At 69.8% G+C, this 56,329-nt stretch carries 51 protein-coding genes and 2 pseudogenes (1 of these 53 running past the window's edge); 25 read left to right on the forward strand and 28 right to left on the reverse strand.

All coding sequences use genetic code 11. The features are described from left to right. On the reverse strand, nucleotides 1-85 hold the 5' end (the start) of the coding sequence (locus tag ACFY2X_RS02035) for a sensor histidine kinase (protein ID WP_389931090.1). It extends 1,121 nt beyond the left edge of the window; only the first 85 of its 1,206 coding nucleotides appear in the window; the start codon lies at nucleotides 83-85; its stop codon lies beyond the left edge, outside the window. A gap of 109 nt (nucleotides 86-194) precedes the next feature. Between ACFY2X_RS02035 and ACFY2X_RS02040 the strand changes: the two genes are divergently transcribed. From ACFY2X_RS02040 to ACFY2X_RS02050, 3 genes are all read left to right on the forward strand, one after another. Continuing rightward, nucleotides 195-401 carry a hypothetical protein gene (locus ACFY2X_RS02040; RefSeq protein ID WP_389931092.1) on the forward strand — a complete coding sequence of 69 codons (207 nt, stop codon included), beginning with the start codon at nucleotides 195-197 and terminating at the stop codon, nucleotides 399-401. A 79-nt stretch (nucleotides 402-480) separates the two neighbouring features. Further along, complete coding sequence (locus ACFY2X_RS02045) at nucleotides 481-2,205, forward strand: DEDD exonuclease domain-containing protein (RefSeq protein ID WP_389931094.1); 1,725 nt, start codon at nucleotides 481-483, stop codon at nucleotides 2,203-2,205. Between the two features lie 68 nt (nucleotides 2,206-2,273). Next, nucleotides 2,274-2,561 (forward strand): Lrp/AsnC family transcriptional regulator, encoded by a 288-nt coding sequence (locus ACFY2X_RS02050; RefSeq protein WP_389931096.1) that lies wholly within the window; start codon nucleotides 2,274-2,276, stop codon nucleotides 2,559-2,561. A 6-nt stretch (nucleotides 2,562-2,567) separates the two neighbouring features. Here the strand turns inward: ACFY2X_RS02050 and ACFY2X_RS02055 are convergent, their stop codons facing one another. The 3 genes from ACFY2X_RS02055 to ACFY2X_RS02065 all read right to left on the reverse strand — a co-directional run bounded on the left by ACFY2X_RS02055 (nucleotide 2,568) and on the right by ACFY2X_RS02065 (nucleotide 4,929). Next, nucleotides 2,568-3,383 (reverse strand): sensor histidine kinase, encoded by an 816-nt coding sequence (locus ACFY2X_RS02055; protein WP_389931098.1) that lies wholly within the window; start codon nucleotides 3,381-3,383, stop codon nucleotides 2,568-2,570. Nucleotides 3,384-3,465: 82 nt separating this feature from the next. Continuing rightward, nucleotides 3,466-4,512 carry an anthranilate phosphoribosyltransferase gene (trpD, locus tag ACFY2X_RS02060; protein ID WP_389931100.1) on the reverse strand — a complete coding sequence of 349 codons (1,047 nt, stop codon included), beginning with the start codon at nucleotides 4,510-4,512 and terminating at the stop codon, nucleotides 3,466-3,468. An 18-nt stretch (nucleotides 4,513-4,530) separates the two neighbouring features. Beyond that, nucleotides 4,531-4,929 (reverse strand): hypothetical protein, encoded by a 399-nt coding sequence (locus ACFY2X_RS02065; RefSeq protein WP_389931277.1) that lies wholly within the window; start codon nucleotides 4,927-4,929, stop codon nucleotides 4,531-4,533. Between the two features lie 194 nt (nucleotides 4,930-5,123). Between ACFY2X_RS02065 and ACFY2X_RS02070 the strand changes: the two genes are divergently transcribed. Genes ACFY2X_RS02070 through ACFY2X_RS02085 form a run of 4 tightly spaced genes read left to right on the forward strand, consistent with a single transcriptional unit; the run spans nucleotide 5,124 to nucleotide 9,310 of the window. After that, the gene (locus ACFY2X_RS02070) at nucleotides 5,124-5,741 is read left to right on the forward strand and encodes a heme-copper oxidase subunit III (RefSeq protein WP_389931102.1); all 618 of its coding nucleotides are present in this window, start codon (nucleotides 5,124-5,126) and stop codon (nucleotides 5,739-5,741) included. Between the two features lie 16 nt (nucleotides 5,742-5,757). After that, nucleotides 5,758-6,567: a c-type cytochrome gene (locus ACFY2X_RS02075; protein WP_389931104.1), complete on the forward strand. Its 810-nt coding sequence runs from the start codon at nucleotides 5,758-5,760 to the stop codon at nucleotides 6,565-6,567. Then, nucleotides 6,564-7,673 (forward strand): Rieske 2Fe-2S domain-containing protein, encoded by a 1,110-nt coding sequence (locus ACFY2X_RS02080; RefSeq protein WP_389931105.1) that lies wholly within the window; start codon nucleotides 6,564-6,566, stop codon nucleotides 7,671-7,673. The genes ACFY2X_RS02075 and ACFY2X_RS02080 overlap by 4 nt, the downstream gene beginning before the upstream one ends. Then, the gene (locus ACFY2X_RS02085) at nucleotides 7,670-9,310 is read left to right on the forward strand and encodes a cytochrome bc complex cytochrome b subunit (RefSeq protein WP_389931106.1); all 1,641 of its coding nucleotides are present in this window, start codon (nucleotides 7,670-7,672) and stop codon (nucleotides 9,308-9,310) included. The genes ACFY2X_RS02080 and ACFY2X_RS02085 overlap by 4 nt, the downstream gene beginning before the upstream one ends. A gap of 340 nt (nucleotides 9,311-9,650) precedes the next feature. Here ACFY2X_RS02085 and ACFY2X_RS02090 read toward each other — a convergent pair whose 3' ends face one another. The 7 genes from ACFY2X_RS02090 to coxB form a co-directional block, all read right to left on the reverse strand. Next, a complete protein-coding gene (locus tag ACFY2X_RS02090; protein WP_389931108.1) occupies nucleotides 9,651-10,508 on the reverse strand; it encodes a transposase in 858 nt (285 codons plus the stop codon). A gap of 356 nt (nucleotides 10,509-10,864) precedes the next feature. Further along, nucleotides 10,865-13,627: a WD40 repeat domain-containing serine/threonine protein kinase gene (locus ACFY2X_RS02095; protein ID WP_389931110.1), complete on the reverse strand. Its 2,763-nt coding sequence runs from the start codon at nucleotides 13,625-13,627 to the stop codon at nucleotides 10,865-10,867. A gap of 273 nt (nucleotides 13,628-13,900) precedes the next feature. After that, on the reverse strand, nucleotides 13,901-14,305 hold the full coding sequence (locus ACFY2X_RS02100; RefSeq protein WP_389931112.1) for an integrase core domain-containing protein: 405 nt from the start codon (nucleotides 14,303-14,305) through the stop codon (nucleotides 13,901-13,903). 238 nt (nucleotides 14,306-14,543) lie between these two features. Beyond that, nucleotides 14,544-15,752 carry an Ig-like domain-containing protein gene (locus ACFY2X_RS02105; RefSeq protein ID WP_389931114.1) on the reverse strand — a complete coding sequence of 403 codons (1,209 nt, stop codon included), beginning with the start codon at nucleotides 15,750-15,752 and terminating at the stop codon, nucleotides 14,544-14,546. A 159-nt stretch (nucleotides 15,753-15,911) separates the two neighbouring features. Next, a complete protein-coding gene (locus tag ACFY2X_RS02110) occupies nucleotides 15,912-16,307 on the reverse strand; it encodes a cytochrome c oxidase subunit 4 (RefSeq protein ID WP_389931116.1) in 396 nt (131 codons plus the stop codon). Then, nucleotides 16,304-17,929 (reverse strand): cytochrome c oxidase subunit I, encoded by a 1,626-nt coding sequence (gene ctaD, locus ACFY2X_RS02115; protein WP_389931118.1) that lies wholly within the window; start codon nucleotides 17,927-17,929, stop codon nucleotides 16,304-16,306. The genes ACFY2X_RS02110 and ctaD overlap by 4 nt, the downstream gene beginning before the upstream one ends. Nucleotides 17,930-17,961: 32 nt before the next feature. Further along, entirely contained in the window at nucleotides 17,962-18,714 is a 753-nt protein-coding gene (gene coxB, locus ACFY2X_RS02120) for a cytochrome c oxidase subunit II (RefSeq protein WP_389931120.1), read from the reverse strand. Between the two features lie 215 nt (nucleotides 18,715-18,929). On the opposite strand from coxB, the gene ACFY2X_RS02125 reads away from it, so the two are divergent. Continuing rightward, on the forward strand, nucleotides 18,930-20,066 hold the full coding sequence (locus ACFY2X_RS02125; RefSeq protein WP_389931122.1) for a cysteine desulfurase family protein: 1,137 nt from the start codon (nucleotides 18,930-18,932) through the stop codon (nucleotides 20,064-20,066). Between the two features lie 25 nt (nucleotides 20,067-20,091). Continuing rightward, complete coding sequence (locus ACFY2X_RS02130; RefSeq protein ID WP_389931124.1) at nucleotides 20,092-20,361, forward strand: sulfurtransferase TusA family protein; 270 nt, start codon at nucleotides 20,092-20,094, stop codon at nucleotides 20,359-20,361. Between the two features lie 228 nt (nucleotides 20,362-20,589). Here ACFY2X_RS02130 and ACFY2X_RS02135 read toward each other — a convergent pair whose 3' ends face one another. After that, nucleotides 20,590-21,576 carry a carbohydrate kinase family protein gene (locus ACFY2X_RS02135; RefSeq protein WP_389931125.1) on the reverse strand — a complete coding sequence of 329 codons (987 nt, stop codon included), beginning with the start codon at nucleotides 21,574-21,576 and terminating at the stop codon, nucleotides 20,590-20,592. 129 nt (nucleotides 21,577-21,705) lie between these two features. Beyond that, on the reverse strand, nucleotides 21,706-22,059 hold the full coding sequence (gene erpA / locus ACFY2X_RS02140) for an iron-sulfur cluster insertion protein ErpA (RefSeq protein WP_389931127.1): 354 nt from the start codon (nucleotides 22,057-22,059) through the stop codon (nucleotides 21,706-21,708). 192 nt (nucleotides 22,060-22,251) lie between these two features. On the opposite strand from erpA, the gene nadA reads away from it, so the two are divergent. Further along, nucleotides 22,252-23,406 (forward strand): quinolinate synthase NadA, encoded by a 1,155-nt coding sequence (nadA, locus tag ACFY2X_RS02145; protein WP_389931128.1) that lies wholly within the window; start codon nucleotides 22,252-22,254, stop codon nucleotides 23,404-23,406. A gap of 58 nt (nucleotides 23,407-23,464) precedes the next feature. Here nadA and ACFY2X_RS02150 read toward each other — a convergent pair whose 3' ends face one another. The 8 genes from ACFY2X_RS02150 to ACFY2X_RS02185 form a co-directional block, all read right to left on the reverse strand. After that, nucleotides 23,465-24,184 carry an SIMPL domain-containing protein gene (locus ACFY2X_RS02150; RefSeq protein WP_389931130.1) on the reverse strand — a complete coding sequence of 240 codons (720 nt, stop codon included), beginning with the start codon at nucleotides 24,182-24,184 and terminating at the stop codon, nucleotides 23,465-23,467. Nucleotides 24,185-24,305: 121 nt separating this feature from the next. Beyond that, the gene (locus tag ACFY2X_RS02155; RefSeq protein WP_389931132.1) at nucleotides 24,306-26,525 is read right to left on the reverse strand and encodes a serine/threonine protein kinase; all 2,220 of its coding nucleotides are present in this window, start codon (nucleotides 26,523-26,525) and stop codon (nucleotides 24,306-24,308) included. A 103-nt stretch (nucleotides 26,526-26,628) separates the two neighbouring features. After that, the gene (lysX, locus tag ACFY2X_RS02160) at nucleotides 26,629-29,970 is read right to left on the reverse strand and encodes a bifunctional lysylphosphatidylglycerol synthetase/lysine--tRNA ligase LysX (RefSeq protein ID WP_389931134.1); all 3,342 of its coding nucleotides are present in this window, start codon (nucleotides 29,968-29,970) and stop codon (nucleotides 26,629-26,631) included. 18 nt (nucleotides 29,971-29,988) lie between these two features. Continuing rightward, the gene (locus ACFY2X_RS02165; RefSeq protein ID WP_389931136.1) at nucleotides 29,989-31,440 is read right to left on the reverse strand and encodes an alpha/beta fold hydrolase; all 1,452 of its coding nucleotides are present in this window, start codon (nucleotides 31,438-31,440) and stop codon (nucleotides 29,989-29,991) included. Between the two features lie 10 nt (nucleotides 31,441-31,450). Next, complete coding sequence (locus tag ACFY2X_RS02170) at nucleotides 31,451-32,020, reverse strand: hypothetical protein (RefSeq protein ID WP_389931138.1); 570 nt, start codon at nucleotides 32,018-32,020, stop codon at nucleotides 31,451-31,453. Nucleotides 32,021-32,023: 3 nt separating this feature from the next. Beyond that, on the reverse strand, nucleotides 32,024-32,929 hold the full coding sequence (gene htpX / locus ACFY2X_RS02175; protein WP_389931139.1) for a zinc metalloprotease HtpX: 906 nt from the start codon (nucleotides 32,927-32,929) through the stop codon (nucleotides 32,024-32,026). A 9-nt stretch (nucleotides 32,930-32,938) separates the two neighbouring features. Continuing rightward, the gene (locus ACFY2X_RS02180; RefSeq protein WP_389931141.1) at nucleotides 32,939-33,217 is read right to left on the reverse strand and encodes a hypothetical protein; all 279 of its coding nucleotides are present in this window, start codon (nucleotides 33,215-33,217) and stop codon (nucleotides 32,939-32,941) included. Next, nucleotides 33,214-34,014 (reverse strand): PspA/IM30 family protein, encoded by an 801-nt coding sequence (locus tag ACFY2X_RS02185; protein ID WP_389931143.1) that lies wholly within the window; start codon nucleotides 34,012-34,014, stop codon nucleotides 33,214-33,216. The genes ACFY2X_RS02180 and ACFY2X_RS02185 overlap by 4 nt, the downstream gene beginning before the upstream one ends. Nucleotides 34,015-34,184: 170 nt before the next feature. Between ACFY2X_RS02185 and ACFY2X_RS02190 the strand changes: the two genes are divergently transcribed. Beyond that, the gene (locus ACFY2X_RS02190) at nucleotides 34,185-34,796 is read left to right on the forward strand and encodes a DUF3043 domain-containing protein (protein ID WP_389931145.1); all 612 of its coding nucleotides are present in this window, start codon (nucleotides 34,185-34,187) and stop codon (nucleotides 34,794-34,796) included. 176 nt (nucleotides 34,797-34,972) lie between these two features. Here the strand turns inward: ACFY2X_RS02190 and ACFY2X_RS02195 are convergent, their stop codons facing one another. After that, the gene (locus ACFY2X_RS02195) at nucleotides 34,973-36,253 is read right to left on the reverse strand and encodes an SMI1/KNR4 family protein (RefSeq protein WP_389931147.1); all 1,281 of its coding nucleotides are present in this window, start codon (nucleotides 36,251-36,253) and stop codon (nucleotides 34,973-34,975) included. A gap of 56 nt (nucleotides 36,254-36,309) precedes the next feature. Between ACFY2X_RS02195 and ACFY2X_RS02200 the strand changes: the two genes are divergently transcribed. Then, entirely contained in the window at nucleotides 36,310-37,308 is a 999-nt protein-coding gene (locus ACFY2X_RS02200) for an aldo/keto reductase family protein (protein WP_389931149.1), read from the forward strand. Between the two features lie 66 nt (nucleotides 37,309-37,374). On the opposite strand, the gene ACFY2X_RS02205 is transcribed toward ACFY2X_RS02200, so the two are convergent. Further along, entirely contained in the window at nucleotides 37,375-37,581 is a 207-nt protein-coding gene (locus ACFY2X_RS02205; protein ID WP_389931151.1) for a hypothetical protein, read from the reverse strand. 180 nt (nucleotides 37,582-37,761) lie between these two features. On the opposite strand from ACFY2X_RS02205, the gene ACFY2X_RS02210 reads away from it, so the two are divergent. Next, nucleotides 37,762-38,976, forward strand: coding sequence for a bifunctional adenosylcobinamide kinase/adenosylcobinamide-phosphate guanylyltransferase (locus ACFY2X_RS02210; RefSeq protein ID WP_389931153.1), 1,215 nt, complete (start codon nucleotides 37,762-37,764; stop codon nucleotides 38,974-38,976). 139 nt (nucleotides 38,977-39,115) lie between these two features. Continuing rightward, nucleotides 39,116-40,087, forward strand: coding sequence for an adenosylcobinamide-GDP ribazoletransferase (locus ACFY2X_RS02215; RefSeq protein WP_389931154.1), 972 nt, complete (start codon nucleotides 39,116-39,118; stop codon nucleotides 40,085-40,087). A 58-nt stretch (nucleotides 40,088-40,145) separates the two neighbouring features. Here the strand turns inward: ACFY2X_RS02215 and ACFY2X_RS02220 are convergent, their stop codons facing one another. The 3 genes from ACFY2X_RS02220 to ACFY2X_RS02230 form a co-directional block, all read right to left on the reverse strand. Then, complete coding sequence (locus ACFY2X_RS02220; protein WP_389931156.1) at nucleotides 40,146-41,069, reverse strand: CPBP family intramembrane glutamic endopeptidase; 924 nt, start codon at nucleotides 41,067-41,069, stop codon at nucleotides 40,146-40,148. Nucleotides 41,070-41,198: 129 nt separating this feature from the next. Next, nucleotides 41,199-42,188, reverse strand: coding sequence for a hypothetical protein (locus tag ACFY2X_RS02225; RefSeq protein ID WP_389931158.1), 990 nt, complete (start codon nucleotides 42,186-42,188; stop codon nucleotides 41,199-41,201). 88 nt (nucleotides 42,189-42,276) lie between these two features. Beyond that, nucleotides 42,277-42,624: a GntR family transcriptional regulator gene (locus ACFY2X_RS02230; protein ID WP_271218622.1), complete on the reverse strand. Its 348-nt coding sequence runs from the start codon at nucleotides 42,622-42,624 to the stop codon at nucleotides 42,277-42,279. A gap of 128 nt (nucleotides 42,625-42,752) precedes the next feature. Between ACFY2X_RS02230 and ACFY2X_RS02235 the strand changes: the two genes are divergently transcribed. The 6 genes from ACFY2X_RS02235 (at nucleotide 42,753) to lipB (ending at nucleotide 49,826) form a co-directional block, all read left to right on the forward strand. Further along, complete coding sequence (locus tag ACFY2X_RS02235) at nucleotides 42,753-44,240, forward strand: leucyl aminopeptidase (RefSeq protein ID WP_389931160.1); 1,488 nt, start codon at nucleotides 42,753-42,755, stop codon at nucleotides 44,238-44,240. A gap of 207 nt (nucleotides 44,241-44,447) precedes the next feature. Beyond that, nucleotides 44,448-45,827, forward strand: coding sequence for a dihydrolipoyl dehydrogenase (gene lpdA, locus ACFY2X_RS02240; RefSeq protein WP_389931162.1), 1,380 nt, complete (start codon nucleotides 44,448-44,450; stop codon nucleotides 45,825-45,827). 36 nt (nucleotides 45,828-45,863) lie between these two features. Further along, nucleotides 45,864-47,309, forward strand: a complete 1,446-nt coding sequence (gene sucB / locus ACFY2X_RS02245; RefSeq protein ID WP_389931163.1) for a 2-oxoglutarate dehydrogenase, E2 component, dihydrolipoamide succinyltransferase — start codon at nucleotides 45,864-45,866, stop codon at nucleotides 47,307-47,309. A gap of 141 nt (nucleotides 47,310-47,450) precedes the next feature. Further along, nucleotides 47,451-48,347, forward strand: a complete 897-nt coding sequence (locus tag ACFY2X_RS02250) for a TIGR01777 family oxidoreductase (RefSeq protein ID WP_389931165.1) — start codon at nucleotides 47,451-47,453, stop codon at nucleotides 48,345-48,347. A gap of 35 nt (nucleotides 48,348-48,382) precedes the next feature. After that, nucleotides 48,383-49,120, forward strand: coding sequence for a Type 1 glutamine amidotransferase-like domain-containing protein (locus ACFY2X_RS02255; RefSeq protein ID WP_389931167.1), 738 nt, complete (start codon nucleotides 48,383-48,385; stop codon nucleotides 49,118-49,120). A gap of 28 nt (nucleotides 49,121-49,148) precedes the next feature. Further along, nucleotides 49,149-49,826, forward strand: coding sequence for a lipoyl(octanoyl) transferase LipB (lipB, locus tag ACFY2X_RS02260; protein WP_389931169.1), 678 nt, complete (start codon nucleotides 49,149-49,151; stop codon nucleotides 49,824-49,826). A gap of 132 nt (nucleotides 49,827-49,958) precedes the next feature. On the opposite strand, the pseudogene ACFY2X_RS02265 reads toward lipB, so the two are convergent. Continuing rightward, nucleotides 49,959-50,132: pseudogene (locus ACFY2X_RS02265) on the reverse strand (transposase); the annotation flags it as partial. 53 nt (nucleotides 50,133-50,185) lie between these two features. On the opposite strand from ACFY2X_RS02265, the pseudogene ACFY2X_RS02270 reads away from it, so the two are divergent. The 5 genes and pseudogenes from ACFY2X_RS02270 to ACFY2X_RS02290 form a co-directional block, all read left to right on the forward strand. Further along, nucleotides 50,186-50,557, forward strand: a pseudogene (locus ACFY2X_RS02270) (RNA-guided endonuclease InsQ/TnpB family protein); the annotation flags it as partial. A 124-nt stretch (nucleotides 50,558-50,681) separates the two neighbouring features. Beyond that, nucleotides 50,682-51,611, forward strand: a complete 930-nt coding sequence (gene lipA / locus ACFY2X_RS02275) for a lipoyl synthase (protein ID WP_389931171.1) — start codon at nucleotides 50,682-50,684, stop codon at nucleotides 51,609-51,611. Between the two features lie 153 nt (nucleotides 51,612-51,764). Then, on the forward strand, nucleotides 51,765-54,167 hold the full coding sequence (locus ACFY2X_RS02280) for a glycoside hydrolase family 3 protein (protein ID WP_389931173.1): 2,403 nt from the start codon (nucleotides 51,765-51,767) through the stop codon (nucleotides 54,165-54,167). 64 nt (nucleotides 54,168-54,231) lie between these two features. Continuing rightward, nucleotides 54,232-54,912, forward strand: a complete 681-nt coding sequence (locus ACFY2X_RS02285; RefSeq protein WP_389931175.1) for a DUF4191 domain-containing protein — start codon at nucleotides 54,232-54,234, stop codon at nucleotides 54,910-54,912. Continuing rightward, nucleotides 54,912-55,706, forward strand: coding sequence for a class I SAM-dependent methyltransferase (locus tag ACFY2X_RS02290; protein ID WP_389931177.1), 795 nt, complete (start codon nucleotides 54,912-54,914; stop codon nucleotides 55,704-55,706). Before ACFY2X_RS02285 ends, ACFY2X_RS02290 begins: the two co-directional genes overlap by 1 nt. A 69-nt stretch (nucleotides 55,707-55,775) precedes the next feature. On the opposite strand, the gene ACFY2X_RS02295 is transcribed toward ACFY2X_RS02290, so the two are convergent. After that, nucleotides 55,776-56,240, reverse strand: coding sequence for an RDD family protein (locus ACFY2X_RS02295; protein ID WP_389931179.1), 465 nt, complete (start codon nucleotides 56,238-56,240; stop codon nucleotides 55,776-55,778). Nucleotides 56,241-56,329: the final 89 nt, after the last annotated feature.

The following is a 56,329-nucleotide window of genomic DNA, read 5'->3' on the forward strand; positions in this document are numbered from 1 at the left end:
CACGGGTCGAACGCCGCACCAGGGGCCCCTCACCCTCGGGATCGCCGTGCAGGACCGCGGGTAGCAGCCATCGATACTCCGTCACGCTCTACGAGGGTAGGGCCGCGCCGGATCGTGCGGCACCGACCAAAGTCGATGTCTCGTCGACCTTCGGCTGACGCGCCGGAACCGCGCCCCTCACCAGCATCGGCGGTATGAAGATAATCCTTGAGGTCGTCGGGACCATCTGCGTGATCCAGGCCGTCGGCGGCATGATCAACAACCTGTTCCACGGCGGGCCCCGCTGGTTCCTGGTGAACCACATCGGCTTCCTCCACGGATACGAGATCTTCGCCAGCATCGTGCTGGGCGTGCTCGGGCTGGCGCTGTTCGCGGCGGCCTCCGCCACGAAGAAGAACTGACCGGCCGCGGAGACTCCGCGCCCGCGTCGCGACGACCCGGAATGTTAAATGTCGGTCACGGCTTCTATGGTCGTGAACCGTGGAATACGCCGTGCAGGGAACGCTGGACGAGCTGGGCACACCGCTCAGCCAGATCACGTTCGTCGTGTTCGACCTGGAGACCACCGGGGTTTCCGCGGGCGAGCACGCGATCACGGAGATCGGCGCCGTCAAGGTCCGGGGCGGTGAGGTGCTCGGCGAGTTCGGCACCCTGGTCGATCCGGGGTCGCCGATCCCCCCGTTCATCTCCGTGCTGACCGGCATCACCGACAGCATGGTCGTGGGGGCACCGAAGATCGAGTCGGTGCTTCCGTCGTTCCTGGAGTTCGCCAGGGGCGCCACCCTGGTGGCCCACAACGCGGGGTTCGACCTGGGCTTCATCAAGGCGGCCTGCGCCGCCCACGGATATCCTCCGCCCACCCACCCGGTGGTCGACACCGTCGCCCTGGCCCGCAAGCTGCTGACCCGTGACGAGGCACCGAACTGCAAGCTGTCCACGCTGGCCCGCATCTTCAGCAAGACCGAGCCCTGTCACCGCGCGCTCGCCGACGCCCAGGCCACCGTCGACGTGCTGCACGCCCTGCTGGAACGGGCTGGCGCGTTCGGGGTGCACACCCTGGAGGAGCTGAAGGGCTTCGTCCGCGCGCCGACCCCCGAGCAGCGCCGCAAACGTTACCTGGCCGAAACCATGCCGGCCTCCCCCGGCGTCTACGTGTTCGAGGACGAACGCGGCGAGCCGCTCTACGTCGGCAAGAGCACCAACCTCCGCAACCGCGTGCGCAGTTACTTCACCGCCGCCGAGACCCGTCCCCGGATCCGGGAGATGATCGGCATCGTCGAGCGGGTCCGGCCGATCGTCTGCGCGACCCCGCTGGAAGCCGAGGTCAGGGAGCTCAGGCTGATCGGCTCGGCCAAACCGCGATACAACCGCAGGTCGCGTTTCCCGGAGAAGATGGTCTGGCTCAAGCTCACCGACGAGCCGTTCCCCCGCCTGTCGATCGTCCGGGAGGTCAAAGACGACGGCGCCGGCTATCTGGGCCCGTTCACCAGCACCCGCGCCGCCGAAGACGCCCGCGCCGCCCTGCACGAGGCGGTCCCGCTGCGGCAGTGCACCGAGAGGATCACCCCGCGCACCGGGCGCTCCGCCTGCGCGCTCGCCGAGATCGGCAGGTGCGGGGCGCCGTGCGAGGGCCGCCAGGCCGTCGAGGAGTACGGCCTGCACGTCGCGACCGCGCGCCAGGCGATGGAGACGGACGCCACCGCGGTCATGTCCGCGCTTGAGGCCCGGATGGAGCGCCTGGCACTCGACCAGCGCTACGAGGAGGCCGCAGCCGACCGTGACCGGCTCGCCTCCTATGTCCGCACCTCCGCGCGCATGCAGCGGCTGCGGGCGCTGACCGCGCTCCCCCAGATGGTCGCGGCCGCCCCGGCCGCGAACGGTGGCTGGGAGATCCACGTCATCCGGCACGGCCGGCTGGCCTCGGCCGGGGTGATGCCCAAGGGCGCCCATCCCACCCCGTTCGTGGACGCGCTGGTGGCCACCGCCGAGACCGTCGTGCCGGGCCCCGGCCCCGTTCCCGCGGCCAGTGCCGAGGAGACCGAGTGCATCCTGCGCTGGCTGGAGAGCCCGGGCGTGCGGCTGGTGCAGGTGGAGGGAGACTGGAGTCTCCCCGTCGGCGGCGCGGGGCGGCTCAAGGCCCGCATCGACCGGGCCTACCAGGCCCTCGAACCGCACCGGCCGCACGAGGGCCGTCCGGCGCGCTGACGACCGCACGCTGATAGCTTCGGAGAACTTCGGAAGACTGCAAGCCTTACTCAACGAGGAGGAAGCCTGTGATCACCGCGATCGTGCACATCAACGCCGAGGTGGACCGGATCCCCGAGGTCGCCCAGACGATCGCCGAGATCGACGGGGTGAGCGAGGTGTACTCCATCACCGGGGAGTACGACCTGATAGCCATGGTTCGCGTCTCGGCCTACGAGGAGATCGCCGAGGTCATCCCCGGCCGGCTGAACAAGGTGGCCGGAGTGCTGCACACCGAGACGCACATCGCCTTCCGCACCTACTCCAGGCACGACCTGGACGCGGCCTTCTCGATCGGCCTCGGCGAGTCCGACTAGGGAGTGTCACGCGGGTGGGCGGGGGCCGCAGCGCGTCTCGCCCGCCGTGGGCAGCCGGGCCCGCACCTCGAACCCTCCTTCCGGGAGGGGTTTGGCCTCGAACGTTCCACCGAAGAGCGTGGCGCGCTCGCGCATGCCGAGCAGGCCCTGGCCGGTGGTCATCGTGGTGGTGGCCTGGCCGTCGTCACGGACCAGCACGTCCAGGAAACCCGGGCGCCAGCGCAGCGTGACGTGGGCCGACTGCGCCCGAGCGTGCCTGAGCGTGTTGCTCAGCGCCTCCTGGACGATCCGGTAGGCCGACAGTTCGAGGGCGAGGCCGATCTCGATGGGGTCGCCGTCCTCGACCACGTCCACGTGCAGGCCCGCCGTACGGACCTGGGCCAGCAGGTCGCGCAGATCGGACAGCTTGGGCTGGGGCGTTCTCGTCCCCGGAGAGCCCTCCGCGTTCAGCAGGCACAGCACGCGCTGGAGTTCCAGGAGCGCCTGACGGCCGGACTCCTCGGCCGCGCACAGGGTCTCGCGGGCTCGCCCGGGATCTTTCGCCATGATCATCCGACCGGCGCCGACGCCGAGCGTCATCATGCTGATCCCATGGGCGACCACGTCGTGCAGTTCGTGGGCGATGCGGGCGCGCTCCTCCCTGACGGCCGCGTGGGCCAGCGCGTCCTGCTGGTCGGCGAGCTTGGCCCGCTCGCGGCCGAGGTGCGAGAGCAGGAGCCGGCGTTCGCGAACGAGTCCGGCGACGGCCAGGAGAAGGCCGAGCACCACCAACAGTGTCAGGACCGGCAGCACCTGCCCGGCCGGGGGATCAACACACCACATGGGCGCAATCTAGGACGGCGCCCGACGGGGCTGCATCCCCTCACGGGCGGACCTTCCGTCCGCCCGTGAGGGGAGGATGAGATCAGGACGACTTCAGCGACCGGCTGATCGTGATCCAGCGGTCGAGGGTGGCCGCCGCCGCGCCGGAGTCGACGGCCTGAGCGGCCCGCGCGTATCCGGCGGCCATCCCGGCGTCCAGGTCGTCGCCCGAGCCGTCGAGGGCGACCAGGGCGGCGGCGGCGTTGAGCAGCACCGCGTCACGGACCGGGCCGGTCTTGCCGGCGAGCAGGTCGCGCACGGCCTGGGCGTTGAACACCACGTCCCCGCCGCGCAGCGCGTCCGAGGGGGATCTGGGGATGTCCAGCGTGGCCGGGTCGAAGACGGTCAGCCTGGCGGCGCCGTCGCGCACCACCCAGACCGTGGAGGTCGTGGTGGTGGTGAGCTCATCCAGCCCGTCGTCGCCCCGGAAGACCAGCGCCGACACCCCGCGCTCGGCGAACACGCCCGCGACCACGGGAAGCATGCCCGGGTCGAAGATGCCGATCGCCTGGGCGGCGGGCCTGGCCGGGTTGGTCAGCGGGCCCAGGAAGTTGAAGACCGTCGGGATGCCGAGTTCCTTACGCGGCGGACCGGCGAAGCGCAGCGCCGGGTGGTAGTACGGCGCGAAGCAGAAGGCGATTCCCGCCTCCACGGCGACCCTGGCCGTGTCGGACGGGGCCAGGTCGAGCACGACCCCCAGGTGCTCCAGCACGTCGGCGGCGCCGCAGGAGGAGGACGCGGCGCGGTTGCCGTGCTTGACCACCCGCGCGCCCGCGGCGGCGGCCACGATGGCGGCCATCGTCGAGACGTTCACCGTGTGCGCGCGATCGCCGCCGGTGCCGACGACGTCGACGACAGGGCCCTCCACCGTCAGCGGGGTGGCCCGCTCCAGCATCGTGCGCGCCAGCCCGGTCACCTCCGCGACCGTCTCCCCTTTCGCCCTCAGCGCCACGGCGAAGCCGGCGATCTGGGCGGGCGTGGCCGTACCGGACATGATCTCGTTCATCGCCCAGGCGGTTTCGTCCGCCGTCAGGTGCTCACCCGCGAGCAGGGCCGACAGCAGCGCGGGCCAAGTGGTGCGCGCGTCCATGGGGTCTCCAGAGGTGTTCTACCGGGTGGTCAGGCGGGTGGAGAGGCGGTGGCGCATCAGGTCGGCGACGGTGTCGGCCAGCACCACCGCGTCGATCGGCTGCGGCACGACGCGCTCGGCCCGCGACCACTCGGCCAGCCAGCGGTCGTCGCGACGGGCGATCAGCAGGCAGATCGGCGGGCAGTCGTAGACCTCGTCCTTGGCCTGGCGGGCCACGCCCATGCCACCGGCCGGCTGGGCCTCGGCGTCGAGCACGGCGACGTCGATCTCACCGGAGTCGAAGTGCTGGACGACCTTCGCGTGGGTGGCGCACTCCACGATCTCCACGAGGGGCACGTCGGCGGCGGGGCGCCGGCCGATCGCCTGCCGCACCTTCTCACGGGTGCTCGCGTCGTCGCTGTAGACGAGAACCCTCATCTTGTCGTCGGTGCTCACGGTCCACTCACTATCGCTTGTCGATGTATGGTCACCTGGGATGCTACCGGTCACTTCGCCTGGAGACCCAGACCAGAGGCGTTGGCGTGAAAATTGCCCTCTACATCTAGTTTGATGGGACGGGTGAGCCCCCTATTGGGGGGTCGTGCGGCGACCCGACCAGGAGAGCCGCAATAATGCTGCCCGTGGCGACAGCATCCGCAATATCAACGACGACGACAGCGCACTCGTCCCGCAGGCCTGATCTGGTCAGCGTCGGAACGATCATCTGGCTGTCCTCTGAGCTCATGTTCTTCGCGGCGCTGTTCGCGATGTACTTCACCATCCGGTCAGTGAGCCTAGGCCAGGGTCTGCCCTGGCCGGAGGCCGATCTGAACGTCCAATTCTCATTGGTCAACACGATCATCCTGGTCCTGTCGAGTGTGACCTGCCAGCTTGGCGTGTGGGCCGCTGAGAAGGGTCAGGTCGCCAAGCTGCGTTTCTGGTACGTCGTCAGCTTCCTGATGGGCGCCGTGTTCGTCGGCGGTCAGCTGTACGAGTACAGCCAGCTGGCCCATGAGGGACACACCATGTCGCACACCGCGTACGACTCGGTGTTCTTCCTGACCACGGGCTTCCACGGCCTTCACGTGACCGGTGGACTGATCGCGTTCCTGTTCATGCTGGGACGCACGTACGCCGCGAAGCGCTTTACCCGTGAGCAGGCGACCAGCGCGATCGTCGTGTCCTACTACTGGCACTTCGTCGACGTGGTCTGGATTGGCCTTTTCGTGACCATCTATGGAATTCACTAAGGAATCGGGGATCTCTGTGACTAGGATCACCGCTGGACGGCGGCATCCCCTCGCGAGATACGCCGTCCTGCTTCTGGCCCTCGCGCTGGTCGGAGGGGTCTACACCCTCGTGGCCTCGACGAACCAGCGGGCCGACGCGTCCATCGCGTCCGGCAGGGCCGACGACGTCGCGGAAGGCAAGAAGCTCTTCCAGCAGAGCTGCTCCAGCTGCCACGGCCTCAACGCCGAGGGCACCGCGCAAGGTCCGTCACTCGTCGGCGTCGGCGCGGCGGCCGTGGACTTCCAGGTCAGCAGCGGCCGCATGCCGATGTCCAACCCCGGCGCCCAGGCCCCGCGCAAGCCCCCGGCTCACTGGGTCAACGACAAGACCATCGGGCAGCTCGCGGCCTACATCCAGTCCCTCGGCGGTGGCCCGACCATCCCGTCGGACGAGCAGGTCGACCCCGCGAAGGGCGACAAGGCGAAGGGTGGCGAGCTGTTCCGCGCGAACTGCATCCAGTGCCACAACTTCGTCGGCGCCGGCGGCGCCCTGACCCAGGGCAAGTACGCCCCGCCGCTGTCGGAGGCCACTCCGGCGCAGATCTACGAGGCCATGATCACCGGCCCGCAGGCGATGCCGGTGTTCAACGACAGCATCATCACCCCCGACCAGAAGCGGGACATGATCGCCTACATCGTGGGCGTGCGTGAGGAGCCCAACCCGGGCGGCGCAGGCCTCGGCCGCATCGGCCCGGTAACGGAGGGTCTGGTGGCCTGGATCGTGGGCATCAGCCTGCTCGCCCTGGCCGCCATCTGGATCACCGCGAAGAAGCGACAGGCCCAATGACTGACAACAATCACGACATCGACCAGCCCGACGGCCGCGTGCCAAAGCGCGTCATCGGCACACCCTCATCCGCCACAGGCACGTCCCTGCTCGGAGCCGAGGAGCAGCGCGCCGAGGGCACCGAGGTTCCCGGCGTGACCCTGCAGAGCGAGGCGACGGCGAAGAAGGGCGAGAGGATCGCCGCCTTCTGCTTCACCGTCACCCTCCTCGCGGGCATCGCCTTCGTCGCGTCCTACGTGATCTTCCAGGTCGGCGACGTCGAGAAGGCGCAGGTCTCCAACCTGGCCCTGGGCGGCTCGCTCGCGGTCGCGCTGCTCGCGCTGGCCGCGGGCGTCGTGGTCTGGGTCCGCATGGTCATGCCGAAGTACAACCTGGTCCAGGAGCGCCACCTGATGGCCTCCGACTCGGAGACCCGGGCCTACGTCGCCGAGACCTTCACCCAGGGCGTGGCCGAGAGCGGCATCGTCAAGCGGCCGCTGCTGCGCCGTACGCTGCTGCTCGCCGCGGCCCCGCTGGGCCTGGCCCCGCTGGTCCTGCTGCGCGACCTCGGTCCGCGCTACACCAACTTCCCCGAGAAGCTGCGGCACACCGTCTGGGGCGAGAAGACCAAGGACGGCAAGCCGCGCAGGCTCGTCGTCGAGGGAACCGGCGCCCCGATCCGCGCGGCGGACTTCAACTCCCCCGGCGGCATCCTCTCGGTCGTGCCCGAGGGTTACGAGCACGACCTGAACGCACTGGCCAAGGCCACGCTGATCCTGATCAAATTCCGCCCGGAAGAGATCAAGTCCGGGACGAACCTGAACTGGACGCACCAGGGCATCGTCGCGTACTCCAAGATCTGCACGCACGTCGGCTGCCCCGCCGCCCTCTACGAGCAGACCACGCACCACATCCTGTGCCCGTGCCACCAGTCCACCTTCGACGCCGCCGACGGCGCCAAGGTCGTTTTCGGGCCGGCTGCCCGGCCTCTGCCCCAGCTTCCCATCGCCGTGGACAACGAGGGCTACCTCATCGCCACGGCGGACTTCGCCGTACCACCAGGTCCCAGCTTCTGGGAGCGCGGCGACGCTGAGGCCGAGGCTCGCAAGAACGGAGGCCACGCATGAGCACCGGAACCGTCCCGAAGCCCATAGCGGGCGCGAGCAGCTTCCTCGATGACCGCCTCGGCGCGGGAAACTTCCTCAAGCGCAACCTGCGGAAGATCTTCCCCGACCACTGGTCGTTCCTGCTGGGCGAGATCGCGCTCTACTCGTTCATCATCCTGCTGCTGACCGGCACGTTCCTGACGTTCTTCTTCAAGCCCTCCATGGGTCACGTCGCCTACGAGGGCTCCTACGAGCCGCTCAAGGGCGTCATGATGTCCGAGGCCTACGCCTCGTCGCTGCACATCAGCTTCGACGTCCGCGGTGGTCTGCTGATGCGGCAGATGCACCACTGGGCCGCCCTGCTGTTCGTCGCCGGCATGATGGTGCACGCGCTCCGAGTGTTCTTCACCGGTGCGTACCGCAAGCCGCGCGAGCTCAACTGGCTGATCGGCGTCCTGCTGCTGACCCTGGCCCTGGCCGAGGGCCTGACCGGTTACTCGCTCCCCGACGACCTGCTCTCCGGCGCCGGTCTGCGGATCACCGAGGGCGTGGCGATCTCGCTGCCGCTGGTGGGCACCTGGATCACCTTCTTCCTCTTCGGCGGGGAATACCCGGGCGAGGACGTCATCTCGCGGTTCTACTCGCTCCACATCCTGCTCATCCCGGGCATCCTGCTGGCGCTCATCAGCGCTCACATGATCCTGATGTGGGTGCAGAAGCACACGCAGATGCCGGGCAAGGGCCGCGAGAACACCAACGTGGTGGGCGCCCCGTTCTACCCGGCCTTCATGGCCAAGGCCGGCGCGTACTTCATGTTCACGTTCGGCACCATCGCGCTGCTGGGCACCTTCGCCCAGATCAACCCGATCTGGCTGTTCGGCCCCTACACCCCGGCGGACATCTCGGCGGGCTCCCAGCCCGACTTCTACATGGGCTTCCTGGAAGGCTCGCTCCGCCTGATGCCCTCCTGGGAGATCAACTTCCTGGGCTTCACGCTGCCGATGAGCGTGCTGATCCCGGCGCTGGTCCCGATGGGCATCATCATGACGGGCCTGGCCCTGTATCCGTTCATCGAGCAGTGGGTCACCGGAGACCGCAGCGAGCACCACATCGCCGACCGTCCCCGCAACAACCCGCACCGCACCTCGATCGGCATCTCCGCGATCACGTTCTACGGTGTCCTGTGGCTGCTCGGCGCGAACGACGAGATCTCCTCGTTCTTCCACGTGTCGCTGAACTGGACGACCTACGTCGGCCGGGTGCTGGTCTTCCTCGCCCCGGCGATCGCCTACGTCATCACCTACCGGTTCTGCCTGGGTCTGCAGCGCAGCGACGCCGCGGTGATCGGGCACGGCGTGGAGTCCGGCGTCATCAAGCGCCTGCCCCACGGTGAGTACATCGAGGTCCACGTTCCGCCGAACGAGGGCATCGAGGCCCACGTGCGGGGCAAGACCGCGATTCCGATGATCGCCGGAACCGACGCCGACACCGACGGCATTCCCCCCAAGGGGATGCGCGGCCCGATCGGCAGGCTCCGCGCCAAGATGAGCAAGGCCTACGGCGGCGAGAAGATCCCGCTGGACGAAGGCCACGGCCATGGGCACGAAGAGCACGCGGCCGTCGGCTCGGGTGGAGACGACAAGTCCCTGACTCACTGATCCGCCACGCGGTTGCGGGGCCCGGACACCTCGGTGTCCGGGCCCCGTTGCGTTGGAACGGCCTCCTCGCGCCAGAGCGGCTCCCTGCGGGCTTTGCGCTGGAGCGACCCTGCGGCCCGCGCTGGAGCCACCCCCTGCGCCCTGGAACGGCCCCTGCGACCCTCGGAGGCCACGCTCGGCTCCGGACCACCCTCGGCAGGGGTTTAGGGGGTGGCGGGCGGCCGTACGGCCGTTGTCAGCCCTCCTGGCGCCCTCCGCCGCGAAATCCCTGTGGGGCTCAATAATAGGATTCGGTGTCTGACCTGCCGGCTCTCGTCTGACCTGCCGGCTCTCGGTGGTGTCAACTGGCGATCTGGTACTCGTTGATGAGGCCGCCGAGGATGGATCTGCGGTGGACTCGGTGGCCGGCCAGGTCGATGGGGGTTGGCGGTCCGGTTTCGGCTTGCGACGGGGACAACTGTCCGATGCCGCGGTGAGGCCGAGCCGTGTTGTAGTGCTCCAAGTAGCGGGTGAGGGTTCGGCGTAGATGGTGTTCGTTGAGGATGAGCATGCTGTCCAGGAGGTCGCGGCGTAGGGTGCCGATGGTCCTTTCGCAGTGCGCGTTCGCTTTCGGGGCCTGTGGTGGGCTCTTGATGACGCGCAGGCCAGCGTCGGCGAAGACCGCGTCGAAGGCATCGGCGAACTGGCCGCCCCGGTCGCGGATCAAGAACTTCAGCTTCGTCATGTCGATGGCGGTGTCGATGAGGAAGTTGCGGGCGGCCTGGGCGGTCCACGAGTCGGTGGGGTTGGCGGTGACGCCGAGCAGGTGGGCCCGGCGGCTGCCATGTTCGAGCATGATCAGGGCGTACAGGCGTTTGAGGTTGACGGTGTCCACGTGCAGGAAGTCGACGGCGACGATGTGCTCGGCCTGAGCGGCCAGGAACTGCTTCCATGTCGGCCCGCTGCGGCGCGGAGCGGGGTCGATCCCGGCCCGGTTCAGGATGTTCCACACGGTCGAGGCGGCGATCTTGTGGCCGAGGCGGGTCAGTTCACCGTGGATGCGCCGGTGGCCCCAGCGGGGATTCTCCGCGGCCATGCGCAGGATGAGTGCCTTGACCGCAGCTGCGATGGGCGGCCGTCCGGGACGGCGATGCTTGCTGTAGTCCCACTTCATCGCCACGAGTTTGCGGTGCCAGGCCAGCAGAGTGGCCGGGGTCATCGGGAAAACCTTCTCCCAGCGATGGCGGGTATCAGGTGCGAGAGCGCCGCCAGCCACAAGCGGTCGGCTGGTTCGTAGCGCACCCGTGGCATCTGGCGGCGTAGGACCGCGTTCTGATGCCGAAGCACCAGCAGTTCCGCCTCCTTGGAGACACCGCGGCGTAGCAGAAGTGCGGGCAAAGCCAGCAGGCGTCGGGTGATGGCGTACACCGTGGACAAGATCACGAAACATGATCCCAGGCGACCTGGGCTGGCCGGACGAGGAGCTGCGCTGGAAGTGATTCGAGTTCTTGAGCCCCACAGGCTCGAACCGGCCCTGACCGCCTAAACGAGATAACCAGCAGGGTCGTTCGGCGCCTAATCCGTCCCTTCGCCGAGGCTCCAGCCCCGGATGGTGGTATCCCCCGCCGAGATCGCGATGGGAACCTGGCCCAGCGTGCAGAAGGCCACCGTGGTCACCTGGGCGGTGTGGCCGGTGAAGGGCGTGCCCAGGGGCTTGCCCGCGGCGAGGTCCCACAACCGGACCTCGCCGTTCTCGCCACCGGACAGCAGCACGGGGTGGCCGCGCAGCTCACCGAGGGCGAGCGCGGTCACCCAGCCGTGGTGGGCCTTGGGCAGGGAAAGGGTCCTGCGGCCTGTCGCCAGATTCCAGACCCTGATCGTGCCGTCCCTGGTGCCCGTGGCGGCCAGCCCCCGCCCGACGATCATGCTCTCCAGCGTCTCACCGTCGTGGTCGCCGTCCAGGCGGGTGGAGCCGTTGACGTACAACACGCCGCCCGCGGCGGTGAGCAGCGTGCCATCTGACTCGACGGCGTCGTCGAAGGCCAGATCGGTCCGCTCGATCGTGTCGCCGGTCACCGGGTCGGACACCACCAGGTTCCGTGGGGTCACGGAGACGATGGCCGGCCTTCCCGACCTTTCCGTGAGCGTCACAGCGGTGGCCGCTTCGGTGTTCGGCAGGGCCTCGCCCAGGCCGGCGCCGGTGACGGCGTCGGAGCGCCGCACCCCGTCCTGCCCCGCTGAGATCACCACCGGCCTGCCATCGATCCTTCCCGTCGCCAGGGCGAGGACCTCGTCGTCGTCGAAGCCGTGGCTGTGGCCGAGGAACGGCTCGCCGACCGCCGCTCCGCTGTCGAGGTCGGTCACCCGGACGCTGTGGTCCTCGGTTCCGGCGGACACCACGACGGTGCGGCCGTTGACGGTGTCGCACCTTGCCAGCCGTACGGCGCCGCCGTAAAGAGAGATGACACCCGCACCCGCGGGGCCGCCGCTCTGGGCGTCGCGCAGGCGCAGGCCGTTGGCGCCACCGCTGACCACGACGGGCCGGCCGTCGAGCATGCCCGCCGTCATGGAGGTGGTGAATCCCGCCGCGGCGGGGATCTGGGTGAGCTCGCGGCCGGTGGACAGGTCAAGGACGGCCGAGAGACCCACCCCCGCGTAGACGATCGCCGGACCGCCCGGGAGGTTGATCATCTGCACATCCGTGACCGTCTGTACCTTGGTGGCCGGGCCGGTGCGGACGCGACGGCCCGTACGGAGGTCTCCCACGTACAGATCGGTATGCATGCCGCCGAGTACGAAGCGGCCACCGGAAACGGCCGCGGACCACGGGCGCTCGACCGGCGTCGCGACGGCCGCCGCTGCCCAGTGCCGTCTGGTGAGATTCCAGAGCCTGACCTTCCTGGCGCCCCCCATGACGATGACGGTGTCGCCGTCCACCTCGCCGACCGCCAGGGGGGTGAGGTCCTCGTGCAGGCGCGTCCGGACGACCTCCCCGGTGACCGGATTCCAGGTGATGATGCCGTCAGCGTAGCCAGCCACCACGACCTCGTCGGCGGTGAGCAGGGACGTGAAGGAGGCACCGGGAAAGGAGTACGGCTTGCCGATCCTCTCCCCGGTCTCCAAGTCGACCGCGGCGAGCTCATCCTGGTCAAACCGCTTGCGAACACCGACAGCCGCGGGACGTTTCGACAGGGTGAGCACCGTCAGGGCCGCGTAGTCGGTGCCGAACGCGAGCTTCGAGGCGGACACCCGCGCGCCGGTCCGCACGTCCGAGACCGTGATGCGGTCGTTCTCACGGCTGGTGACCACCACGGGACGGCCGTTCAGCGTGGCCCAGATGATCTTTTGCACGTCTCTGGAGTGGACCTCGTACGGCCCTCTGATCTGGGTCCCCATCGGCGCCTTCGAGCCGGGCGCCCGCTCGGTGCGTGGCCAAACAGCCACCGCAAAGGAAAGAACGAGGGCGAGCGCCACGGCGAGCGTGGCCCACAGCAGCCGGCGACGGCGAGGTCGTGGGGAGATCGGCAGGGTGGGCCGCCCCTCTCCCAGCAGGGTCAGCAGCACGTCGTCGGCGCGCGGCCGCGCGGACGGGTCGCGGTTCAGGCAGGCGGCGAGCACCCCTCGCAGGCTGTCGGGGAGGGCGCTCAGCTCGGGCTCGTGATGGAGGATCCGGTAGAGGACGGCGCCCACGTCGCCCTCGCCGAACGGCGATCTGCCGGTGGCGGCGAAGATCATCATGCCGGCCCACGAGAACAGGTCCGTGGCGGCGGTGAGCCGCCGCGCCGACACCTGTTCCGGGCTCATGTAGGCGACGGTGCCGATGACCTCGCTGACCGTGACCGAGGTGCCGTTCAGCACCTTGGCGATTCCGAAGTCGATGACTCGGGCGCCGTCGGAGCCGAGAAGCACGTTCGACGGTTTGAGATCGCGGTGGACGATCTCGGCCCGGTGGATGGCGGCCAGCGCGGTCATCGTGTTGACTGCGAGCCGGTGCAGTTCGCCGGGCGCGAGCGGCCCGTCCCGCTCGACCCGTTGCTGCAGCGAGTCGCCCGGGATGTACTCGCTGACCACGTAGGGGTGCGCCCCGTCCACGTCGGCGGCGAGCACGCTCGCGGTCGCGAAGCCCGCCACCTGCTTGGCCGCCTCGATCTCGGCCAGGAACCGGTCGCGGGCCCTCGGATCGGCGGCCATCCGGGCGTGTAACACCTTGACCGCGACGGGACGGCCGTCCTGCGCGCTCCCCAGGTACACAACGCCCTGGCCACCGCCGCCCAAGCGGCCGACCAGCCGGTAGCCCCCTACCTGGAGGGCATCCCCAGGTTCGAGGGGCTCTGGCATGGGGAAAAGATACGGCAATACGCCCCGGACAGGAAGATCACTGCGTACCCTTCAGCATGCGTGTAGCGCGGCGACGAACCAGGTCGCGAGCGCGCCCGCGAGGCCGGCCTGCTCGCCGTCTGAGGTGGCCCAGGCGAGGGAGCCGCCATGGGTAGATCTCACAGCCGCGCGTCACCGCAAAACCCTGGTGGTCTGCGAAAGCTGTCACGCGGACATCCATGGCAAGTGTGGTGTCCGGCACTCTACGCCTGCCGAGAATTCCATCCACGCAGTTCAAGCGGCATGTGAGTATTCGTGGAGGACTCCGCCGAGCAGGTCTCGCCGGCGTATGTTCAGGTCGACGATTCTGGCTGGATCGGTGATCGGATCTGGGGCGGCGCGTAGTGGAGCCGCCTGGTCCAGGGCTTGATGGGCTCGGTGCTGGTTGTAGAACTCCTCATACTCGCGCAGGGCATGCCGTAGATGGCGTTCGTTCCAGAGCAGGCATCGATCCAGGAGCTCTCTGCGGCAGGACTGCACCCACCGCTCCATGACCGCGTTCATCCGCGGCATTCGGATACCGGTGAGCACGGTCTGGATACCTGCGTCGGAGAGGATCTCGTCCATGAGGGCCGGGAACTTCGCATCCCGGTCTCGGGTCAGATAGCGCACCCGACAGCCCGCATCCTCCAGATCCATCACCAGATTCCTTTGGCCAACCGCGGCATCCTCGTCGAGACCGAGCCGGGATCGTTCACCCAGCCGCGCCGATAGCCCGAACGGTGAGCTTCCGACCAGCCGACCTAGCTCAATCCCAACGACGAAAGGGACATCAGCTCGCGGAACGCACTCTCAAGCCGTGTGGCGGGCCTGAATCCGGCCTCAGAGAGACTGGAGCGGCCTCAGGTCTCAGGTCTCAGGTCTCAGGTCTCAGGTCTCAGAGAGAGTCGGCGGTGAAGTGTTTGACGCTGCTCCACTTCAGCCACTGCTTCCAGTCTTCCTGCCAGTGACCCCAGCCGTTGGTGGGCTCCAGCGGGCGGGGCGAGCCGGTGATGATGATCGGATCACCGATCAGGGTGTTCTGGAGGAACCAGATGGCGTTGGCCGGGCTGACGTTGACGCAGCCGTGGCTCACGTTGGAGTAGCCCTGCGAGCCGACCGACCAGGGAGCGCTGTGGATGTATTCGCCGCTGTTGGAGATGCGGACGGTGTTGTAGACGGTCATCCGGTAGTAGCCTGCCTGGCCGGGGCCGATGCCGGGTGAGGTCATGATGGTGACGGGCTCGCGCGACATGGCCAGGTGGACACCGCTGGTCGTGTAGTACTTCCACTGGCCGCCCTGGCCCGCGCTCATGGGTATCTCGCGGATCGTCTTGCCGTCGCGCTTGACGGTCAGGTGGTGGGTGGCGGTGCTGCCCCTGGTGATCTGCGAGCGGCCGACCTTGAAGGCGATGCTCTGGTTCTGCTTGCCGTACAGGCCCTCGCCGCCCCGCACCCCCGCCAGGCGGGCCTCGACCCGGACCTTGGTGTGGGCCGGCCAGAAGGTCTTGGGGCGGAAGTGCACCGTCTTGTCGTCGAACCAGTGCCATGCCCCGAAGACCGGCTTGGATGCGCTGACCAGGAGGTTCCGCTCGACGGCGACGCGGTCGGTGATGGGCTGGTCAAAGGTGATCATGACCGGCATGCCGACGCCGACGGTGAGACCCGTCATCTCCTCGCTCGGCAGGAAGCTCTCGATCGAGAAGGTCTTGTCGGCCTTGACCGTGGAGAAGGAGCTGGTGGTCTCGGTGATCTTGCCGTCCGGGTTCGCCGCCGTCACGGTGACCTCGTAGGAGGTCCCGGGAGTCGCCGTCCTCCGGCTGCGCCACTGGGTGCCGTCAGCGCTCAGCACGCCCGGCAGGGGGCCGTTGCGGCTCTTCACGGTCACCTTCTTCAGGACCCCGCCCTGGGCGGAGACCAGGACGGTCGTGTCGGTCGGCACGTTGCGCGCTCTGTCGACAGGAGCCACGGTGACCGCGGCGTCGGCGTGGCGCACGGCGCTCGCCGTCTTCTCCCCTTTAGTAGCGGTGCCGCCCGAACATGAGGCCACCAGCGCCAGGGCCAGCAGCCCGGCCCCCTGGATCGACCCACGGATCGCCTGCCCCACGTGTACTCCCCCATCCAGGAACCGAATCTACTATTCCTGTTATTACCCGGAGTAAGCGGATCGCTACGTAGGACATTCCACCTGAGCCGCCAACAACAACAAAAAAGCGGGCCATGGAAAAATTTCCATGGCCCGCGTTTCAGCGAGAATCGCCGGGGATCAGTGCGAGAAGTGACCCCGATAGTACTCGAAGACGAACCCGATCATGCTCATGATGACCGCGAAGACGCCGATCATGAACAGCCACCAGCCGATGACCAGCCCGACCGCGGCGAGCGCGACGGCCAGGCAGACGAACAGCGGCCACCAGCTGTGCGGGCTGAAGAAGCCGAGCTCTCCGGCACCCTCGCTGATCTCGCCCTGCTTGTCGTCCTCCGGCTGGTCCCCGATGCGGCGAGCCGTGTACATCAGGTAGTAGCCGATCATGAGGGCGAAGCCCACCGAGATGGCCATCGCCGTGGTGCCGACCGGCTCCCGGGACCAGTACCAGTAGACGACGTCCACTGCGGCGAAGAAGATTCCGCAGAGGATGAACAGCCAACCCTGGACCTTCATCGGACCTCCTCCAGCTCAGGGGTCGCCGTGATGTACGGGTGCTTGAAGTCGAACGCCGGGCGCTCGGACCGGATCCGCGGCAGCGAGGTGAAGTTGTGCCGCGGCGGCGGGCAGGAGGTCGCCCACTCCAGGGAGTTGCCGAAGCCCCACGGGTCGTTCACCGTGACCTTCGGCGCGGTCTTGTGGGTCCGCCACACGTTGTACAGGAACGGCAGCGTGGAGGCGCCGAGCAGGAAGGCGCCGACCGAGGAGACCATGTTCAGGTCGGTGAAGCCGTCGATCGGGCTGTAGTCGGCGTAGCGGCGTGGGAAGCCCTGCGCGCCGAGCCAGTGCTGCACCAGGAAGGTGGTGTGGAAGCCGATGAACAGCGTCCAGAAATGGATCTTGCCGAGGGTGTCGTTCAGCATCTTGCCGGTGAACTTGGGCCACCAGAAGTAGAAGCCGGCGAACATCGCGAAGACCACGGTGCCGAAGACGACGTAGTGGAAGTGGGCCACCACGAAGTAGGAGTCGGACACCTGGAAGTCCAGCGGCGGCGAGGCCAGGATGACACCGGTCAGGCCGCCGAACAGGAAGGTGACCAGGAAGCCGATCGAGAACAGCATCGGCGACTCGAAGGACAGGTGTCCTCGCCACATGGTGCCGATCCAGTTGAAGAACTTCACCCCGGTCGGGACCGCGATCAGGAAGGTCATGAACGAGAAGAACGGCAGCAGCACCTGGCCGGTCGGGAACATGTGGTGGGCCCACACGGTGATCGACAGGCCGGCGATGGCGATGGTGGCGCCGACGAGGCTGATGTAGCCGAACAGCGGCTTGCGGCTGAAGACCGGCAGGATCTCGGTCACGATGCCGAAGAACGGCAGCGCGATGATGTACACCTCGGGGTGGCCGAAGAACCAGAACAGGTGCTGCCAGAGCAGCGCACCGCCGGTGGCCGAGTCGAAGATGTGGGAGCCGAGCTTGCGGTCGGCCTCCAGCGCCAGCAGGGCGGCGGCCAGCACCGGGAAGGCCATCAGCACCAGGATCGAGGTGAGCAGCACGTTCCAGGTGAACATCGGCATGCGGAACATCGTCATGCCGGGCGCGCGCATGCAGACGATCGTGGTGATGAAGTTGACCGAGCCGAGGATCGTGCCCAGACCGCTGATGGCCAGGCCGGCGATCCACAGGTCACCGCCGACGCCCGGCGAGCTGATCGCGTTCGACAGCGGGGTGTAGGCGAACCAGCCGAAGCTGGCCGCGCCGTTCGGGGTAAGGAACCCCGAAAGGGCGATGGTGCTGCCGAAGGTGAACAGCCAGTAGCTGACCATGTTCAGACGCGGGAACGCCACGTCCGGCGCGCCGATCTGCAGCGGCATGAGCTCGTTGGCGAAGCCGGCGAACAGCGGCGTCGCGAACATGAGCAGCATGACCGTGCCGTGCATGGTGAACAGCTGGTTGAACTGCTCGTTGCTGGTGAGCTGCAGGCCGGGCTGGGCCAGCTCCGCCCGCATGATCAGCGCCATGACGCCGCCGATCAGGAAGAAGACGAACGACGTGATCAGGTAGAGATGCCCGATGATCTTGTGGTCGGTGGACGACGCCCACTTCGCGATGATCGAACCCTTACGGGTCGTCACGGGGGTAGCGGCGATGGGTTCGTTATGTGCGGTCACTGGGCACCCGCCTGGCTAGCGATGTACTGGTCGAACTCGGCCTGGGGGACGAGCTTCACCGAGAAGAGCATGCGGCTGTGGTCCACACCGCACAGTTCGGCGCAACGGCCCGCGTAGACGGCGGGCTTCATGTCGAGCGTGTCGACCTGGAACTTGTTCTCCACGCCCGGGATCACGTCACGCTTGAAGTGGAAGGCCGGCACCCAGAACGAGTGGATGACGTCCGGCGAGTGGAGATCGAACTCGATCTTCTTACCTGCCGGGAGCACCAGCTGCGGCCCCTGGGTGTAGTCGCTGACGGGCTTGCCGACGACTTCGACCTTCTTGCCGTTGTAGTCGGTCGTGAAGCGCCAGCTCCACTGGAAGCCCTCAACCTTGACCTTCACGTCGGGGCGGCCAGACATGACGTTGAGGTAGTTCTGGTCGCGCGCGGTGAAGTAGAAGAAGACGCCGACCATGATGATCGGCACCACCGTGTAGAGAATCTCGATCGGGAGGTTGTAGCGCACCTGGGGCGGCAACTCCTCCTTCGAGTGCTTCTTCTTCCGGTGGAAGGCAACGGACCACAGGATCAGGCCCCACACGACCACACCGGTGGCGAGAGCGGCAATCCAAGATCCGTTCCACAGATTCTGGACGGTCTCGGCCTGCTTGGTGATGCCGCCGGGCAAGCCACCACGGGACCAGTCTTCGGCACTACACGCCGTCACGGACACCAGCAGCAGCGCCAGAGCGGCAGCGCGTGGCACCCGGCGGCGGGCCAACGGACGCCGTGCAGAACGGCGGGTCGGACTCACGGATCGCCTACCCCACAGATGAAGCCCAGGAGTCGCTCCTGGGCGGTCGTTTGTCGTGTTCACAACTTGTAGTTCGCAGTTTTACGCTGGGGGACACATTAGCGCGGACTAGCCTCGCCCCCCCGCGCAGCCCCCGATTGCGCCGCACATGGTGCGACGATTAGGGCGTGGCGTACTTCGATGCGGCCTCCACCGAGCCGCTGCACCCTCAGGCACGCGAGGCTCTGATCGCGGCGCTCGACGTCGGCTGGGCCGATCCGGCGAGGCTCTACGGCCCTGCCCGCCGGGCAAGGATGTTACTGGAACAGGCCCGGACCGAGGTCGCCGAGGTCCTCGGAGCGCGTCCGGACGAGGTCTCGTTCACGTCCTCGGGCACCCAGGCGGTGCATCTGGGCGTGCTCGGCACCCTGCACGGACGGCGCCGCGCCGGACGCCGTCTGGTGACCTCTGCGGTGGAGCACTCCAGCGTGCTGCACGCCGCCGGGATCCACGAGCGCGACGGCGGCTCGGTCCAGACGGTGGGCGTCGGCCGTACCGGCGTAGTAGACCTGGCCGCGTTCGGGGAGGCGGTCCTCGCCGACGGCACGGCCCTGGCCTGCCTGCAGAGCGCCAACCACGAGGTCGGAACAGTCCAGCCGATCGCCGAGGCGGCGGCCCTGTGCGCCGAGGCCGGGGTGCCGCTCCTGGTCGACGCGGCGCAGACCGCGGGCCGGATGCCGCTGCCGGACGGCTGGTCGGTGCTGACCGCGAGCGCTCACAAGTGGGGCGGCCCCTCAGGGGTCGGCGTGCTGGTGGTCCGCAAGGGCACCCGGTGGCGCAGCCCGCTCCCCGAAGACGATCGCGAGCGCCGCAGGGTGCCCGGTTTCGAGAACGTGCCGGCGATCGTCTCAGCCGCCGCCGCGCTGCGCGCCATGACCGCCGAATCGGCTCAGGAGTCGGCCCGCCTCTCGGCGCTCGTGGACCGGATCCGGAACGAGGTGCCCCGGCTCGTCCCCGACGTCGAGGTGATCGGCGACCCCGTCGCGCGAGCACCGCATATTGTCACCTTTTCGTGTCTTTACGTGGAAGGTGAGGCACTGCTGACGGAATTGGACAAGGCTGGATTCGCCGTATCGTCCGGCAGCTCATGCACGGCGAGTACGCTTCGTCCATCGCATGTTTTGGAAGCCATGGGTGTGCTTACACACGGGAACGTCCGGGTATCGCTGCCCCGAGGCGCCTCCACGACGGATGTCGATCGCTTCCTTGCGATCCTGCCGGAGACGGTGAAGAGGATCCGCGAGGAGGCGGGCGTGAAACAATGATCAATATTCGGGGAGTGAACGCTTGATGACGCCCAGGCAGGCCGCCGCCGAAGGATCCACCCAGCCTCCGGCACTGACCATCGACGCCCTGGGCAAGAAGTGCCCGATTCCCATCATCATGCTCGCCGAACAGATCAACTACGTCCCGCGCAACGCGATCGTGTCGGTTCTCGCCGACGACCCCGCGGCGTTCACCGACATCCCGGCCTGGTGCCGGTTGAAGTCACATCACCATGTGGCCAGCTACGAGCTGCCCGGGGGCGGGTGGGCCATCCACGTACGGCGCAACTACTGACCCGGGCCCGCGTGCACGTGCCGCCGTCGGCCGGGATGACCGCCGGCCCGGGGGGAGCCTGAACGGCCCGGCGTCGCGGCGGGCGGCGTGGTCCGGGCGAGGAGCGTGGCGTACGGCGGGCCCGGTGGGCGGCGAATGGCCTCCACCGGGCTCGCCGTGGAACCGTGGAGCGCGCTCAGACGTGCACTCAGAGGTGACGGAGCGCGCTCAGGCGCGGTGAGGCGTCACTCAGGCGTAGTGACACTTCACGAAGCGGGCCACCTCCGCGGCGGCCTCGGCGCCGTAGGCGGCGGCGAAGCGCTCGAGGAAGACCTGCTGGCCGAGCTCGTACTCCTGGCAGCCGACGCGCTCCAGGACGTGGGTGGCGGTGAGGTTGCCCACCTGGCCGCAACGCTCCAGGGACAGTCCCCAGGCCAGGGCGGTCAGGAAGCCGGAACGGAAGGCGTCGCCGACACCGGTCGGGTCGGCCTTGCCGAGCTCGGGGGCGGCGGCGACGTGCAGGGCCGGTTCGCCCTTGCGCTCGATCACGGCGCCCTTGGGGCCGAGCGTGGTGACGCGGACGCCGACCCGGTCGAGGATCTCCTGGTCGGACCAGCCGGTCTTCTGCTCGATCAGGCTCTTCTCGTAGTCGTTGCTGAACAGGTAGGCGGCGCCGTCGATCAGCAGGCGGATGTTCTCGCCGGGCATGCGCGCGAGCTGCTGGGAGGGGTCGGCCGCGAACGGGATGCCCCGCTGGCGGGCCTCGTCGGTGTGCCGGAGCATCGCGTCGGGGTCGTTGGGGCTGACCAGGACCAGGTCCAGGCTGCCGAGTCGCTGGATGATCGGGCCGAGCTCGATCAGCCGGGCCTCGGCCATCGCACCGGTGTAGAACGACGAGATCTGGTTGTGGTCCTCGTCGGTGGTGCACAGGAACCGGGCGGTGTGATGGATCTCCGAGGTGTGCACAGAGTCACAGTCGACACCGTGCCGCTCCAGCCAGGACCGGTAGTCGGCGAAGTCCGCGCCGACCGCGCCGACCAGGATGGGCCGCAGTCCCAGGCAGCCCATGCCGAAGGCGATGTTGGCCGCGCAACCACCGCGGCGGATCTGCAGGTCGTCCACGAGGAACGACAGGGACACCCGATCGAGCTGCTCGGCGATGAGCTGGTCGCCGAAGCGCCCCGGGAACGTCATCAGGTGGTCGGTCGCGATTGAGCCGGTGACGGCGATGCGCACGGGATCTTTCTCCTCGTTGTCAGCATCAGGAAAAGTGGGGGTCGAGCCACGCAAGAATACGCGACCGGAAAGACGCGCGACGGCCCCGCGGAGTGAGAGATCTCACTCCGCGGGGCCGTCGTGTGCCGCCTAGTTGAACGAGTCTCCGCAGGCGCACGAACCCGTGGCGTTCGGATTGTCGATCGTGAAGCCCTGCTTCTCGATCGTGTCGACGAAGTCGATCGTGGCACCCATGAGGTACGGCGCGCTCATGCGGTCGGTGACCACGCTGACGCCGTTGAAGTCCGTGACGACGTCGCCGTCCATCGAACGGTCGTCGAAGAAGAGCTGGTAGCGGAGGCCTGAACAGCCACCGGGCTGCACGGCCACGCGCAGCTGAAGGCCCTCCTCGCCCTGCTGCTCCAGCAGGCTCTTGACCTTGGCCGCGGCCGCGTCACTGAGGATCAGGCCCTGTGCCGTGGTCTCGCTGCTCTCAACCGACATGTGGTGACTCCCGCGTCTGCGTTCAGTCGCCCCTCTGGGGCGGCTGTCTGTTTCTGACGTCCTTCTTAGACGCTACCAACACCCGCCAACGGCTACACATTCCTCGGGCCGGAACCTCATCTCACCCCGGAATAAATCCCCCCATGTGTGTGTCATCATTAGTCGTCAGTTCGACGATAAGGGGGTGTGGTCGTGACGACCACCGAGACCGGGCTTCCGCTCTTCGTCCTCGGCCGGGGGACCGACCCGCACAGCGAGCGCGGCGTCGACTGTCCCGGCGATTTGCCGGCCGCTTCCGACCCGGCGCTCGTGGAGCGCGCCAGGCGGGCCAAGGCGGCGCTCGGCGACCGCGTCTTCGTGCTGGGGCACCACTACCAGCGCGACGAAGTCATCCAGTTCGCCGATGTGACCGGCGACTCGTTCAAGCTCGCCCGCGAAGCGGCCGCCCGGCCGGACGCCGAGTACATCGTCTTCTGCGGCGTGCACTTCATGGCCGAGTCGGCCGACATCCTGACCGGCGACTCCCAGAAGGTCGTGCTGCCCGATCTCGCGGCCGGCTGCTCGATGGCCGACATGGCCACGTTCGACCAGGTCGAGGAGTGCTGGGAGGTGCTGGAGGACGCCGGGATCGCCGACGTCACGGTTCCGGTCACCTACATGAACTCCAGCGCCGACATCAAGGCGTTCTGCGGGCGCAACGGCGGCGCCGTGTGCACCTCCTCCAACGCCAGGCGCGCCCTCGACTGGGCGTTCTCCCGGGGGGAGAAGGTGCTGTTCCTGCCCGACCAGCATCTGGGGCGCAACACCGCGGTGCTGGAGATGGGCCTGTCCCTGGACGACTGCGTCGTGTACAACCCGCACCGGCCGAACGGCGGGCTGACCCCCGAGCAGCTTGAGAACGCCAAGATGATCCTGTGGAAGGGGCACTGCTCGGTGCACGGCCGCTTCACCGCCGAGTGCGTCGACGACGTCCGGGAGCGGATCCCCGGCGTCAACGTGCTGGTCCACCCCGAGTGCAGGCACGAGGTGGTCACCAAGGCCGACTACGTCGGCTCGACCGAATACATCATCAAGAAGCTCCAGGAGGCGCCCGCGGGGTCTTCCTGGGCGGTGGGCACCGAGCTGAACCTGGTCAAGCGGCTGGGACAGATGTTCCCCGACAAGAACGTGACGTTCCTGGACCGGACCGTCTGCTACTGCTCGACGATGAACCGCATCGACCTGCCGCACCTGGTCTGGGCGCTGGAGTCCCTGGCGGCCGGCCAGGTCGTCAACCAGATCACGGTGGACGAGGACACCACCCACTGGGCCAAGGTCGCCCTGGACCGGATGCTGGCCCTTCCCTGACGCCCCCGGACGGGCTCCGGCGAGCCGCAAACGCCGGAGTCCGTCCCCTGGCGGGGAGCTATCGCAGTTCGTAGACCACCCGGACGCTGACCGAGACGGTCTGCCTGCCGGGACTGATCGAGGCCTTGTCGGACACCGCCCCCGCCTCGAACATGATCGGGTGGGGCGATGTGACGCCCTCCTCGCTGATCGACAGGATGGGGCCCAGGTCACGGCCGGACAGCCTGGCGTACTGCTCCGCGCGGGCCATGGCGTCCTTGAACGCCGCGTCCCGCGCGGCCTTGAGGAGCTTGCGGCTGCTGGACACCTCGAAGGAGACGCCGTTCAGCCGGGCGTCCTCCCCGATCCCGGCCACCGCGTCGATCACACGGTCCACGGCGCCGATCTCACGCACCACGGCCTCGACGCCCTGCACCGCCCGGTAGCCGGAGACCCTGGGGTAGTCCGCGTATTCGGGGCCGAGGGAAAGCTCGTCGGTCCGCAGGTCCTTGGCCTCGACTCCGGCGTCCACCAGTGCCCTGGTCAGCCTGGCGGCGGCCCTGCGCGCGTCGGCGAGGGCCACTTTCGCGGAGTCGCGGCGCACCTCCACGCCGGTGTTCAGGCGCATGACGTCGGGGGCGGAGGACAGGCTTCCCTCCCCCACGACCGTCACCTGTGAGCGTTTGTCGTCCACGATCACCTTCGCGGAGTCGGGGTGAGAATCGGCGAGCGCGGCCCCGCCGAACACGCTCATGGTGACAAGCGCCGCCGCGGCCACGGTGTGAGACATTTTGATCATAGGCTCATGGCACCACGGGGCAAGAGCCCCGCCGGGGAACCGCTGGTGAGCCCTGTCATGTCTTGAAGATCAGATTACGGCGTGCTCCCGCCACCGGCAGGGAGGTCCGGAGGAAGCCGGCTCAGCTCTCACGGGTGAAGCGCATGAACTGTTTCTCGTACTCCTTGGATTCGGTCGTGGTGGCCAGCACCCTTTTCACCTGCCCCTGGAAGTCGATCACCACGGCCTCGTAGCCGGAGCCCTTCCGCCGCCAGCCCGCGATGTGCCGGTCGTCGTACCAGCCGATGAGCCGCTTGGTCTCGAACGGGATTCTGAACTGGGCCTCCCCGTCGGCGCCGGTGGACCAGATGCAGATCTCCTTCTCGGTCCCCTTGCAGTACGTCAGGAGCAGTGCGCCCGAGGGCGAGACGTCGTCGCCTTCCACGGTGATCGGGGTGCCCACGTCCAGCAGGGTCTGCAGCACGGTGCCCTGCAGGTCGTAGAAACGGATGCGCTGGGTCTTGCCGGTGAGCGCCCAGGTGCCGACCGCCCTGCCGTCCCCCCGCCAGAAGTAGCTCCACCTGCCGGCGTCCTTCTCCTTCACCCGGACGATCCTGGCCTTCTTCCTGGCGATGTCGATGACCGCGTAGCCGTACTCCTTGCTGGTGTCCCCGACCGCCTCGTACAGCGTCACCAGGCCCCGGCGGCCGTCCGGGGACCACTGCGGCAGGGTCGGGTAGACCGGCGCCTTGGTGACCTTGACCTGGCTCACCGCGCCGGACCTCCGGTCGACGATCGAGACGACGGCGTAGTTGCTCTTGTCGTAGACCCTGTCGGTGGCCAGCGCGTGGGTTCCGGAGGCGTTCACCGTGTACTGGAAGTACTTGTCGCTCTTGGCGAACTCGTCGGTGCCGCGGGTGCGGACGTAGAGGCGCTTGTCCCAGTCCAGGCTGTAGGAGCTGAGCTTGATCGGGTCGGCGGCGCTCTCGTGGAGCGTGATCGAGCTGCCGGGAAGCTTGATCGTCTTGCTCGCCTGGGGCACGGCGGAGACCGCCGGGGTGGGTGTGCCGGAGACGGCGTCGCCGGACCTGGAGGTGACGGCCGCCTGGGTGGAACCGGTCTTCCCGGGCGTCGTGCCCCGCAGCGACAGCGTGATCCCCACGGCCGCGACGAGCGTGACCCCGAGCCCCGCGCCGACCGCGATCCAGACCCCGCGCCCGCGCCCGGCCGCGGGTTCCGCCCGCACCGGGTACGGCAGGGCGCCCGGGCCCGGACGGGTCGAGGGACCTCCGTAGGGCTGCGAGATCACCTGTTGCGGATGCCCCGGCCCGGCCTGCGCGACCTGGGGGTGGGGGTAGCCGCCCGGCCCGGTCTGGGGGAAGACACCCGGGCCCGCGTACCCGGGCTGGAGGTGGCCACCCCGCTCTGGTCCGGAATGGTGGAGCGGGGGATGACCGCCGGGCCCCGGCCCCGTCCGCTGTGCGGCGGCGGCCGAGCCCTCGGCGAGGATCCCCTGAGGCGCCCCGGGCGCCGACACGCCCGACACGCCGCCGGCGTGGCCGAGCAGCCGCAACAGCGCCTCCCCCGCCGCAGGCCGCAGGGCGGCATCCTTGGCCAGGCACTGCCCGACCAGCTCACGCAGCGCCGGATCGGCGATCGCCCGCAGATCGGGCTCCACATTCATGATCCGGTTGAAGACCGCGGGCAGACTGTCGGTGCCGAAGGGCGGCCGGCCGGTGGCCGCGAAGACCATGGTGCAGCCCCAGGCGAACATGTCCGCCGGCGACCCGGCAGTCTCCCCGGCCAGCTGCTCGGGAGTCATGTAGGAGGGCGTGCCGATCGCCGTCGCGGTCAGCGTGGAGGTGCGATCGAGCGCCCTGGCGATGCCGAAGTCGATCACCCGGGGGCCGTCGGGGGCGAGCAGCACGTTGGACGGCTTGAAGTCGCGGTGCACGATCCCCGCCTGGTGGATCGCGACCAGCGCGGTCACCGTGCCGATCGCCAGGCGGTGCAGGGCCGCGCCCTCGCGCGGTCCCTCGGCGGCCACCACGGCGTCCAGCGTCGGGCCGTCGATGTACTCGCTGACGATGTAGGGCCGATGCCGGTCGACCCCGGTGTCGATCACCGCGGCGGTGCAGAACGGCGCGACCCGCCGGGTGGTGCTGACCTCACGGACGAAGCGCTCCAGCGCCTCCTCGTCCTGCGCGAGGTCGGCGCGGAGCAGTTTCACCGCCACCCGGGTCCCCGTGGGCGACACACCGAGATAGACCGTGCCCTGACCACCCTCGCCGAGCCGCGCGGTGAGCCGGTACTCCCGCACCCGCTCGGGATCCCCAGGCCGCAAGGACGCGAGGTCCGGCATGGCCACATCCCCCCTTTAAGAACTTTTTTCGGTCCATTGTGGGGGTAGATGGTCACAATCAGTGCATCAGCCGTTGCTGGAGTGACGGGAAAAGATCAGTGCGTCAGCCCCGCGGCCGGACCAGCGGGAAGGACAGCACCTGCCGGATCGACTTGCCGGTGAGCATCATGACGAGCCGGTCCACGCCGAGACCGAGGCCACCGGTGGGTGGCATGGCGTACTCCAGCACGTTCAGGAAGTCCTCGTCCAGCGCCATCGCCTCCGGATCGCCTCCGGCGGCCCGCGACGACTGCTCGGTCAGGCGGCGCCGCTGCTCGACCGGATCGATCAGCTCGGAGTAGGCGGTGCCGATCTCGACCCCGAACGCGACCAGGTCCCACCGCTCGGCCAGCCTCGGATCCCGGCGATGCGGCCGCGTGAGCGGGCACACCTCGGACGGGAAGTCGGTGTAGAAGGTCGGCTCGACGGTCCGTTCCTCCACCAGCCGCTCGTACAGCTCCAGGATCACCTCGCCCCGGCCCCATCTCGGGTCGTACGGCACCGCCAGCCGGTCGGCCAGCTTGCGGAGCTCCTGGACGGAGGTGTCCATGGTGACCTCCTCCCCCGCGGCCTGCGAGACGGCCTCGTGCACGCCGACCGTCCGCCAGGTCCCGGAGATGTCGACCTCCTGCCCCTCCCTGCGGGCCACCGGCGCGCCGAACGCCGCGACGGCCGCCTCCTGAACGAGGTCGCGGGCCAGGTCCAGCATCGTCCGGTAGTCCGCGTAGGCCTGGTAGGCCTCCAGCATCGTGAACTCGGGATTGTGCTTGTAGGAGACCCCCTCGTTGCGGAAGGTCCGGCCCAGCTCGAAAACCCGTTCCACCCCGCCCACGCACAGCCGCTTCAGGTGGAGTTCCGGCGCGATCCGCAGACAGAGCTCCATGTCGTAGGCGTTCATGTGGGTGGTGAACGGCCGGGCGTTGGCACCTCCGTGAACGGACTGCAGGATGGGCGTCTCGACCTCCAGGAAACCCCGCCGGACCAGGCCGGCACGCAGGCCGTGCAGGACGGCGCCCTTGATCCGCAGCGTCCGGCGGGCCTCGGGGTCGGTGATCAGGTCCAGGTGGGGCTGCCGTACCCGCGCCTCCGGGCCGACCTGACCGCGCCGCTTGCCCGGCAGCGGGTGCAGGCACTTGGCGGCCAGCGTCCACTCGTCGGCCAGCACCGACAGCTCTCCGGTCTTGCTGGTGACGACCTCCCCGGTGCAGCCGACGTGGTCGCCCAGGTCCACGGTGCGCCGCCAGCGGCCCAGATCGGCGGCTTGAGTGATCATGAGCTGGAGGGTGCCGCTCCAGTCGGTGATCGTGGCGAACAGCAGCCTTCCGTGGTCACGGACCAGCACCACCCGGCCGGCCACCGTGACCCGCTCGCCGGTCCGCCGGTCGGGGGCCGTCGCGGGATGGGCCCGGCGGACCTCGGCGGCGGTGTGGGTGCGGGGACAGCCCACGGGATACGGGTCGCCGCCCTCGGCCCGGATCCGGTCCAGCTTGGCCAGGCGAACCCTGACCTGTTCCGGTACGGCGGGCCCCCGCCGTCCTTCCTCCTCCGGCGGCCCGCACGGCTCCTTCCCTGCCCGCTCGTCCTGTCTCTGCGGCGCGACGGGCGCCTCCGCCTCCGCGCGGGCCGGGCTCTCACCGCGCCGGAGCAGCGTGGGCAGGCTCGGGCCGTGGCCGAGGAACCCCTCGGCGATCGCCGAGGCGAGGCCGACCTTGGGCAGGTCACGGCCGTCCTCGTAGGCGAGATAGCGCGGCACCCACTCGGGGCGGTACTTCACGTTCGACCGGTACAGCGACTCCAGCTGCCACCACCGGGAGAAGAACAGCAGCGTTCTCCGCCACGCCCGCAGCACCGGCCCCGCGCCGATCCTCGCGCCCTCCTCGAAGGCGGAGCGGAACACCGCGAAGTTCAGCGAGACGTGCTCCACGCCGAGCCCTGGCGCCCGCTCGACGAGGCCGGCGACCATGAACTCCGTCAGGCCGTTGTCGGCCTCGCGGTCGCGGCGCATGAGGTCGAGGGAGAGACCGTGCTCGCCCCACGGCACGAAGGACAGCAGCGCGGCGGGGCCGCCGTCCGGTCCCAGGGCCTCGACGAGCACGCATCTGCCGTCCGCCGGGTCTCCCAGGCGGCCCAGAGCCATGGAGAAGCCGCGTTCGGTCTCGGTGTCCCGCCAGGCCTCGGCCCGGTCGATGATCTGGCGCATCTCCTCCGGGGTCAGCTCCTCGTGCCGCCGGACGCGCAGCGTGTGGCCGGTCCTCCTGATCCGGTGGACCGCCTGCCGGACCCCGCGCATCTCCCTGCCGTCGAGGGTGAAGCCGGCCACCCGGATCACGGCCTCGTCGCCGAGCTGGAGCACCCGCAACCCGGCCCGGTTGTAGGCCCTGGCCCCCTCCTCGCTGGCTCCGATGGCGGCCGGGGTCCAGCCGTACTCCCTGGCCTGCTCCATCCATGTCCGGATGGCCGGCTCCCAGGCCTCCACGTCCCCGACCGGGTCGCCTCCGGCGAGGCTCACCCCCGCGACCGGGCGATAGGAGACGGCCGCCTTGCCGCTCGGCGAGAAGATGGCGGTGCGGTCCCTGCGGGTGGCGAAGTAGCCGAGGGAGTCGCGCTCCCCCGCGACGGCCAGCAGCGCGCGCACCCTGGCCTCCTCGTCCGCGGGCAGCTCGGCGCTGGCCCGCTGGGAGCGGAACAGCACCAGGAACGCCGAGAGGATCGCGACGGCCGTCAGCAGGCCGACGGCGAAGCCGACCCAGCTGGGAGGGTGACCGACCCGGTCGAGGTCGAGGGTGACCGCGCCGCCCAGCGCCTTCTCCAGGGCCCAGGCGAACCGGTCCTGCGGCACCAGCGTGCCGGGGAAGATCATGACGAGCAGATAGGCGACCCCGAAGGAGAGCGCCAGCAGCGCGACCAGCGTGAGCAGCGCCTTGCGGAAGGCGCCGCGCTGCATCTTGGCGTAGAACTCGTGACGGGCGAGCACCAGCATGGTCAGCAGGGCGCCGATGAAGACGAGATTGATCGCGCCCGTGACCAGCAGCCAGGTGGGATGCATTCCCTCGATGGCCCTGTCGCGGAAGAGGTAGACCAGCGGCAGCAGGACCACGTCGAGCAGGACGGTCAGCGACAGCAGCACCACGAGCAGCCAGTACGCCGCGCGCTTGCGGCGGGAGACGGCTCCGGCGAGGAGGGCCAGGAACACCGCGTAGCCGAGGTTGGGTTCGACCGAGAAGAGGCTGGCGCTGATCAGGGTGCTGGCCGGCCGGAGGAGGCTCCGCAACGGCCCGACGAGCGCGATGACCGCCGAGTAGGCCGCCAGCACCGCGAAGAAAACGCTCAGAGCCCGGGGCACCGCCGCCGCCCAGCTCCGGTCCTTCACCCCGGTCGCCATCATCACCCCCAAGATGATCGCCACTCACACCGTAATACCCGCCTACATATCGTGAAATCTGCCGAGCGTCCGGACCGCTTCCGCGATCGCCCCGGGACGTTCCAGCTGGACCTCGTGCCCGACGTCGGGCAGGGAGATCAGCGTGGCGTTCAGGAGTTCGGCGAGGTCGCGGTGGCAGCGGTCCTCCGGGCCGGCGCTGAGGATCACGACGGGAATCCGGGGGAAGGGGTGGGTCCTGCGCAGTTCGAAGAGCTCGGCGGCCATGTCCGGGTAGGCCAGCCACTCGGCCACCGCGGCGGCCAGGACGCGGCCTCTGCCGTACACGCCGCGGGCACGGTCATCCGCCCCCATGACGAGGCGGTGCCCGAGGGGCAGCACCAGATACGCGACCGCGGTCGCGCCGAACGTGCCGCCGAGAGCCGGCAGCGCACGCTGTACGGCGCGCACGACGGCCGCGCGTGACCTCCGGCGGGGCCTGGCCTCGGGCTCGCAGCTGGGATCGACCAGCACCAGCCCCGTCACCCGCCCGGGGCGGAGCCGGGCGAAGGCCTCCGCGTGACGGCCCGCCACCGAGTGCCCCACCACCACCGGGGGCACCGGGGACACCGGGGACACCGCCAGCGCGCCGATCCGCCCGGCCTCCTCCCGCAACGTGGGCGCCCCGCGGTGACCTGAGCTGAGCCCCAGACCCGGCCGGTCGAACCGGATCACCTCGTGGTCGCGGCTCAGGTCGGCGGCGACCCGGTCCCAGTGGAACCACGCCCCCGCCATCCCCGCGCAGATCAGCACCGGCGGCGTTCCGGCCCCTTCCACCAGTACGTGTGCCTTCGGCGGGGCCGCCACCGTCCGATCCCGCCACAGGGCCGCCCCCACCAGCAGGAGCCAGAGCGTGACGGCCCCGATCTGGAACCGCTGCGCGACCCCCACCGGCCCCCCGGAGGCGATGGCCGCCAGGGTCCACACCGTGGCCACGGCCATGAGCACGGCCGACGCCGCTCCGCCGTACCCGATGAGCGGCCACCTGCGCCGGCGCCGCGCGCTCACGGGCAGCGTGAGGAGACTGATCACCGCACCCGTGAGCGCCAGCGTGCTGAACACCGCGTGAAGCCGGTGGGACAGCGGGACCTGCCCGGTCGCCTCCGCCGCCGCGCACAGGGGGTCGCTCAGCGAGGCGCAGGTCAGCGGGGAGAAGCCGTCCAGCACGGTCATCCCGCCGAACAGCGCGAGACCGAACCAGCCCGCCGCCCCCCAGCGGCCGGGACGCTCGTCGGGGACCAGTGCCACCGCGGCCAGGCACGCGATCCCGGCCAGCACGTCGCCGAGCCGTACCAGCCACGACCACGGCTGGTCCGCCGCCGCCAGCTCGCTGACGTACCCGCCCGGCGGGCCGACCCCCGGGTTGAGGAACTGCACCGGCACCCATGCGTTGTAGAGCAGGCCCGCCGCCACGAACGCGCAGGCCGCGGCCACGGTCAGGCGCCGCCGGGGACGCAACGGGCGCTCGCTAGAGGCCGGGGGCGCCCCAGAGGGGGAACCAGCGGCTGAGATCGGACTCGATCGGAAGCTCGCCCTCCAGCGCGGCGCGCACCTGAAGCTCCAGCGCGTTGTCCCGGCTCTGGCCGTGCAGCGGCGCGAACGGGTAGAAGGTGCCCCTCTTGTAGAGGTAGACCAGGGCGAGCCTGCGGCCGGCCTGGTCGGTGAAGGGGACCATCGAGCAGAGCAGGGAGGGACCGAAGCCCTCCGCCTCAAGGGAGGAGTTGACCGCGTGCAGATCGGTGACCAGGTCACCGACCTCGTCGGGCGTGCGCCGCACGAGCAGCCACGTGTAACCGTAGGAGTCCGTGAACTCCTCCACCGGCGGCCCGCCCCCGGTGGAGATCAGCTGGACGACATCGCGCTCCACCGTGGCGAACGCCCCGCCCTCCGCCGAGCGGAAACAGACCGACCCGTGCCCGGTCGGCTCCAGCCCGGTCGCGGCCTGCAGGGTCACCGCCGCCGCCGGCAGCGCGAACAGGGCGTCCAGGTCCGGCTTCACCGGTTCGGTACGGCCCAGCAACGCATCCAGCCACTTCACCGGTCAAACTCCCTGTCCTAGTTGGGCGGAGATCCTGGCGAGTTGATCGAGGCGTTGTTCCAGCGGCGGGTGGGTCGCGAACAGCTTCGCCATGGTGGCGCGGCCGGACACCGCGGGGGCGAAGAAGAAGGCGTTGAACGGCTCGGCCTCACGCAGATCCCTGGTCGGGATGCGGGCCATCTCGCCGCTGATCTTGACCAGCGCGCCGGCCAGGGCCGAGGGGCGCTGGGTGAGCAGCGCTCCGGCACGGTCGGCGGCCAGCTCCCGGTAGCGGGACAGGGCGCGGGTGAGCAGGAAGCTGACCGCGTACACCACGATCGAGACCAGCAGGATGATCAGGCCGATCGGCAGCCCGCCCTTCTCGTCGCGGTCGCGACCGCCCAGGCCGGTGTAGAGCGCGACCCTGGTCATGAGCCCGGCGACGATGCCGAGGAACGAGGCGATCGTCATGACCGCGACGTCGCGGTGGGCCACGTGGGACATCTCGTGGGCGAGCACGCCCTCAAGCTCGATCCTGTCCACGCGGCGCAGCAACCCGGTGGTCACGCAGACCACGGACTTCTTCTGGTTGCGGCCGGTGGCGAACGCGTTCGGGACGTCCGTGTCGGCGATCGCCACCCTCGGCTTGGGCATGTCGGCCATCGTGCACAGGCGATCGATCATGCCATGCAGCTCGGGCGCCTCCTGTGGGCTGACCTCGCGTCCGTGCATCGCGAACAGCGCGATGCGGTCAGACAGGAAATACTGGGCGAACAAGGTGCCACCGGCTATGAGCAGCACCATGGTCGTCCGGACTCCCAGCGAGATCAGAACGCCCACGAAGACGACGTAGAGCAGCCCGAGCAGGAACATGGTCACGACCATGCGACTGGTCAGGCCCCGGTCCGGGGCGAACCGGGTGTGTGCCATATGCCCAAACTAGCCGGGAATCAGCCCCTCGTTGCCGAGCATCTCCCGCACTTCGTCCATGGAAGCGTCGCCCGGAGGCAAAATCAGCTCCGAGGACTCCAGGCTGTCGTCTGGAAGCGGCTTGCCGACGTGACGGACTTTGTCGAGCAGATCGTGCAGGCGGGTCCTGAAGGTCTCCTCGTCCCCGGCCTCGATCGCCGCCTCCAGCTGGCTGTCGAGGTTGTTGAGGACGTTGAGGTCATCGGGTGCGATCTCGACCTGACCCTCACCCATGATGCGGACGATCACAGGCCCTCCCCCGGCTGGCGGTACTGCTGGGTCTGGGGGGCCTGCTGCGGGTGCGGGTGCGACTGCTGCTGGGGCTGCTGCTGGGGCGCCCCGGCCTCGATCGCGCTCTGGGGCGCGGACCCCTGGCCGAGCTCGGCCTTCATCCGGGCGATCTCCAGCTCCACGTCGTGCCCGCCGCCCAGGCGGTCCAGCTCGGCCTGGATGTCGTCACCGCGCGACCCGCTGAAGTCGTCGAGAGCGCCGCTGGCCAGGAGCTCGTCGATGGCTCCGGCCCGCGCCTGCAGCTGCGCGGTCTTGTCCTCCGCGCGCTGGATCGCCAGGCCGACGTCGCCCATCTCCTCGGAGATGCCGGAGAAGGCCTCGCTGATGCGCGTCTGCGCCTCGGCGGCGGTGTAGGTCGCCTTGATCGTCTCCTTCCGGGTGCGGAAGGAGTCAACCTTGGCCTGCAGCCGGTGCGAGGCGGTGGTGAGCTTCTCCTCCTCGGCCTGCAGGTTGTCGTGCTGCACGCGGAGGTCGGCGATCTGGGTCTGCAGGCTGCTGCGGCGGGTCAGCGCCTCGCGAGCGAGGTCCTCGCGGCCGACGCTGAGCGCCTTGCGGCCCTGGTCCTCAAGCTTGCGCGCCTGGGCCTCGATCTGGTTGATCTGCAGCTCCACCCGCTTGCGCGAGGTCGCGACGTCGGCCACACCTCGGCGCACCTTCTGCAACAGCTCCAGCTGGCGCTGATAGGAGTAGTCCAGGGTTTCGCGCGGATCCTCCATCTTGTCCAAGGCGTTGTTGGCCTTGGACTTGAAGATCATGGAAAGTCTCTTCATCACGCTCATGCGCGTCGGCCGTCCCCTTCTTCAAATGCGCTTTGGGTCACCCCAGTGATTCCAGCCCCCCAAGAAAAGCACCGGAGCCACCTAGGTTCACCCTACGCATAACGCACGAGGGCGTCACTAAGTTGCAGTCCCGGTAGGCTGACGATGTGTTCCGACGTACCCAGACCACCGCGGACGACTCCCCCGTCTCCGCAAACGATCCTAAGCCTGCGGGCAAGGGGCGTCCCACACCCAAGCGCCGGGACGCCGAAGGCCAACGCCGCCGACCGGTGAACGCCCCCCAGAACCGCAAAGAGGCCTACAAGCAGCTCCGCGAGCGCCAGGCCAACGACCGCGCCAAGGCGCGTGAGGGCATGCTGCGCGGCGACGAGCGCTACTTCCCCGCGCGCGACCAGGGGGCGGCTCGCAAGTTCGCCCGCGACTGGGTCGACTCCCGCCGCCTAGTCGGCCAGTACTTCCTGCCCTTCTCGCTGCTGATCCTGCTGTTCACCTGGATCCCCTTCCCCGTCGAGATCCGCTACTACGTCAACGTCGCCGTCATCACGATCGGCTGGCCGCTCATGATGGTCGGCGTGGTGCTCTCCTCGGCCTGGGTGGCGTGGAAGGTCAAGAAGCTCGTGGTGGAGAAGTTCCCCGACGAGAAGAACCTCAAGGGCGTCGGCCTCTACGCGGCCATGCGCGCGCTGCAGATCCGCAAGCTGCGCTTCCCGCCGCCCACCGTCCTGCCCGGCGGCAAGCCCGTCCCGGCGAAGAAGTAGGTCTCGGGCCCGCCCCTCCTCATCGGAAGGGCGGGCCGTCCTTTTTCGGAAGCCCTCGCTCTCTCACGCCCTCGCTCCCGAAGACCCCCGCTCCGAAGGCTCCCGCGGACACACTCCCGGAGACGCACTCCGGAAACGCGTCCCTGGAGACGCACACCGGAAAACGCCGCCCCGCCTCAGTCGGGGACGTCCCAGTCGAGCTCACCCTCGACCACCTGGGGCTTCCAGTGGCCGACGAGCCCGCCGGTCTCCAGTGCGTCGGCGGTCCCCTTCAACAGGGCGTAGTACGAGCGGATCGGAGCCTCTCCGAACTCGAAGTTCATCTGGCCCTCGTGGTCGGTCTCCCCCACATCGCGCCGCACCGAGTCGATCACGAGGTTGTTCCCGCTCCCATCGGAGGCGAACGGGATCATCCGCCCGTCCCACCACTCCGAGCGCGGGTCGCTCACGTCCTCGGCGTCGATCCCGCACATCGTCCGCCAGGTGTCGCGAATCTCGCGGACGCCCATGTTCTCCTGGCCCAGGAAACCGAACGGCCAGGTTCTCCCCGCGGAGACGGCCCCGTTGTGCCGCAGCAGGGAGGCGCGCAGGGCGTCGGGGAACATCAGGCCCATCTGGGCCTCCGCGATGGCGATCGTCCTGGCCCTGGCGGGCTTCGCGAGCGTGCGGTAGCTCGCGGGGGCGTTGGTTCTCAGCCATCTCTCGATCCGCGCCCACTGCCGGTTCACCGCCCGGACGACCCGCGGGTTCACCCTCCGCACCACCGGGGCGCCCGCCGCCGGGGCGCAGTCCCGGTCGGGCTCCTGCCGACCCCATGCCTCCGATGCCTCCGCCGTCTCCTCAGGGGAGGGCACGGGTGAGGGATCGGACGAGGGTGTGGCGGCGCTCTGTTCCCCGGCAATCGCCCCCGCGTTCTTCTCCTCCGCGCAGAAGGCGTGAAGCATCCCGCCCGGGGCCGGAGAGGCGGGGGTGCAGTCCCGGCCGTCGAGCACGCCGCGGGAGTCCTCGTCGAAGTAGTGGTGCTCGCTGTACTGCGCCTGCGTCTCCGTTTCCGTCTCCTTGGAGAAGGTCGCGGTTTCCAGGGCCTGCGAGGCGAAGACCAGCAGGACCAGTGCGGCCGCGATGGCGCCCCAGCGGACCAGACTGCGCCGGGTGGCCGCGTCCAGGGGCTTCGCGGGTTCTCGCGGAGGGCCGTCCGGGTTGAGGAACCGGGGAATGTACGGCCTGGCGGCGTAACGCTTGAGATCCTCGGCGGTGGGGGTGCCGAGGATCGGGGCCGGGGGCCACTCCGGTGTGGTCCCTGTGGCCTTTGTGGCCTCGCGCTTGGCCCCGGCGTGAGGGGCGGTCTCCGGGACGGCCGGAGACCTGCGCAGGCGCAGGACCGCCACCACGATCGCCGTGACCACGGCGGCCACGAGCGCGAGCCGTACCCATCGAGAGGTGATCAACCGCAACACGCCGGGCAGAGTATCCCGAATCGGGCTGTCCCGGGGCACCTACTAGGGTCGGTGGCATGGAATTCCGCCACCTCGGCCGCAGCGGTCTCATGGTCAGCGAGATCAGCTACGGCAACTGGATCACTCATGGCTCCCAAGTAGAGGAGGACGCCGCCAAAGAATGCGTGAAAGCGGCGCTCGACGAGGGGATCACCACCTTTGACACCGCTGACGTGTATGCGGGCACCAAGGCGGAGGAGGTGCTCGGTCGCGCCCTGAAGGGCGTCCGCCGCGAGTCTCTGGAGATCTTCACCAAGGTCTACTGGCCCACGGGTAGCGGCCCGAACGACCGCGGTCTGTCCCGCAAGCACATCACCGAGTCCATCAACGGCTCGCTGCGCCGCCTGCAGACCGACTACGTCGATCTGTACCAGGCCCACCGCTTCGACTACGAGACGCCGCTCGAGGAGACCCTCAAGACCTTCGACGACCTCGTACGGCAGGGCAAGGTCCTCTACGTCGGCGTCAGCGAGTGGACCGCCGACCAGATCGCCCAGGCCCTGAAGATCGCCGACCAGATGGGCTTCGACCGCCTGGTCTCCAACCAGCCTCAGTACTCGATGCTGTGGCGGGTCATCGAGGCCGAGGTCGTGCCGCTCTGCCAGAACGAAGGACTCAGCCAGATCGTCTGGTCCCCGATCGCGCAGGGCATCCTCACCGGCAAATACCTGCCGGGCCAGCCGCCGCCCGCCGGCTCCCGGGCCACCGACCCGACCGGGGGCGGCTTCATCTCCCGGATGCTGGGCAACGACGTGCTCACCCGTGTCCAGGACCTGAAGCCGATCGCCGCCGACCTCGGTCTGACCATGGCCCAGCTCGCCGTGGCCTGGGTGCTGCAGAACCCGAACGTGGCCTCCGCCATCGTCGGGGCGACCAAGCCGGAGCAGGTGCGCGACAACGTCAAGGCCTCCGGTGTGAAGCTGGACGCCGAGGTGATGAAGAAGATCGACGATGTTCTCGGCCCGATCGTCGAGCGGGACCCCGCCAAGACCGTGAGCCCGGAGAAGCGTCCGTAACCACGGAGACAAACAAAACCCCTTGGGTTTCCCCGGTGAAAGGGAAACCCAAGGGGTTTTTCTCATTCACTCGGGACGCAGTGACATTCTTTCGTATTCGACTCGGTCACCCTCAAGCAGCGTGACCCTTTCGACACCGGAATCCAGCAGCTCACGCCAGCTCTCACCCAGCCATGACTCCGCGTCCGCCTGACTCGGGAACGTTTCGGACGGCGCGACTCCCTCGGTCACCACACCGCCGTTCGCGTTTTCATAACGCCAGTGCCAGGTCATGTCACACGCTCCTTTTACAGGGTTTATCCGGTGTCTCCAGACGGCTCAGCGAACCCTACATCTCCGGGTCTTCCCGAGCGTGGAGGCATAATCATGCTGCCCGATTCCGCCCTTCCCTCGCGCCGAGCGTCCCGATGGGTTCCCCGTTCTCCTCATCCGGGCCGGCCGTACGCTGAGGCGGTGAAGGTCCTGATCTCCGGCACGGCGGGAGCCCGCGGCTGGCCCGTCCCCGACTGCGCGTGCGCCTCCTGCGTCCGCCTCGCCCCCGGTCATCGCCGCCCCACCGAGGTCGTCCTCGCCGATTCCGTACGGCTGCCGCCCCCCGGCCCGCTCCCTTCCGCGTCCCCCACCTCCCCCGACCCCGGCGACCCGCCCCTCTCCGTATCTTGGAGCTCCGCCGACCCCGGCGACCCGCCCCTGCCCTCCGGCTCCCCCCTCTCCGTATCCCGCGCCTCCGGTGACCCGTCCCTGCCCCCCGGCTACCGCGCCTCGGCCTGCCTCGACGGCCTGGTCCTCACCACTCCCGGCGGCGGCCGGATCCTCTACGCGGCCCCGCTCCCCGGCTCGCCCGCGCGCCGATCGGGCGGGCGCGCGGAGCGGCGGGGACCGGCGCACGCGGACGGCGAGCAGACGGCACCGGTGTGCGATCTGGTGCTCGTGGACGTGCTGGACCGGCCGGAGCGGCTGGGAGACCTACGGCGGCGGGGCGTGGTCGGCGAGCGGACGCACATCGTGGCCGTGAACGTCGACCACCGGGTGCCGACAGAGGCGGAGCTGGCCCGGCGGGCCGCGCTGTGGGGAGTGCGAGCCGTACCGGACGGGACGGTCATCGACCTGGGCGAGCCCGCCCCCGCCCGGGCCCCGCAGCCCAGGCGAACCCTCCTCCTGGGCGGGACGCGGTCGGGCAAGTCGGACGAGGCCGAGCTCCGGCTCGCGGCCGAGCCCGAGGTTCTCTACGTCGCGACCGGGCCGTCCGGCGGCGACGACGCCGAGTGGGGCCGCCGGGTCCAGGCGCATCGGGACCGCAGGCCGGCTCATTGGGACACGGTCGAGAGCACCGACCTGGCGGGGCTGCTGCTGGCGTCCGAAACCCCCATGCTGATCGACGGGCTCGGCACCTGGATGGCCGCGGTCTTCGACGAGTGCGGCGCCTGGTCGGGCGGGGGCGGCCGGGAGGCGGTCACGGCCCGGTGCGACGAACTGGTCGCCGCCTGGCGGCAGGTCCGGGTCCGGGTCGTGGCGGTGTCCGACGAGGTCGGCCTCGGCGTGGTGCCCGCCACCTCCAGCGGCCGGATGTTCCGTGACGCCCTCGGCCGCCTGAACCAGCGGCTGGCCCTTGAGTCCGAAGACGTCGCCCTCGTCGTGGCCGGTCGGCTCCTCTCCCTGCCCGTCTGACCCTCCCCGCCTGACTCCCCGCTCGCCCGCATGGCCAGGCGTGGAAGGCGTCGCGCCCGGCGGTTCCGGTGGGCGGGTGGGTGGGCGGTCCGTCTCCCGGGCTCCGGGATGTCCGGACGGCGGGCTACGCTCATCGGTCATGTCTGGAACGCCGCCCTCGGACAGCCCTTCCACATTCGCCGACGGGGTGCGTCTCGCGATCGGCACGCTGAGCGTGTTCCCGGTCCGTCCCGGGGTGGTCGACCGCAGGGCCGCGGGGACCGCGATGACGATCGCCCCGTTCGTGGGAGTGCTGATCGGCGCCGCCGGAGGGATGGTGCTCACGGCGGCGCTGTGGCTGGGGATCACCCCGCTGCTCGCGTCGGTGCTGGCCGTGGGAACCCTGGCGCTGCTCACCCGGGGACTGCATCTGGACGGGCTGGCCGACCTGGCCGACGGGCTGGGCAGCGGCAAACCCGCCGAGCAGGCGCTGGACATCATGAAGCGCTCCGACATCGGCCCCTTCGGCGTCGTCACACTGATCTTCACTCTGCTGGTCCAGGTGGCGGCGCTGTCGGAGCTCACCGCCGCGGGAACGGGACCGGTCGCGCTGGTCACGGCCTGCGCGGCGGGCAGGCTGGCGCTCGCCTGGGCCTGCCGCGCGGGCATCCCACCGGCCCGCCCGGGAGGCCTCGGCGCGATGGTCGCCGGCACCGTACGGCGAGGCGCCGCCCTGGCCGTGACCGCCCTCGTGCTCATCGGGGTGACCGCCCTGGCCTTCCTCTCCCGTCTCGTCACCCTCGACTCGCTGATCTCCGCCGTCTTTCCCGGCCTTTCCAGCGAATACGGCGTCTTCGCCTATGCTCCGCCACCCAGCGAGGCCGGACCTGGGTTGACGCTCATGAGTAACGAGGCCTACGAGTCAAGCCGGACGCTCACCGCCCGCTTCTGCCGATCCACACCCGCCGTCCTGGCGTCCTCCCTGGCCGTCCTTGTCGGGCTGCTGGCTGCCTGGGCCGTGCGGCGCAGGGCCGTGCGGCGGCTCGGCGGGATCACCGGGGACGTGCTCGGCGCACTCGTGGAGATCGCCACGGCCGCCGCCCTGGTGGCGTGCGCGGTGGCCGTGGGATGACCTCGATCAGGACGCGGTCACGTCTCTGACGGACATGGCGGCCGTGGGATGACCTCTGTCAGACCACGACCGGGGTGGGCTGCCCGACCGGGCGGCGCTTGAACAGCACCGCGGAGATCACGGCTATCAACGCCGAGCCGACCAGGCTGGTGATGCCCGCGACGGACAGGTGGGGTGGGGCGGCCGCGTCACCGGCCAGCAGGGTGAGGCCTACCGACGCGTTCAGCGCGCCGTGGCCGACGACCGCGGGCCAGACGCTGCCGGAGTAGAGGCGCAGCCAGCCGAGAAGAGACCCGAAGGCCACGCAGAAGACGACGAACATGGGCGCCGCCCACGCGCCGAGCTCGGGGTAGTTGTAGCCGCGCAGGGTGAGCGGGGCGTGCCAGGCCCCCCAGATCACCCCGGAGATCAGCAGCGCCCGCCACGTGCCCAGCGGCATCAGGCGCGGCAGCAGCCAGCCCCGCCAGCCCCACTCCTCGCCGAAGGCCCCGATCGAGTTGATCAGCGGGCCGATCAGGAACGCGGACGCGACCTGCGCGGCGGCCACCACCCCGGCATCCGGCACGGGAGCACCCGGCGGAACGGCTCGGGCCAGGCCCTGGCGGAACAGGCTGAGCCCGTCGAGGTCCACGGCGAGCAGCCCGAGGGCCGCGCTGAGCGCGATCGCCACGACAGCCAGCACCGGGGTGCCGAACCAGGCCGCCGCGAAGAGCCCGAGCGCGCGTCCCCGGCGCTCGCCCAGGGTCAGGCCCGTCCGCCTGGCCCATTCGCGCCAGGTGGTCCCGGGCTCTCCTCTGCGCCTGCCGTACATCCGGACGGCGAGGACGCCGAGCGTCGGCGTGAACATGATCGCGGTGCCGATCACCAGGATCGGCAGGGAGCCGAGGGGGATGCCCGTCAGCCAGATGGGGAGGGCGAGCAGCCAGGACAGGCCGAACGCGGCAAGCAGGAACAGCCATAAATCAGTGGAACGACGTGACATGACGCCACCTTCGAATCGGGGGTGAACGGGGGCCGTCTCGCGACCGGGGCGGGACGGGGAAAGCACGGAACCCGGACGCGGCGAGGTGCGGATCGGCCGGGCGGTAGGGCTCGTGGCGACGGACCCTGATCATGAGCCGGCGGTCTCGGCCACGTAAGCGTTCAGCAGGGCCGCGCCGCGCTCGGCGTCATCGGCGGAGACGGCGAACTCGCCTCCCGTGGTGCGGCGGACGACCAGGCAGTCACCTCCCCGGAGCATGAGCGTGACCCTGCCCGTGCCGGGCAGGCCGCGCAGTCCCCAGCCTCCGACATCGCCGGGGGCGCACCGCTCCGCCCACGCCGACTCGATCCCACCGACCGGGATGCGCCGGGCGGGCCGGCCGAACGGGCCGAAGCCGACGCGCAGGCCTTCCGCGTCGACGCGGACGCCGACCGAACTCGTGGCGAGCCCGAACAGCGCCCCAGGGAGGAGGGCGACCAGGCTGACCCAGACGATCGGGCCCGCCAGCACGCCCGTCACGGCGAGGCCGGCGAGGACCGCGGCGGACAGCAAGGCCGAGACGGCGGCACCGGTCAGCCAGGGGTTGGCGGTACGGCTCACCCAGACCGCGCGCTGTCCCGGCCGCAGCCGCAGGCTCGGCGTCTCCGCCGAGTGGTCACGAGCCCGATCGGGCTCGCCTCGGCCGAGGTAGCCCGCGAGCGCGCCGATCACGACGGCCACGCCGATCACGACGGCGACCAGCCAGCCGGGCAGCACCGCCCGGCGCCAGTCGGTCGCGTCGAGGTTGGCGTAGAGGGTGGAGCCCGTCATGCCCAGGGCGAGCACCGCCCAGCCGAAGAGGAGACCCCACCAGTGCACGCGCCACAGCCGGGCGCCCAGCGGCGCGCGGCGCAGCGCGACACCGAGCAGGAAGACCCAGACGACCGCCCAGAAGGCCAGGTCGAACGTGAGGCTGACGGCGAAGGACATGTTCCCGTCGGGAACGGATCCTCCATCCCAGTGGGTCGCGAGCGGGTCGGGAAGACGGTCGCGTAGCGCGAGGGGGGCGGCGATCAGAACGGCGCTGACGAACGCACCCCAGACGGCGGCGACGGTGACGGCGCGGCCTCGGGTGGTCACTGGTGCACCCTCCTTGGTGCGGGCACCGGCGAGGTGCCTGTGGTCTGCCTGCTCGCGCGGGAAGGACTGCGGCGGTCATGCGGCCGGGTCACGAAAGCTCCCTGATGATGTGAATGACTTCCTCCGGCCCGTAGCCGTACCGGTCGGCCTCGGCGAGCAGCTCGCGCGCCGCCTCCGCCAGCACCGCGCGGGCGTCGGGCCGGCTGAGCACGCTGACGCCGCGCCCGCGGCGGAACTCCAGCAGGCCTTCGTCCCGAAGCTCACGCAGCGCGCGCAGCACGGTGTTGGCGTTGATTCCCAGAGCATCCGCCAGATCCCGGGCGGGCGGCAGCCGGTCGCCAGGCGCGTAGGAGCCGTCGGCGATGGCGCGGCGGATCGTCCCGGCGACCTGTTCGTGTAGCGGCCGGGGATCGTTCAGATCCAAAGTGAGCAACATGGTGCTATCGACACTAGCACCATCATTCATATGGTGCTAGTGATACTGGCTTCATTCGAGGGCCCGCCGATTCGTAGGACGAACCCGCGTTTATGCGTACTCCCAAAGCCCGACTAGCATCGGGCGACGTGACCACTGTGCGGCTGAACACAACTGACAACGCTGTCTCGTTCGATACCGACGCGTTGGTCGTCGGCGTCCATACCGGCCCCGACGGTCCTCGCCCCGCCCGGGGGGCCGAAGGCCTGGAAGAAGCGCTCGGCGGCAAGCTCGCCGCGACGCTCGGCGCCATGGGCGTCAAGGGCGACACGGGCGAGATCGCCAAGGTTCCGACCTTCGGCGCGCTGACCGCCCCGCTCCTGGTCGTCGTCGGCCTCGGCGACGCTCCCGAAGGCGACTACGACGCCGAGGCCCTGCGCCGCGCCGCGGGCACCGCCGCGCGCGCCCTGGCGGGCACCACCCGTGTCGCGCTCGCCCTGCCCGCCGCCAGTGCGGAGCAGGCCGGAGCCGTGGCCCTGGGCGGTCTGCTCGGCGCCTACTCCTTCACCAAATACCGGACCACCGGCGAGCAGGCCGCCCCGGTGGCCGAGCTGACCGTGCTGAGCGGCGCCGACGGCGCCGGGGCCGCGATCGAGCGCGCCGCCACCGTGGCCGAGTCGGTCACCCTGGTCCGCGACCTGGTCAACACCCCGCCCTCGGACCTGTGGCCGGCGCGCTTCGCCGACATCGCCGAGGAGATCGGCTCGAAGGCGGGCCTGTCGGTGGAAGTCCTGGACGAGCAGGCCCTCAAGGAGGGCGGCTACGGCGGCATCGTCGCCGTCGGCCAGGGTTCGGCCAACCCGCCGCGCCTGGTCCGTCTCGCCTACAGCCACCCGGAGGCCGCCAAGACGATCGCGTTCGTCGGCAAGGGCATCACCTTCGACTCGGGCGGCCTGTCGATCAAGCCGACCTCCTCGATGGAGTGGATGAAGTCAGACATGGGAGGCGCGGGCGCGGTCTTCGGCGCGCTCGTGGCGGTCGCCAAGCTGGGCCTGAAGGTCAACGCGGTCGGCTACCTCTGCCTGGCGGAGAACATGCCCAGCGGCACCGCGCAGCGCCCCTCCGACGTGTTCACCAGCTTCGCCGGAAAGACCGTCGAAGTCCTCGACACCGACGCCGAGGGCCGCCTGGTCCTGATCGACGGCATCGCCCGCGCGGGCCAGGACGACCCCGACGTGATCGTGGACGTCGCCACGCTCACCGGCGCGCAGATCGTGGCGCTCGGCTGGCGTACGGCCGGCGTCATGGCCAACGACGACGAGCTCCGTGAGCAGGTCGTCGAGACCGCCGGCGAGCAGGGCGAGGCCACCTGGGGCATGCCCCTGCCGGAGGAGCTCCGCAAGGGTCTCGACTCCCCCGTCGCCGACATCGCCAACCTGCACCCCGAGCGTTTCGGCGGAATGCTCACGGCCGCCATCTTCCTGCGGGAGTTCGTGCCCGAAGGCGTCAGCTGGGCGCACATCGACATGGCCGGCCCCGCCTACAACAAGGGCGAGCCTCACGGCTACACCCCGAAGGGCGGCACGGGGGCGATCACCCGGACCCTCGTGGGTCTCGCCGAGCGTTACGCGGGCTAGCCCGCACCGCGCAAGCGGACCTCAAGCAACCTAGACAAATGAAAAGATGCGGTTGTCGGAGCCGAGCCAGCGGCAGGCACCGACGATGCGGCGAGCCGGGCCCGAGGGCGGAGGCGCGGATGCGAGACAACGATCCGCGAAGCCGGCGAGGGCCCGGAACGGGCGCGACCGTGAACACGGTATTTCAATCCGACAAGGAGCTTTCCTGTGGCTGATGGCAGCGGCCCCTACGACATCGTCGTATTGGGTGGCGGTAGCGGTGGGTATGCCTGCGCCCTGCGGGCGGCCGAGCTGGGCAAGACCGTCGCGCTGATCGAAAAGGACAAGATCGGCGGCACGTGCCTGCACCGGGGATGCATCCCCACCAAGACCCTCCTGCACTCGGCGGAAGTGGCCGACGAGACCCGGGAGAGCGCGGCGTTCGGCGTCAAGGCCCGTTTCGAGGGCATCGACATGGACGGCGTCCACGCGTTCAAGGACAAGATCGTCAACCGCGCCTGGAAGGGCGTCCAGGGCCTGCTCAAGAGCAAGGGCATCACGATCATCGAGGGTGAGGGCCGCCTCGCGGGCCCGAACCGGGTCGTCGTCGGTTCCGACGTCTACGAGGGCCGCAACATCGTGCTGGCGACGGGCTCCGCGCCCCGGTCGCTGCCCGGCCTGGAGATCGACGGCGAGCGGGTCATCACCAGCGAGCACGCGCTCAAGCTGGACCGCGTCCCCACCTCGGTGATCGTTCTGGGCGGTGGCGTCATCGGCGTCGAGTTCGCCAGCGTCTGGCGCTCCTTCGGCGCCGAGGTGACGATCGTCGAGGCCCTGCCGCACCTGCTCCCGCTGGAGGAGGAGTCCAGCTCCAAGCTGCTGGAGCGCGCCTTCCGCCGCCGCGGGATCAAGCAGGAGCTGGGCGTCTTCTTCGAGGGTGTCAAGACCACCGACACCGGCGTGGTCGTCACGCTCGCCAACGGCAAGACCCTCGACGCCGAGCTGCTGCTCGTCGCCGTCGGCCGCGGCGCCGTCACCGCCGGCATGGGCTTCGAGGAGTCGGGCATCGCGATCGAGCGCGGCACCGTCACCGTGAACGAGTTCTGCCAGACCAGCGTGCCGAACGTCTACGCGGTCGGCGACCTGATCCCGACCCTGCAGCTCGCCCACGCGGGCTTCGCGGAGGGCATCCTGGTGGCCGAGCACATCGCCGGGCTCAACCCGGTGCCGATCAACTACGACGGCGTGCCGCGGATCACCTACTCCGACCCCGAGGTCGCCTCGGTCGGCATCACCTCCGCCCAGGCCCGGGAGCGCGGTCACGAGATCGTCGAGTTCACCTACGACCTCGCCGGCAACCCCAAGAGCCAGATCCTGCAGACGCAGGGCGCGGTAAAGATCATCACCGAGAAGGACGGCCCCGTGCTCGGTGTGCACATGGTCGGCCGCCGGATCGGCGAGCTCGTGACCGAGGGTCAGCTGATCTACAACTGGGAGGCCCTGCCCTCCGAGGTCGCGCAGCTCATCCACGCACACCCGACCCAGTCCGAGGCCGTCGGCGAGGCGATGCTGGCCCTGGCCGGCAAGCCTCTGCACGTCCACAACTAGTCCAAGCCCTCACTCGGAACGCGAGAGAAGACACCAATGCCGAAGTCCGTACAGATGCCCCAGCTCGGCGAGAGCGTCACCGAGGGCACCGTCACCCGTTGGCTGAAGAAGGAGGGCGAGCGCGTCGAGGCCGACGAGCCGCTCCTCGAAGTCTCCACCGACAAGGTCGACACCGAGATCCCGTCGCCGGCGGCGGGCATCCTCACCAAGATCGTCGTGGCCGAGGACGAGACCGTCGAGGTCGGCGCCGAGCTGGCCATCATCGACGAGAACGGCTCCGCCGCCGCGGCTCCGGCCCAGGAGGCCGCTCCCGCGCCGCAGCCCGAGCCCGAGCCCGCCCCGGCTCAGCCGATCTCCTCGATCCCGCAGCCCGCCCCGGCCCCCGAGCCCGCCCCGGCCCCGGCCCCGCAGGCTGCCGCTCCGGCTCCCGCCCCGGCCCCGGCTCCCGCTCCGGCCCCGCAGGCTCCGGCCCCGGCTCCCGCTCCGCAGGCCGCCGCCCCGACCTCCATCGAGAGCCCGTACGTCACGCCGCTGGTGCGCAAGCTCGCCAGCGAGCACAACGTCGACCTCGACGCGCTGACCGGCACCGGCGTCGGTGGCCGCATCCGCAAGCAGGACGTGCTTGAGGCCGCCCGCAACCAGCGCGAGCGGGCCGCCGCCGCGGCTCCGGCTCCGCAGGCCGCCGCTCCGGCCCCCCAGGCTCCGGCTCCGCAGGCCGCCGCCCCGGCTCCCGAGCCGGTCGCGGTGGACACCACGCTGCGTGGCCGTACGGAGAAGATGTCGCGTCTGCGTCAGACCATCGCCAAGCGCATGGTCGAGTCGCTGCAGGTGTCGGCCCAGCTCACCACCGTGGTCGAGGTCGACGTCACCAAGATCGCGCGTCTGCGCGACCAGGCGAAGGCCGAGTTCCAGCGCCGCGAGGGCGTCAAGCTCTCGTTCATGCCGTTCTTCGCCCTCGCCGCGATCGAGGCCCTCAAGCAGCACCCCAAGCTGAACGCCACGATCAACAGCGAGACCAACGAGGTCACCTACTTCGACGCCGAGCACCTGGGCTTCGCGGTGGACACCGACCGCGGCCTGATCGTCCCGGTGATCAAGGACGCGGGCGACCTCAACATCGCGGGCCTGGCCCGTAAGATCGCCGACCTGGCCGAGCGCACCCGCACCAACAAGGTGAGCCCGGACGAGCTCGGCGGCGGCACGTTCACGCTGACCAACACCGGCAGCCGTGGCGCGCTGTTCGACACGCCGATCCTCAACCAGCCGCAGGTCGGCATGCTGGGCACCGGCTCGGTCGTCAAGCGTCCGGTCGTCGTGGACACCCCCGAGGGTGAGGTCATCGCCGTCCGCTCGATGGCGTACCTCGCGCTCAGCTACGACCACCGCCTGGTCGACGGCGCCGACGCCGCCCGCTTCCTGACGACGATCAAGCGTCGTCTCGAGGAGGGCCGCTTCGAGAACCAGCTGGGCCTCAACGCCTAGTCACCGTCGCGTCCCACCGGGCCGGTCCGCGTCTCGCGGGCCGGCCCGTTCGGTTTCCGTCCCGGGTCTTCTCTCGGGCTGCGAATCCGGTGACCACCCGGCTCCCGGAGATCCCAGGGGGAGTCGATTAGATTGGACGACATGGCGATCATCGTGACCGGGTCCTCAGGCCTGCTGGGATCGGCTCTGGTCAAGGCTCTGCGGGCCGACGGCGCCCGGGTGGTCCGGTTGGTACGGCGAGCGCCCCAGGGCGCCGACGAGTCGTTCTGGAACCCCGCCAGGGGGCTTGTCGATCCGGCGGCCCTGGAGGGCGCGGAGGCCGTGGTCCACCTCGCCGGGGCGGGGATCGGCGATCGGCGCTGGGACGACCGCTTCAAGCGCGAGGTGATCCAGAGCCGGGTCGAGGGGACCAGGACCCTGGTGCGGGCGCTGACGGAGCTGTCCGTCAAGCCGCCGGTGCTGCTGTCGGGCTCCGCGATCGGCTTCTACGGGGACACCGGGGACCGCGAGGTGGACGAGTCCTTTCCAGCGGGCGCCGGGTTCCTCGCCCAGGAAGTGGTGGTGCCGTGGGAGGCCGAGACGGCGCCCGCCGAGGACGCGGGCATCCGGGTGGTACGGCTCCGCACCGGCCTGGTGCTGAGCGGCGAGGGCGGCATGCTGCCCAGGATCCTGCCGATCTTCAAGCTCGGCCTGGGCGCGCCGCTGGGGTCGGGAAGGCAGTACTGGTCGTGGATTTCCATCGACGACTGGGTGCGGGCCGTACAGCACCTTCTGGGGAACCCGGAGATCTCCGGTCCGGTGAACCTGACCGCGCCGGAGCCGGTCACCAACGCGGAGTTCACCAAGGCTCTCGGGGAGGCCCTGCACCGGCCCACGATGCCGATGGCCGTGCCGGGATTCGTGCTGCGCACCGCCATCGGCGGATTCGCCGAAGAAGGCGTGCTGACCGGGCAGCGGGTGATTCCGCGGCGCCTGCTCGATGCGGGCCATACGTTCCTGCATATCCGTCTCGACGAGGCACTCGCCGCCGTACTCTAGGGTCCCTGTTTCCGCCAGACATCGGGAGATCACATATGGGCAGGTCCGGGCAGTCCCACATCCTCGCCATCGGGGGTGGTTCGTTCCGCCAGTCCGAGCGTTACGGGTTCATAGAGGCGAGCCCGTTGCTCCGCTACGCCCTTGATCTGACCGGTCAGGACCGGCCCAGGCTGGGCCTGCTGGCCACCGCCACAGGAGACGACGCGGAGTGGCTGCTGAAGATGTACGGCGCGTTCCGTGACTGGGACGTCGAGATCAGCCATCTGACCGTGTTCCCGATGCCCAACGTCGAAGACCCTCGCGAGTGGATCCTGAGCCAGGACGTCATCTACGTCAGCGGCGGCAGCGTGGCCAACCTGGCGGCGCTGTGGCGGCTGCACGGCCTGGACGAGGCGTTCGAGGAGGCCTGGCGGGCCGGCGTGGTGCTGTCCGGGCAGAGCGCGGGGGCCCTGTGCTGGCACGTGGGGGGCAACACCGACTCCTTCGGGCCGACGCTGCGCGTGTGGGCCGACGGCCTCGGGCTTCTGCCCCACTCGTGTGGCGTGCACTACAACTCCGACCCGCAGCGCCGCCGGCTGCTGCACGAGTCGGTGGCCTCCGGCGAGCTGCCCGACGGCTACGCCGCCGACGAGGGCGTCGCGCTGCACTACGTGGGCACCGACTTCATCCAGGCCGTCACCGTGGACCCGAACGGCTACGCCTACCGGGTGGAGCACGACGGCGCGAACGGGGTCAAGGAGTTCCGCATCGAGCCTCGCCTTCTCACGTCATGACCACGAACGGGTCAACTACTCTTGAGACGTGAGTGACCTGGCGATAGTCCGTCTTGGCGTTGACTTCCCCTATGAGCAGGCGTGGGATCTCCAGCGGCGGATCCACGCCCGCCGGGTGGCCGGGGAGATCCCCGACACCTGCCTGCTGCTCGAACACGCGCCGGTCTACACGGCCGGCAAGCGCACCGCGCCGCACGAGCGTCCCACCGACGGCACCCCGGTCATCGACGTCGACCGGGGCGGCCGGATCACCTGGCACGGCCCCGGCCAGCTCGTCGGCTACCCGATCGTCAAGCTCGGAGAGCGGTTCGACGTGATCTCCTACGTGCGGCTCCTGGAGGAGACGCTCATTCACGTCTGCGCCGACTTCGGGGTGCAGGCCGGCCGGGTGGAGGGGCGCAGCGGCGTCTGGGTGGCCGGGGACCCCTCCCACGGCCTGCCCGACCGGAAGGTCGGCGCGATCGGCATCCGGTTCGCGCGGGGCGTCACGATGCACGGGTTCGCGCTCAACTGCGCCAACGACCCGAGCTGGTACAACCGGATCGTCCCGTGCGGGATCAGCGACGCCGGGGTCTCCTCGCTGTCGGCCGAGACCGGGCGCCGGATCGTGGTCGACGAGGTCATGCCGTACGCCGAGAAGCACCTGGCCGAAGCGCTCGGCGCGCGGGCCTTCGAGCTCCCGGAGGAAGACCTCTTCCGCCCCTAGACCCACCCCGGGCATGATCAAGTAGCTCATCGACCACGTGGGGGTTCAGCGCTGTCTAGCGAGGAACCCCGGGCGTTCACGCCCGGGAGGAATCGATTCCCTGACCTCGGCTTTGACACCCGGATGCTCATCCGGGCGTTTCTGGTTCTCGATGTACTCCTTGACGATGCTCAAGGGCGCGCCGCCGCAGGAGGCCGCGAAGTAGCTGGGGGACCAGAAGTGACCGCCCCACAGGTAGCGGCGGCCGTGAGCCGGAAACTCCTTGCGCAGCAGCCGCGCGGAGGCGCCCTCGAGGGAGTTGACCAGGGTCGGTGGCCGACCCGGACGGATTTCTCGGCGTGGACCTGGGCATCGCCACCATCGCCAAGCAGATCGTGACCGAGGCAGAACGCACCGGGCGCGGCATCGCCCTGGAAGACCTCCAGGGCATCCGCGACCGGGTACGGCTCCGCAAGCCCCAGCGGGTCACGCTGCATTCGTGGAGCTTCCACCAGCTGGGAGCCTTCATCGGCTACAAGGCGGCCCGGGCCGGGGCCGCCGTCGTTCACGTGGATCCGGCTTACACCTCGCAAGGGTGCTCATTGTGCGGACATGTGGACAGGCGCAACCGGCCCGATCAGGAAACCTTCATCTGTACGTCGTGTGGCTTCGCTGAGCACGCCGACGTCAACGCAACCCGCAACATCGCCGCACGCGGTGAGGCGGGCTGGGCAGTGAGTCACGCTGCCTGACGCGACCGGACCGTCGACGCCATCGACGGCGAGGAACTGCAAGCTCGGTCCCTTCAGGGCCGAGAAGCTGACGTAACGGGACCTCATGTGTGCCTGCGCTTCGGCGGGACATAAGCTGAACGATGTGACCGTTGCTCCTGAAGGCCGAAAGCTCCTCCGCCTGGAGGTCCGCAACAGCCAGACCCCCATCGAGCGCAAGCCCCCGTGGATCAAGACCCGGCTGAAGACCGGACCCGAATACACCGAGCTCAAATCGCTGGTGAAACGTGAGGGTCTGCACACTGTCTGCGAAGAGGCCGGCTGTCCCAACATCTACGAGTGCTGGGAGGACCGCGAGGCCACCTTCCTCATCGGCGGCGACCAGTGCACCCGCCGCTGCGACTTCTGCCAGATCGACACCGGCAAGCCCGCCGAATACGACACGGACGAGCCCCGCAGAGTGGCCGAGTCGGTCCAGCAGATGGGGCTGCGCTACGCCACGGTGACCGGCGTCGCCCGTGACGACCTGCCCGACGGCGGCGCGTGGCTGTACGCCGAGACCGCCCGGCAGATCCACGCGCTGCTGCCCGGTTGCGGTGTCGAGCTGCTGGTGCCCGACTTCAACGGCAACCAGGACCAGCTCGAAGAGGTCTTCTCCGCCAAGCCCGAGGTGTTCGCGCACAACATCGAGACCGTGCCGCGGATCTTCAAGCGCATCCGCCCCGCGTTCCGTTACGAGCGGTCCCTGGAAGTGATCACCAAGGCTCGGCAGGCCGGTATGGTGACCAAGTCCAACCTGATCCTCGGCATGGGCGAGGAGCGCGAGGAGATCATCCAGGCCATGCGCGACCTCCACGAGGCCGGGTGTGACCTGCTGACCGTGACCCAGTACCTGCGTCCCACCCCGCGCCACCACCCGGTGGACCGCTGGGTGAAGCCCGAGGAGTTCGTCGAGCTCCAGAAGGAGGCCGAGGCCATCGGTTTCGCCGGAGTCATGTCCGGCCCGCTGGTCCGTTCCTCCTACCGGGCGGGCCGTCTCTACCAGCAGGCCATCGAGGCCCGCCAGCACGCCTGACCTCCGCATCGGGGCCCCGCGTTTCACACGCGCGGGGCCCTTTGCCGTTCCGGGCCGCTCCGTGCCGCTCCATGACGACCCGTAATGGCCCGGCCGGTGAGCCTGTCCAAGTGAACCTATCTAACACTTGGTTCACCGGGTCAGACTGTCACGGTGGACATCGAAAAGCTGATCAGGAAGCTCGACCTCGGCACGAAGGTCCGCCTGCTGACGGGCGCGGACATGTGGTCCCTGCCCCCGCTCCCCGAGATCGGGCTCAGGCGGCTGGTGATGAGCGACGGCCCGATCGGCGTCCGAGGCGAGCGGTGGTCGTCCGCCGACCCCTCGATCGCGCTGCCGAGTCCCACCGCGCTCGCCGCGACCTGGGATGTGAACCTGATCCGCCAGGTGGGACGGCTGCTCGCCCAGGAGGCCCGCCGCAAGGGCGTGCACGTGCTCCTGGCTCCGACCGTCAACCTGCACCGCAGTCCGCTCGGAGGCCGCCACTTCGAGTGTTTCTCCGAGGACCCGTACCTGACGGGCGAGCTCGCCGCCGCCTACGTCGAGGGTGTTCAGGAGGGCGGCGTGGGCACCACGCCCAAGCACTTCGTGGCGAACGACTTCGAGACCGACAGGTTCACGGTGAACGTGAAGGTCGGCGACAGGGCGCTCCGCGAGGTCTATCTGGCTCCGTTCGAGCGGGTCGTCCGGGCCGGCGCCTGGGGCGTGATGTCCGCCTACAACTCCGTCAACGGGACCACGATGACCGAGCACGGGCCGCTCCAGCGGGATCTGCTGAAGGGCGAATGGGGTTTCGACGGCGTCGTCGTCTCCGACTGGACCGCCGCCCGATCCACCGAGGCGACCGCCGAGGGCGGCCTCGACGTCGCCATGCCGGGGCCGTTCGGTCCCTGGGGCGGGAAACTGGAGGCCGCGGTCCGCGAGGGACGGGTCGCCGAGGAGGTCGTCGACGACCAGGTCCGCCGTGTCCTCCGCCTGGCCGGGCGCGTCGGCGCCCTGGAGGCCTCTCCCGGCCCCACCCCGGCGGCTCCCGGCTCCGTCCCGGCGGCAGGCCGTACGGAGATCGACGGGAGGGCCCTCGCCCGTGAGGTGGCCGCCCGGTCGTTCACGCTGCTGCGCAACGAGGGCGGCCTGCTGCCGTTGAACGGCGTCCGGAGCGTGGCGCTGATCGGATCGGCCGCCGTCGAGGCCCGGGTGATGGGCGGCGGCAGCGCCCAGGTCTTCCCCGACCGGATCGTCTCGCCGCTGGAGGGCCTGCGCGGGCGCGAGGACATCGAGGTGCGCCACGCGCTCGGCACGGATCCCCGGGTACGGCTGGCGCCGCTCGCCGTCCCGGCCCGCTGCCTCTTCCTGGACGCCGAGGGCGAGGTCCTGGCCGAGCACCCGCTGGCCGCCACCGAGGTTCGCTGGGTCGGCCGGCTCCCCTCCGGCGTGGATCCCGGGCGTCTGGCCGCCGTCGAGATCCGCGCCGTTCACACCCCGCGTGTGAGCGGGCCGCACGAGTTCTCGATCGCCGGGGTCGGCGCGTTCACGGTGAAGGTCGGGGACGACACGGTGTTCGACGACACCGTCGCGATCGAGGGCGACGACCCGGGCGCCGCGTTCCTCTTCCCTCCGGAGCGGCGGGTCACCGCCGTGCTCACCGCGGGCATCCCCGTGAAGCTGAGCGCCAGGCACTCCGCGGGGGCGTTCAGCGGCATGGCGTTCGTGGCGTTCACCCTCGGCCATGCCGCCCCCTCCCCCGGCGACGACGTGCTCATCGCGGAGGCGGTGGAGGCGGCCGGGAGCGCCGACGTGGCGATCGTGGTCGCCGCGACCACACAGGAGGTGGAGAGCGAGGGATTCGACCGCACCGGCCTGGCCCTGCCCGGCCGCCAGGACGAGCTGATCGCCAGGGTCGCCGAGGCGAATCCGCGCACGATCGTGGTGGTCAACGCCGGGTCGCCGGTGGAGATGCCGTGGCTGGACCGGGTCCCGGCGGTCCTGCTGACCTGGTTCCCGGGACAGCAGGCCGGTGAGGCCCTGGCCGATGTGCTGTTCGGCGACGCCGAACCCGGCGGCAGGCTGCCCACCACCTGGCCGGCCCGCGAATCCGACGTGCCCGTCCTGAACGTGACCCCGGCAGGCGGCGAGGTCGCCTACGACGAGGGCCTCTTCATCGGCTATCGCGCCTGGGAGCGCTCCGGCCGCGCCCCGGCGTTCTGGTTCGGCCACGGCCTGGGCTACACGACCTGGTCCTACGACACGATCGCCGCCATCGGGACGACCGTGACGGTGACGGTGACCAACACCGGCGAGCGTGCCGGCCGCGAGGTCGTCCAGTTCTACCTCGCCCCGGTGGAGCGTGACCCCGAACGGCCGGCCCGCGTGCTCGCCGCGTTCGACGTCGTCACCGCCGAACCGGGGCAGACCGTGACCACCACGATCGACCTGCCCGAACGTGCCTTCCAGACCTGGACGGAGGAGGGCTGGCGGATCGCTTCCGGCGGTCACTACACCGTCGAGGTGGGCCGTAGCGTCGCCGACCGCCGCCTCACGGCATCCGTGAGGATGTAGGTCACCCTCGGCACGGTAGGTCACGTTTTCATTTCTTGACCCCTGGATTTGTATCCTTCAGAGCATGGCGAAGAAGCCCGAAGACCCAGAGCGCCCGGGGCGCGTCAAGCAGCTCCGCATGATCGCGAAGATCATCAAGGAGGCCAATCCCAAGGGGATGCCGATCGTCTATGCCTCGGCGCTCGGCACGCTCGCGCTGTGCGTCGTGATCGGCCTGGTCACGGGCTGGTTGTGGTACCTGGTCTTCATCGGGATCATGCTGGCCCTCACCGTCGGCCTGGTGGTGTTCGGCCAGCTCGCCCAGAAGGCCCAATACTCGATGCTGCACGGCCAGCTCGGCGCCGCCGCCGCGATCCTGCAGGGGATGCGCGGCAACTGGGAGGTCACCCCGGCCGTCGCGGTGAACCGCGACCAGGACATCGTGCACCGCGTGGTCGGCTACCCCGGCATCATCCTGGTGTCCGAGGGGCCGGGCAGCCGGGTGCAGAAGATGCTGGTCGCCGAGAAGAAGCGCGTCCAGCGGGTCGCCCTCGACGTTCCGGTCTACGACATCCAGTCCGGTGACGGAGACGGCCAGATCCCCCTCGCCAAGCTGCAGCGGCACCTGATGAAGCTGCCCCGCAACCTCAAGAAGCCCGCGGTCTACGAGATCAACAACCGTCTCAAGGCCCTTCCGCAGACACTGCCGATGCCCAAGGGCCCGCTGCCTCGCGGCGCGCGGATGCCCCGGCCGAAGATGCGCTGATGGATCTCGCGGGGGTCGATCGGCGGCGGGTGAACGCCGCCGACACCTCACGGGCCAACCGCCACTGGTGGGACGACGCCGCGGACGAATACCAGGCGGAGCATGGGGAGTTCCTGCGTGACTCCGGCTTCGTCTGGTGCCCCGAGGGCCTCGACGAGGCCGACGCCCACCTGCTGGGCGAGGTCGCGGGCAAAGACGTCCTGGAGATCGGCTGCGGCGCGGGACAGTGCGGGCGATGGCTGGCCGGTCAGGGAGCCCGGGTGGCCGCCTTCGACCTGTCCTTCCGCCAGCTCCAGCACTCCCGCCGGATCGACCTCGACGGCGACTCTCCGCTTCCGGTGCTCCAGGCCGACGCGGAGTCCCTGCCTTTCTCCGATGAGTCGTTCGATTTGGCCTGCTCGGCGTTCGGCGCGCTGCCGTTCGTGGCCGACGCGAGGGCCGTTCTCACCGAGACCCGCCGGGTGCTGCGTCCCGGGGGCCGCCTGGTCTTCTCCGTCAGCCATCCCGTCCGCTGGGCCTTCCCCGACGACCCGGGTCCCGGCGGTCTGACCGCCGACCGGTCCTACTTCGACCGCTCGCCGTACGTGGAGATCGGTGACGACGGGAGACCGGCCTACGTCGAACACCACCGCACGATGGCCGACTGGATCGAGCACATCGTCGCGTCGGGCCTGGTCCTCACGAAGCTGGTCGAACCGGAGTGGCCCGACGGCCACGACCGCGAGTGGGGAGGCTGGAGCCCCCTGCGCGGCCGGCACCTGCCCGGCACCGCGATCTTCACCTGCGTGAGATAGGCGCGGAGCGCACCGCTCCGCGCCCGCACCGGCGAGGTCCGGCCGGGATCGACGAGAGCCGGTCGAGGTCTAGAGGCGCACGACCACGGTGTTGGCCGCGCGGTCGTGCAGGCCGCGCTGATCGCGGTCCCAGATGAGAGCCGGTACGGCCAGGCACAGCAGCACGGTCCGCACCAGCACGGCGAGGTAACGGGGACGGCCGCCGTCGAGCGCGGCGACCCGGATGTTGAGCAGCCGCATGCCGAAGGTCATGCCCGTGGTGCCCACCAGCAGGATGTTCGCCAGCGCGAAGACCGTGATCGGGATCCAGCCCTGCTCGGCGGGGTTGATCCGCAGGAGCCCCTGCGTGATGGCCCAGGTGCAGATCATCCAGTCGATCACGATGGCGCCGATCCTGCGGCCGAACCCGGCCGCCGCGCCGCTGCCCTCCTGGGGCAGCCCGAGCCGCTCCCCCGGATAACCCAGGTCGATCCCGGCCGATCTGACCCCGCCGAGCCAGGTCTGGGTCCAACGGGGTTGCTGCCTGCTGCTCATGGCCTCAACGGTATCCGCCCCGGGGGCCGCTCCCGCATCCGCCCGAGCCGGCTACCCGCATCAGGCGGAACGCCTCCATCATGGAGATC

The sequence above is a fragment of the Streptosporangium sp. NPDC000396 genome (assembly GCF_042898655.1).
Classification (GTDB): domain Bacteria; phylum Actinomycetota; class Actinomycetes; order Streptosporangiales; family Streptosporangiaceae; genus Streptosporangium.

What these genes read in the sequence shown, in the direction of transcription:
- ACFY2X_RS02040 (WP_389931092.1), top strand. Translation starts at nt 195, where the DNA reads ATGAAGATAATCCTTGAGGTCGTCGGGACCATCTGCGTGATCCAGGCC.
- ACFY2X_RS02055 (WP_389931098.1), bottom strand. Translation starts at nt 3,383, where the DNA reads ATGTGGTGTGTTGATCCCCCGGCCGGGCAGGTGCTGCCGGTCCTGACA.
- trpD (WP_389931100.1), bottom strand. Translation starts at nt 4,512, where the DNA reads ATGGACGCGCGCACCACTTGGCCCGCGCTGCTGTCGGCCCTGCTCGCG.
- ACFY2X_RS02065 (WP_389931277.1), bottom strand. Translation starts at nt 4,929, where the DNA reads ATGAGGGTTCTCGTCTACAGCGACGACGCGAGCACCCGTGAGAAGGTG.
- ACFY2X_RS02070 (WP_389931102.1), top strand. Translation starts at nt 5,124, where the DNA reads ATGCTGCCCGTGGCGACAGCATCCGCAATATCAACGACGACGACAGCG.
- ACFY2X_RS02080 (WP_389931105.1), top strand. Translation starts at nt 6,564, where the DNA reads ATGACTGACAACAATCACGACATCGACCAGCCCGACGGCCGCGTGCCA.
- ACFY2X_RS02085 (WP_389931106.1), top strand. Translation starts at nt 7,670, where the DNA reads ATGAGCACCGGAACCGTCCCGAAGCCCATAGCGGGCGCGAGCAGCTTC.
- ACFY2X_RS02090 (WP_389931108.1), bottom strand. Translation starts at nt 10,508, where the DNA reads ATGACCCCGGCCACTCTGCTGGCCTGGCACCGCAAACTCGTGGCGATG.
- ACFY2X_RS02095 (WP_389931110.1), bottom strand. Translation starts at nt 13,627, where the DNA reads ATGCCAGAGCCCCTCGAACCTGGGGATGCCCTCCAGGTAGGGGGCTAC.
- ACFY2X_RS02100 (WP_389931112.1), bottom strand. Translation starts at nt 14,305, where the DNA reads ATGGATCTGGAGGATGCGGGCTGTCGGGTGCGCTATCTGACCCGAGAC.
- ACFY2X_RS02110 (WP_389931116.1), bottom strand. Translation starts at nt 16,307, where the DNA reads ATGAAGGTCCAGGGTTGGCTGTTCATCCTCTGCGGAATCTTCTTCGCC.
- ACFY2X_RS02130 (WP_389931124.1), top strand. Translation starts at nt 20,092, where the DNA reads ATGACGCCCAGGCAGGCCGCCGCCGAAGGATCCACCCAGCCTCCGGCA.
- erpA (WP_389931127.1), bottom strand. Translation starts at nt 22,059, where the DNA reads ATGTCGGTTGAGAGCAGCGAGACCACGGCACAGGGCCTGATCCTCAGT.
- ACFY2X_RS02150 (WP_389931130.1), bottom strand. Translation starts at nt 24,184, where the DNA reads ATGATCAAAATGTCTCACACCGTGGCCGCGGCGGCGCTTGTCACCATG.
- ACFY2X_RS02155 (WP_389931132.1), bottom strand. Translation starts at nt 26,525, where the DNA reads ATGCCGGACCTCGCGTCCTTGCGGCCTGGGGATCCCGAGCGGGTGCGG.
- htpX (WP_389931139.1), bottom strand. Translation starts at nt 32,929, where the DNA reads ATGGCACACACCCGGTTCGCCCCGGACCGGGGCCTGACCAGTCGCATG.
- ACFY2X_RS02185 (WP_389931143.1), bottom strand. Translation starts at nt 34,014, where the DNA reads ATGATCTTCAAGTCCAAGGCCAACAACGCCTTGGACAAGATGGAGGAT.
- ACFY2X_RS02200 (WP_389931149.1), top strand. Translation starts at nt 36,310, where the DNA reads ATGGAATTCCGCCACCTCGGCCGCAGCGGTCTCATGGTCAGCGAGATC.
- ACFY2X_RS02205 (WP_389931151.1), bottom strand. Translation starts at nt 37,581, where the DNA reads ATGACCTGGCACTGGCGTTATGAAAACGCGAACGGCGGTGTGGTGACC.
- ACFY2X_RS02215 (WP_389931154.1), top strand. Translation starts at nt 39,116, where the DNA reads ATGTCTGGAACGCCGCCCTCGGACAGCCCTTCCACATTCGCCGACGGG.
- ACFY2X_RS02220 (WP_389931156.1), bottom strand. Translation starts at nt 41,069, where the DNA reads ATGTCACGTCGTTCCACTGATTTATGGCTGTTCCTGCTTGCCGCGTTC.
- ACFY2X_RS02230 (WP_271218622.1), bottom strand. Translation starts at nt 42,624, where the DNA reads ATGTTGCTCACTTTGGATCTGAACGATCCCCGGCCGCTACACGAACAG.
- sucB (WP_389931163.1), top strand. Translation starts at nt 45,864, where the DNA reads ATGCCGAAGTCCGTACAGATGCCCCAGCTCGGCGAGAGCGTCACCGAG.
- ACFY2X_RS02250 (WP_389931165.1), top strand. Translation starts at nt 47,451, where the DNA reads ATGGCGATCATCGTGACCGGGTCCTCAGGCCTGCTGGGATCGGCTCTG.
- ACFY2X_RS02255 (WP_389931167.1), top strand. Translation starts at nt 48,383, where the DNA reads ATGGGCAGGTCCGGGCAGTCCCACATCCTCGCCATCGGGGGTGGTTCG.
- ACFY2X_RS02285 (WP_389931175.1), top strand. Translation starts at nt 54,232, where the DNA reads ATGGCGAAGAAGCCCGAAGACCCAGAGCGCCCGGGGCGCGTCAAGCAG.
- ACFY2X_RS02290 (WP_389931177.1), top strand. Translation starts at nt 54,912, where the DNA reads ATGGATCTCGCGGGGGTCGATCGGCGGCGGGTGAACGCCGCCGACACC.
- ACFY2X_RS02295 (WP_389931179.1), bottom strand. Translation starts at nt 56,240, where the DNA reads ATGAGCAGCAGGCAGCAACCCCGTTGGACCCAGACCTGGCTCGGCGGG.